This is a genomic window from Streptomyces sp. NPDC006335, from assembly GCF_040612795.1.
GTDB lineage: Bacteria > Actinomycetota > Actinomycetes > Streptomycetales > Streptomycetaceae > Streptomyces.
On sequence record NZ_JBEXQX010000004.1, the window covers coordinates 1 to 55,990 of the forward strand.

At 71.5% G+C, this 55,990-nt stretch carries 48 protein-coding genes, 4 tRNA genes and 3 pseudogenes (1 of these 55 cut by a window edge); 28 read left to right on the forward strand and 27 right to left on the reverse strand.

Annotated elements, in window-relative coordinates:
• Positions 1-140: 140 nt before the first annotated feature.
• The 3 genes from ABZ098_RS13805 to ABZ098_RS13815 form a co-directional block, all read right to left on the reverse strand.
• Positions 141-1,139, reverse strand: a complete 999-nt coding sequence (locus ABZ098_RS13805) for a DUF2510 domain-containing protein (RefSeq protein WP_356590550.1) — start codon at positions 1,137-1,139, stop codon at positions 141-143.
• Positions 1,140-1,326: 187 nt separating this feature from the next.
• Positions 1,327-2,451: an alpha/beta fold hydrolase gene (locus ABZ098_RS13810; RefSeq protein ID WP_356590552.1), complete on the reverse strand. Its 1,125-nt coding sequence runs from the start codon at positions 2,449-2,451 to the stop codon at positions 1,327-1,329.
• Positions 2,452-3,277: 826 nt separating this feature from the next.
• Complete coding sequence (locus ABZ098_RS13815) at positions 3,278-3,781, reverse strand: N-acetyltransferase (RefSeq protein ID WP_356590554.1); 504 nt, start codon at positions 3,779-3,781, stop codon at positions 3,278-3,280.
• Positions 3,782-3,994: 213 nt separating this feature from the next.
• Between ABZ098_RS13815 and ABZ098_RS13820 the strand changes: the two are divergent.
• Positions 3,995-6,662: pseudogene (locus tag ABZ098_RS13820) on the forward strand (AAA family ATPase).
• A gap of 58 nt (positions 6,663-6,720) precedes the next feature.
• On the opposite strand, the gene ABZ098_RS13825 reads toward ABZ098_RS13820, so the two are convergent.
• From ABZ098_RS13825 to ABZ098_RS13860, 8 genes are read right to left on the reverse strand one after another with little or no spacing between them, the layout of a single operon-like run.
• The gene (locus ABZ098_RS13825; RefSeq protein WP_356590556.1) at positions 6,721-7,512 is read right to left on the reverse strand and encodes an SDR family NAD(P)-dependent oxidoreductase; all 792 of its coding nucleotides are present in this window, start codon (positions 7,510-7,512) and stop codon (positions 6,721-6,723) included.
• A gap of 49 nt (positions 7,513-7,561) precedes the next feature.
• Complete coding sequence (gene pcaD / locus ABZ098_RS13830) at positions 7,562-8,683, reverse strand: 3-oxoadipate enol-lactonase (RefSeq protein WP_356590558.1); 1,122 nt, start codon at positions 8,681-8,683, stop codon at positions 7,562-7,564.
• Positions 8,680-10,023, reverse strand: a complete 1,344-nt coding sequence (gene pcaB, locus ABZ098_RS13835; protein WP_356590560.1) for a 3-carboxy-cis,cis-muconate cycloisomerase — start codon at positions 10,021-10,023, stop codon at positions 8,680-8,682. Before pcaB ends, pcaD begins: the two co-directional genes overlap by 4 nt.
• Positions 10,020-10,625 (reverse strand): protocatechuate 3,4-dioxygenase subunit alpha, encoded by a 606-nt coding sequence (gene pcaG / locus ABZ098_RS13840; protein ID WP_356590562.1) that lies wholly within the window; start codon positions 10,623-10,625, stop codon positions 10,020-10,022. The genes pcaB and pcaG overlap by 4 nt, the downstream gene beginning before the upstream one ends.
• A gap of 6 nt (positions 10,626-10,631) precedes the next feature.
• Positions 10,632-11,405, reverse strand: coding sequence for a protocatechuate 3,4-dioxygenase subunit beta (gene pcaH, locus ABZ098_RS13845; protein ID WP_356590564.1), 774 nt, complete (start codon positions 11,403-11,405; stop codon positions 10,632-10,634).
• A 52-nt stretch (positions 11,406-11,457) separates the two neighbouring features.
• Positions 11,458-12,660 carry a thiolase family protein gene (locus ABZ098_RS13850; RefSeq protein WP_356590566.1) on the reverse strand — a complete coding sequence of 401 codons (1,203 nt, stop codon included), beginning with the start codon at positions 12,658-12,660 and terminating at the stop codon, positions 11,458-11,460.
• The gene (locus ABZ098_RS13855) at positions 12,657-13,301 is read right to left on the reverse strand and encodes a CoA transferase subunit B (protein WP_356590568.1); all 645 of its coding nucleotides are present in this window, start codon (positions 13,299-13,301) and stop codon (positions 12,657-12,659) included. The genes ABZ098_RS13850 and ABZ098_RS13855 overlap by 4 nt, the downstream gene beginning before the upstream one ends.
• Positions 13,301-14,056: a CoA transferase subunit A gene (locus ABZ098_RS13860; protein WP_356590570.1), complete on the reverse strand. Its 756-nt coding sequence runs from the start codon at positions 14,054-14,056 to the stop codon at positions 13,301-13,303. The genes ABZ098_RS13855 and ABZ098_RS13860 overlap by 1 nt, the downstream gene beginning before the upstream one ends.
• A 149-nt stretch (positions 14,057-14,205) precedes the next feature.
• Here ABZ098_RS13860 and ABZ098_RS13865 point away from each other — a divergent pair, with 149 nt between their 5' ends.
• Positions 14,206-14,670, forward strand: coding sequence for a MarR family transcriptional regulator (locus ABZ098_RS13865; RefSeq protein WP_356590572.1), 465 nt, complete (start codon positions 14,206-14,208; stop codon positions 14,668-14,670).
• Here the strand turns inward: ABZ098_RS13865 and ABZ098_RS13870 are convergent, their stop codons facing one another.
• A complete protein-coding gene (locus ABZ098_RS13870) occupies positions 14,671-15,684 on the reverse strand; it encodes a DUF3048 domain-containing protein (RefSeq protein ID WP_356590574.1) in 1,014 nt (337 codons plus the stop codon). It lies immediately after the preceding gene.
• A 194-nt stretch (positions 15,685-15,878) separates the two neighbouring features.
• On the opposite strand from ABZ098_RS13870, the gene ABZ098_RS13875 reads away from it, so the two are divergent.
• Positions 15,879-17,069, forward strand: a complete 1,191-nt coding sequence (locus ABZ098_RS13875) for a zinc-dependent alcohol dehydrogenase (protein ID WP_356590576.1) — start codon at positions 15,879-15,881, stop codon at positions 17,067-17,069.
• Positions 17,070-17,090: 21 nt separating this feature from the next.
• Here ABZ098_RS13875 and ABZ098_RS13880 read toward each other — a convergent pair whose 3' ends face one another.
• The gene (locus ABZ098_RS13880) at positions 17,091-18,152 is read right to left on the reverse strand and encodes an ATP-dependent DNA ligase (protein WP_356590578.1); all 1,062 of its coding nucleotides are present in this window, start codon (positions 18,150-18,152) and stop codon (positions 17,091-17,093) included.
• A 74-nt stretch (positions 18,153-18,226) separates the two neighbouring features.
• Here ABZ098_RS13880 and ligD point away from each other — a divergent pair, with 74 nt between their 5' ends.
• Complete coding sequence (gene ligD / locus ABZ098_RS13885; protein ID WP_356590580.1) at positions 18,227-19,252, forward strand: non-homologous end-joining DNA ligase; 1,026 nt, start codon at positions 18,227-18,229, stop codon at positions 19,250-19,252.
• Here ligD and ABZ098_RS13890 read toward each other — a convergent pair.
• Positions 19,239-21,431, reverse strand: a complete 2,193-nt coding sequence (locus ABZ098_RS13890) for a family 16 glycoside hydrolase (RefSeq protein ID WP_356590582.1) — start codon at positions 21,429-21,431, stop codon at positions 19,239-19,241. The two genes, ligD and ABZ098_RS13890, sit on opposite strands and share 14 nt — an antisense overlap.
• A complete protein-coding gene (locus ABZ098_RS13895) occupies positions 21,431-23,926 on the reverse strand; it encodes a ThuA domain-containing protein (RefSeq protein WP_356590584.1) in 2,496 nt (831 codons plus the stop codon). Before ABZ098_RS13895 ends, ABZ098_RS13890 begins: the two co-directional genes overlap by 1 nt.
• A gap of 189 nt (positions 23,927-24,115) precedes the next feature.
• Between ABZ098_RS13895 and ABZ098_RS13900 the strand changes: the two genes are divergently transcribed.
• The 3 genes from ABZ098_RS13900 (at position 24,116) to ABZ098_RS13910 (ending at position 27,566) form a co-directional block, all read left to right on the forward strand.
• On the forward strand, positions 24,116-25,096 hold the full coding sequence (locus ABZ098_RS13900; RefSeq protein ID WP_356590586.1) for a multicopper oxidase domain-containing protein: 981 nt from the start codon (positions 24,116-24,118) through the stop codon (positions 25,094-25,096).
• A 14-nt stretch (positions 25,097-25,110) separates the two neighbouring features.
• Complete coding sequence (locus tag ABZ098_RS13905; protein WP_356590588.1) at positions 25,111-26,034, forward strand: NAD(P)-binding domain-containing protein; 924 nt, start codon at positions 25,111-25,113, stop codon at positions 26,032-26,034.
• Between the two features lie 506 nt (positions 26,035-26,540).
• Positions 26,541-27,566 (forward strand): LacI family DNA-binding transcriptional regulator, encoded by a 1,026-nt coding sequence (locus ABZ098_RS13910; protein WP_356590590.1) that lies wholly within the window; start codon positions 26,541-26,543, stop codon positions 27,564-27,566.
• A 13-nt stretch (positions 27,567-27,579) separates the two neighbouring features.
• Here the strand turns inward: ABZ098_RS13910 and ABZ098_RS13915 are convergent, their stop codons facing one another.
• The gene (locus ABZ098_RS13915) at positions 27,580-28,371 is read right to left on the reverse strand and encodes a VOC family protein (RefSeq protein WP_356590592.1); all 792 of its coding nucleotides are present in this window, start codon (positions 28,369-28,371) and stop codon (positions 27,580-27,582) included.
• Between the two features lie 289 nt (positions 28,372-28,660).
• Between ABZ098_RS13915 and ABZ098_RS13920 the strand changes: the two genes are divergently transcribed.
• From ABZ098_RS13920 to ABZ098_RS13940, 5 genes are all read left to right on the forward strand, one after another.
• Positions 28,661-28,909: a WhiB family transcriptional regulator gene (locus ABZ098_RS13920; protein ID WP_356591398.1), complete on the forward strand. Its 249-nt coding sequence runs from the start codon at positions 28,661-28,663 to the stop codon at positions 28,907-28,909.
• Between the two features lie 39 nt (positions 28,910-28,948).
• A tRNA-Gly gene (locus ABZ098_RS13925) sits at positions 28,949-29,022 on the forward strand.
• Between the two features lie 10 nt (positions 29,023-29,032).
• Positions 29,033-29,104 (forward strand) — tRNA-Glu (locus ABZ098_RS13930).
• A 9-nt stretch (positions 29,105-29,113) separates the two neighbouring features.
• Positions 29,114-29,185: transfer RNA gene (locus ABZ098_RS13935), tRNA-Ala, on the forward strand.
• Between the two features lie 28 nt (positions 29,186-29,213).
• Positions 29,214-30,542 (forward strand): SDR family oxidoreductase, encoded by a 1,329-nt coding sequence (locus ABZ098_RS13940; protein WP_356590594.1) that lies wholly within the window; start codon positions 29,214-29,216, stop codon positions 30,540-30,542.
• Positions 30,543-30,593: 51 nt separating this feature from the next.
• Here the strand turns inward: ABZ098_RS13940 and ABZ098_RS13945 are convergent, their stop codons facing one another.
• Both ABZ098_RS13945 and ABZ098_RS13950 read right to left on the reverse strand, forming a co-directional pair.
• Positions 30,594-32,387 (reverse strand): AAA family ATPase, encoded by a 1,794-nt coding sequence (locus ABZ098_RS13945; protein ID WP_356590596.1) that lies wholly within the window; start codon positions 32,385-32,387, stop codon positions 30,594-30,596.
• Positions 32,388-33,791 carry a hypothetical protein gene (locus ABZ098_RS13950; protein WP_356590598.1) on the reverse strand — a complete coding sequence of 468 codons (1,404 nt, stop codon included), beginning with the start codon at positions 33,789-33,791 and terminating at the stop codon, positions 32,388-32,390.
• Positions 33,792-33,881: 90 nt separating this feature from the next.
• On the opposite strand from ABZ098_RS13950, the gene ABZ098_RS13955 reads away from it, so the two are divergent.
• Positions 33,882-33,957 (forward strand) — tRNA-Trp (locus ABZ098_RS13955).
• A gap of 32 nt (positions 33,958-33,989) precedes the next feature.
• On the opposite strand, the gene ABZ098_RS13960 is transcribed toward ABZ098_RS13955, so the two are convergent.
• The 4 genes from ABZ098_RS13960 to ABZ098_RS13975 form a co-directional block, all read right to left on the reverse strand.
• Positions 33,990-34,826: a hypothetical protein gene (locus ABZ098_RS13960; RefSeq protein ID WP_356590600.1), complete on the reverse strand. Its 837-nt coding sequence runs from the start codon at positions 34,824-34,826 to the stop codon at positions 33,990-33,992.
• 210 nt (positions 34,827-35,036) lie between these two features.
• Complete coding sequence (locus tag ABZ098_RS13965; protein WP_356590602.1) at positions 35,037-36,014, reverse strand: acyl-ACP desaturase; 978 nt, start codon at positions 36,012-36,014, stop codon at positions 35,037-35,039.
• Positions 36,015-36,216: 202 nt separating this feature from the next.
• Positions 36,217-36,993, reverse strand: coding sequence for a dimethylargininase (gene ddaH, locus ABZ098_RS13970; protein WP_356590604.1), 777 nt, complete (start codon positions 36,991-36,993; stop codon positions 36,217-36,219).
• Between the two features lie 129 nt (positions 36,994-37,122).
• Positions 37,123-37,557, reverse strand: a complete 435-nt coding sequence (locus ABZ098_RS13975; RefSeq protein WP_356591400.1) for a DUF6194 family protein — start codon at positions 37,555-37,557, stop codon at positions 37,123-37,125.
• A gap of 51 nt (positions 37,558-37,608) precedes the next feature.
• On the opposite strand from ABZ098_RS13975, the gene ABZ098_RS13980 reads away from it, so the two are divergent.
• Complete coding sequence (locus ABZ098_RS13980) at positions 37,609-38,325, forward strand: MerR family transcriptional regulator (protein ID WP_356590606.1); 717 nt, start codon at positions 37,609-37,611, stop codon at positions 38,323-38,325.
• Here ABZ098_RS13980 and ABZ098_RS13985 read toward each other — a convergent pair.
• The gene (locus ABZ098_RS13985) at positions 38,294-39,916 is read right to left on the reverse strand and encodes an ABC-F family ATP-binding cassette domain-containing protein (protein WP_356590608.1); all 1,623 of its coding nucleotides are present in this window, start codon (positions 39,914-39,916) and stop codon (positions 38,294-38,296) included. The genes ABZ098_RS13980 and ABZ098_RS13985 overlap by 32 nt on opposite strands.
• A 283-nt stretch (positions 39,917-40,199) precedes the next feature.
• Here ABZ098_RS13985 and ABZ098_RS13990 point away from each other — a divergent pair, with 283 nt between their 5' ends.
• Entirely contained in the window at positions 40,200-40,847 is a 648-nt protein-coding gene (locus ABZ098_RS13990; RefSeq protein ID WP_356590610.1) for a GPP34 family phosphoprotein, read from the forward strand.
• A 56-nt stretch (positions 40,848-40,903) separates the two neighbouring features.
• Positions 40,904-41,740, forward strand: a pseudogene (locus tag ABZ098_RS13995) (isocitrate lyase/phosphoenolpyruvate mutase family protein).
• Here the strand turns inward: ABZ098_RS13995 and ABZ098_RS14000 are convergent.
• Positions 41,734-42,150, reverse strand: a complete 417-nt coding sequence (locus tag ABZ098_RS14000; protein WP_280848220.1) for an SsgA family sporulation/cell division regulator — start codon at positions 42,148-42,150, stop codon at positions 41,734-41,736. The pseudogene ABZ098_RS13995 and the gene ABZ098_RS14000 overlap by 7 nt on opposite strands.
• A 328-nt stretch (positions 42,151-42,478) precedes the next feature.
• Between ABZ098_RS14000 and ABZ098_RS14005 the strand changes: the two genes are divergently transcribed.
• Together ABZ098_RS14005 and ABZ098_RS14010 are read left to right on the forward strand one after the other, a co-directional pair.
• Positions 42,479-43,504 (forward strand): oxidoreductase, encoded by a 1,026-nt coding sequence (locus tag ABZ098_RS14005; RefSeq protein ID WP_356591402.1) that lies wholly within the window; start codon positions 42,479-42,481, stop codon positions 43,502-43,504.
• A 50-nt stretch (positions 43,505-43,554) separates the two neighbouring features.
• Entirely contained in the window at positions 43,555-43,884 is a 330-nt protein-coding gene (locus ABZ098_RS14010) for a plasmid stabilization protein (RefSeq protein ID WP_356590612.1), read from the forward strand.
• Positions 43,885-43,887: 3 nt separating this feature from the next.
• Here the strand turns inward: ABZ098_RS14010 and ABZ098_RS14015 are convergent, their stop codons facing one another.
• Complete coding sequence (locus ABZ098_RS14015; protein WP_356590614.1) at positions 43,888-44,184, reverse strand: YciI family protein; 297 nt, start codon at positions 44,182-44,184, stop codon at positions 43,888-43,890.
• Between the two features lie 42 nt (positions 44,185-44,226).
• On the opposite strand from ABZ098_RS14015, the gene ABZ098_RS14020 reads away from it, so the two are divergent.
• A complete protein-coding gene (locus ABZ098_RS14020; RefSeq protein ID WP_356590616.1) occupies positions 44,227-44,916 on the forward strand; it encodes an endonuclease V in 690 nt (229 codons plus the stop codon).
• 84 nt (positions 44,917-45,000) lie between these two features.
• On the forward strand, positions 45,001-45,159 hold the full coding sequence (locus ABZ098_RS14025; RefSeq protein WP_086723806.1) for a hypothetical protein: 159 nt from the start codon (positions 45,001-45,003) through the stop codon (positions 45,157-45,159).
• A gap of 28 nt (positions 45,160-45,187) precedes the next feature.
• Here ABZ098_RS14025 and ABZ098_RS14030 read toward each other — a convergent pair whose 3' ends face one another.
• Positions 45,188-46,366 carry a saccharopine dehydrogenase NADP-binding domain-containing protein gene (locus ABZ098_RS14030; RefSeq protein WP_356590618.1) on the reverse strand — a complete coding sequence of 393 codons (1,179 nt, stop codon included), beginning with the start codon at positions 46,364-46,366 and terminating at the stop codon, positions 45,188-45,190.
• Between the two features lie 91 nt (positions 46,367-46,457).
• Between ABZ098_RS14030 and ABZ098_RS14035 the strand changes: the two genes are divergently transcribed.
• The 5 genes from ABZ098_RS14035 (at position 46,458) to ABZ098_RS14055 (ending at position 52,711) form a co-directional block, all read left to right on the forward strand.
• Positions 46,458-46,838, forward strand: a complete 381-nt coding sequence (locus ABZ098_RS14035) for an MmcQ/YjbR family DNA-binding protein (protein ID WP_356590620.1) — start codon at positions 46,458-46,460, stop codon at positions 46,836-46,838.
• A gap of 108 nt (positions 46,839-46,946) precedes the next feature.
• Positions 46,947-48,101 (forward strand): CaiB/BaiF CoA-transferase family protein, encoded by a 1,155-nt coding sequence (locus ABZ098_RS14040; RefSeq protein ID WP_356590622.1) that lies wholly within the window; start codon positions 46,947-46,949, stop codon positions 48,099-48,101.
• A complete protein-coding gene (locus ABZ098_RS14045) occupies positions 48,098-49,240 on the forward strand; it encodes an acyl-CoA dehydrogenase family protein (RefSeq protein WP_356590624.1) in 1,143 nt (380 codons plus the stop codon). Before ABZ098_RS14040 ends, ABZ098_RS14045 begins: the two co-directional genes overlap by 4 nt.
• A 21-nt stretch (positions 49,241-49,261) precedes the next feature.
• Entirely contained in the window at positions 49,262-50,476 is a 1,215-nt protein-coding gene (locus tag ABZ098_RS14050; protein ID WP_356590626.1) for an acetyl-CoA C-acetyltransferase, read from the forward strand.
• A 42-nt stretch (positions 50,477-50,518) separates the two neighbouring features.
• The gene (locus ABZ098_RS14055) at positions 50,519-52,711 is read left to right on the forward strand and encodes a 3-hydroxyacyl-CoA dehydrogenase NAD-binding domain-containing protein (RefSeq protein ID WP_356590628.1); all 2,193 of its coding nucleotides are present in this window, start codon (positions 50,519-50,521) and stop codon (positions 52,709-52,711) included.
• A 91-nt stretch (positions 52,712-52,802) separates the two neighbouring features.
• Here ABZ098_RS14055 and ABZ098_RS14060 read toward each other — a convergent pair whose 3' ends face one another.
• The gene (locus ABZ098_RS14060) at positions 52,803-53,522 is read right to left on the reverse strand and encodes a MerR family transcriptional regulator (protein ID WP_356590630.1); all 720 of its coding nucleotides are present in this window, start codon (positions 53,520-53,522) and stop codon (positions 52,803-52,805) included.
• A gap of 218 nt (positions 53,523-53,740) precedes the next feature.
• On the opposite strand from ABZ098_RS14060, the gene ABZ098_RS14065 reads away from it, so the two are divergent.
• The 3 genes and pseudogenes from ABZ098_RS14065 to ABZ098_RS14075 all read left to right on the forward strand — a co-directional run.
• Positions 53,741-55,207: an amino acid permease gene (locus tag ABZ098_RS14065; protein WP_356590632.1), complete on the forward strand. Its 1,467-nt coding sequence runs from the start codon at positions 53,741-53,743 to the stop codon at positions 55,205-55,207.
• A gap of 237 nt (positions 55,208-55,444) precedes the next feature.
• A pseudogene (locus ABZ098_RS14070) lies at positions 55,445-55,549 on the forward strand (Appr-1-p processing protein); the annotation flags it as partial.
• 345 nt (positions 55,550-55,894) lie between these two features.
• Positions 55,895-55,990, forward strand: partial view of a hypothetical protein gene (locus ABZ098_RS14075; protein ID WP_356590634.1) — the 5' portion only. Its footprint extends 318 nt past the window's final position; 96 of the gene's 414 nt are visible here — the first part of the coding sequence; it begins with the start codon at positions 55,895-55,897; its stop codon lies beyond the right edge, outside the window.

Genomic DNA, 55,990 nt, shown 5'->3' on the forward strand with positions numbered 1-55,990 from the left:
TCTAGGTCCTGAGGACGAGTACGCGCACCAGCTCGTGGCCGACTTCCGGACGGCCTCGGCGGGTGGGGTTCCTCTCGAGCGGAGAGGCGCCCCACCCGGCCGACAGGTGCCCGGGGGCGATCGGTGTCCGGGGGCGGGCGTCAGACGTCCTGGCCGCTGCCGCCGCCCGTCGACACCTTGATCCCCTTGGTGATGTCGTCGATCACGCTCTGGCCCTGTTCGACGTCGACACCGAAGCGCACCACGACGATCTGCTGCGGGTTCGCCGGGGACGGGAAGGCCAGGGACTCGACATAACCGTCGGATCCCTTGCTGGTGACCGCCTTCCAGCGGACCCGGTAGCCCTTCTGCCCGGCCACGGTCACCGCCCCGGAGTCGAGCACGTCGTGCGAGGTGATCGAACCGTAGGTCTTGCCGCCGTAGGACTGCTCGGCGTTCGCCTCGATGTCGGCCTTGGCGACCGCCTCGGCCGTGCCGCCCTTGGTGCCCAGCGCCAGCGCGGGCGCCGAGTAGGCACCGCCCTTCGTGCACTTCTCGGAGGTGTCGCCGGGGCAGGCGTAGGAGTCGTTCGAGGTCACGGACGCGCCGGCCGAGATCTCCTGGCCGTACCAGCCGTCCGGGATGGGCAGGCTGATCCCGTCGATCGAGTCGGTCACCGAACCGCTCTCGATCTTCGGCGCCTCGGACCCCCGGGGGGAGGGCGACGGATCCCCGGACCCTCCGGACCCTCCGGAGCCGCCGTTGCCACCGAAAGGCCCGCCCTGGCCGCCCGTCCCGCCGGGGCCGCCCGGCCCTTGCGAGGTGGCCGAGTCGCCGTTGCCCTTGCCGCTGTCGGTCAGCGCGTACACGCCCACGCCTATGCTCGCCAGGACCACCACGGCCACCGCCACCGCCACGGCTATGCCCATCCGGCCGCGCCGCGCCCCCGCGGGCGGCTGGGCGGGATACGGCGGATAGGCCGGGTGGATTCCGGCGTCCGCGGGGCTCGCGACCTGTTCCGGGGGACCCCATGCGGCGGCCGATCCGGCGGGCCGGGTCCGCTCGGTCCACGCCTTGCCGTCCCACCAGCGCTCGGCGGCGGGACCGTCACTTGTCTGCCCGGGGTCGGGGTACCACCCGGGGGGAGTCTCCTGCGTCATGCCCCCACCGTATGAGCACTCGGTGAAAGAGGGATGAGAGGGGCGTCGGCCGATTCCGGCCGACGGGATTCCTCGCGTACCGCCACTGCGCCGGCGGGCCGCGGACAATGCCGCGGCCCGCCGTTGCCGCTCCAGGCAGTGGAGTCCGCCGTCTGAGCGTCCTCGCTCGGTCGGGGGCTCGGCTGTTCTACGGAGCCGGGCTGATGTCGCCGTTGGTGTTCATGTCGAAGACGCCCTGGGACTTGCCGTCGACCTTCAGGTGCTTGAGCCAGTGCTTCGACAGGTTGTGCACGTTCTTGTGCTGCATCTCCCACACCACCGAATGCCCGGCGCAGGCCAGCTTGACCATCAGCTTGTGGTCGCCGGCGATGGCGTTGTAGAGCGCGGGGACCGAGAAGTTGAGTTCCGGGTCCTCGCTCGACGTGTTCGCCTGCCTGTCGAACTCCCCGTAGACGATGAGGACCGGCACGCTGCCGCCGAGGACGCCGCCCTGCGCCGCGGTGGTCTTGTTCCAGCCCCACCGGACGAAGTTCCTGATGCGATTGAGCCCTTCGTCCTCCGGCCCCCACGTGCTGCCCACCGGGTCGCTCTGCATGATCGCGTCCCACACCTTGTCGCGCATCTCGTCCTCGCGCTGCCCCGGGCAGTGCACCTCGTTGCCCCACCCCTTCCAGGTTCCGTCCTTCGTGCTCACGAACATCGGGAAGCCGGGCAGCGGCAGCGTGGCGGGGGCGTTCGACGTGCCCTCGGGCGGGAAGATCGGCGCCAGCAGGAACAGGCTCGACACCTTGTCCGGGTTCTTGACCGCGTACGGCCCCATCGTGAACGCGGCAGCGGACCAGCCGATGAAGGCGACCTTCTTCACCCCGCGCTCACGGATGATCCACTCCACGACGGTGTTCAGCTCGTCCCGGTCGCTGTTCGAGTTGGTCAGCTGGTACGGATAGTTCGGCGGACCCGGCGTGAAACCCGGAGGTCTCGGCTTCAGAAGGTGCTGCTGGGCCGGGTTGACGTTGCGGGGGTCGTCCATCTTCGGCCGCGGCGACAGCCCTGAGCCCTGGAGGTCCATCATGAAGACGTCGTAACCGGCCTTCGCCAGCGCATCGGCCCAGCTGTACGACTTGAAGTCGAGATCACAGCCCGCGAGCACCGGAACACTCCGGCCGTGGAGCATCAGGACGGCCGTGCGCTCGTCGAGGTGGCCAAGTGACGTGCCGTCGCGCTCCCGCACGAAGAGTTCGACGTGCTCGCCCTCGTTCGCGGGGACGGTGGACTTGTGGGGTACCCGGTGGTCTTGCGTGGTGACGGGCATGAGGATCCGTTCCATGGGTTCGGTCGGGCGTCGTTGCCCTGACCCGACCACGATCGATCCGCGGGACAGTCCGCGCCACAGCATGGGGCCAGTCGCGTGACGTGCGCTTTCTCCGTGCCGACGGCCTGCTCCCGCTCGTCGTTCTCCAAGAGGCGACAGCCCCCCGGTCGGCGGTCGGACAGCCAGTCGGCCCGTCAGCCCGGCGTGCCGCTCAGTGGGCTCCCGCAGATATCCGCCTCGCCGTGGTCTCCGCCCGCAAGTGCCTTTGCCTTGGACCAGCAGAACTCCTCGACGGGGTTCAATGTCCCAGCCTGGAAGGCACTTTCGTGATCCCGCCCCGCGTTGGGAGAGGCCGGCCGCTGCACCCGGGGGGCAACGGCGTTGCCGGGCGGCGAGGTCGGCGTCCGCAGCCGCCGACTCCGGGGACCCCCACGGTTCCTCCAGCGCGGCCCGCAGTGCGGTGGCGGAGTCCGCGCCGATGCGTCCGGTGAGCGCGGCTTCGAGCTCAGGCAGTATCCGCAGCGTCTCCGCGCGGCGCCGGGCACCGGCCGCCGAGAGGAGCACGAGCTTGGATTCCACCGGCACCTGCGGCAACGGCCTTGCCCGGCCCACTCCGCGTCCGACCTGTCGGTCGGACACCGACGCTCACGCAGGGGCTTGTCGGCCGCGTTTCCGAACCGGTGAGCCAGACAGCCGCCCTGTGAACGCGGTGGACCGCACGGGCATCGGCGCGCAGGACTGCGACCCAGGGCCTTCCGCTGCTCGGTGCTTCGACACCAACGCGCTGTTCAGGAGGCCCTCTTCGCATGCACCGAACACCCGCTGCTTACGCGTCGCGATGTTCCGGCAGGGCGAGCCAGTCCGACCAGGAGATCTCGCGGCCGAGGAAGCGCGGCTGCTCGAACGGCCAGACGGCGGCGATCCACTGCGGTACCAACGCGTCGAGTGCTTGCTCGACCTCACCGCCAACCAGCTCGTCCACCACCCACCAGGAGATCTCGCCATCGGCGCCGACCCTCTCCGGTGGGTCGATGTAGACGCAGCCGAGCAGAGCTGTCTCCGCCGCGTCGAACAGCGCGTAGTTGAAGGACTGGTGTGCGGCGATCTCCTTCTCGTGCCGCAACAGGTCGGCCCGGTCGGCCTCGTAGGTCATGGTGGGCGCGGGCCACCCCCAGGCCGGGCCGAAGACGGTCCACAACCGCTCGCGCGAACCCATCACAGCCGGATAGTCGAGCGGCGTGTCCGCCTCCCGGATCGGCCGCAGGTGATGACCACCGCCCGGCAGCGGTACCAGGACGGGGTGGACGAAGTCATCGGGAAGCCAGCTCATGGTGCCCGACCGTAACCGCGAGCGGCCTCTGTAGGCCCGCGGCTGACTGTCGGTCAGGTCGGTCGACGGCAGGTCACGGGGCGGGCGCGTCGCCTGCCCGTACCTCAGGTCACCCGTCAAGGCAACAGCTGGCCCGACCGCCCTCCGCTTCCGCACCCGGACGGCTACGCTCGAGATCTGTACGTCGTTCGGGCGACTTGGGGAGGTAGCGGGATGACGGAGGTACGGCCCATTGCGGCCGCCCCGGCCTCGCTGTGGGAGCGCGACGAGGAGCTCGCCGCCGTGGAACGGGCCGTCGACTCCCTGCGCGCGGGCCGCACGTCCTCGGGCAGCGTGCTGCTGATCCGCGGCGAGGCCGGCTTCGGCAAGACGGCCCTGCTGGCCGAGACCCGCCGCATCGCCGAGGCGCGCGGCTGCACGGTCTGGTCCGCCCGCGGCGGCGAGACCCTCAGGTCCGTCCCCTTCAACGTCGTACGCCAACTGCTCCAGCCCGCCCTCCTGTCGCTGATGCCCGAGGAGGCCCGCGAGTACCTCGGCGACTGGTACGACATCGCCGGCCCCGCCCTCGGCATCGCGGACCCCGGCGAGCGGCAGGCCGACCCGCAGGGCGTGTGCGACGGACTGGTCGCCGCGGTGCGCCGGCTGGCCCGCCGGGACTGGCCGCTCGTGCTGATGGTCGACGACGCCCACTGGGCCGACCAGGAGACCCTGCGCTGGCTCGCCGCCTTCGCCGAGCGCCTGGACGACCTGTCCGTCCTGGTCGTGGTGGCCCGGCGCCCCGGCGAGGCCACCACCGAGAGCGCCCGCCTCCTGGAGACCGTGGCCTGCGCCGCGGGCCGCCCCGTCACCAGCCTCAGCGCCCTCACCCCGGAGGCCACCGCGGGACTCACCCGCGCGACCCTCGGCGAGCACGCCGACGCCCCGTTCTGCCGCGAGGTGTGGGCCGTCACCGGCGGCAACCCGTACGAGACCGTCGAACTCCTCGCCAAGGTCCGCGACAGCGGGATGGAGCCCGCCGAGGGCTCGGCGAACGAACTGCGGGAGTTGAACCGCTCGGCCCGCGGCGGCGGACTCGTCGCCCGCCTGGAGGAACTCGGCATCGACGCCACCCGGTTCGCCTGGGCGGCCGCGATCCTCGGCACCGACATCTCCGTCGGCCTGGTGGCCAAGCTCGCCACCCTGAAGCCGGACACGGCGGCGCGCTGCGCCGAACTCCTGCGCAACGCCCGCATCCTCACCGATTCCGTGGCGGAGGACGGCGAGTTGGAGTTCGTGCACCCGCTGATCGCCACCGCCGTCTACGACTCCATCCCGGACGCCCTGCGCACCGCCATGCACGGCATCGCCGCCCAACTCGTCACCGACTCCGGGCACGGCGCCGCGGCCGCCTCCCGGCACCTGCTCCAGGTCCACCCGGACGACGACGAGGAACTCGTCGAGCAGCTGCGCGAGGCCGCCCGCGAACACCTCCTCGTCGGCGCCCCGGACGCCGCCCGCCGCTGCCTGGAGCGGGCCCTGCTGGAACCGCCGACACCCGAGGTCCACGCACGCGTGCTCTTCGAACTCGGCTGCGCCACCCTCCTGACCGCCCCCGCCAAGACCATCGGCCACCTCCAGACCGCGCTCGCCATGCCCGGCCTGGAGGGCTCCGCCCGGGTGGACGCCGTCATCCGCCTGTCCCAGGCGCTCATGCACAACAACCAGCTCGAGGAGGCGGTCCGCACGGTCGAGGCGGAGGCCTCCCGGCACGAGGAGGGCCCGGCCCGGCTCCGCCTCCAGGCCGTGCAGTACACGTGGGAGGGGCTCTACCCGGGCGAGGCCACCTCCCCGGGACGCTCCGAGCGCCTCGCCGCCCTGGCCGCCACCTGCACCGGCCGGGACAACTCCGAGCGGGCCCTGCTCATCCTGCGCGGCTTCGACGCGATGGCCCGCGGCGAGAGCGCCGAGGAGATCGCCGAGGTGTGCGACCGCGCCCTCGTCAACGGCCGCCTCGCCCCCGGACTCGGCTGGACCGACACCGAGTGGGGCCTCGAACTGCCGCTGATGCTGGCCAGCGCGTACGCCTTCACGGACCGGCTCGACCGCGCCGAGGCCCTGTACACCGACGCCCTGCGCACCTACGAGACGGCCGGCTGGAGCGGCGGCCACCTCGCGCTCGCCCACGCCTACGTCGGCCTGGGCCACCGTCGGCGCGGCCGGCTGAGGGAGGCGGAGACCTCCCTGCGTGAGTCGCTGCGGCTCGCCGAGCGGGTCGGGCGCGGACTGCCGCTGTACTGGTCGGCGACCTGCAACCTCGTCGACACGCTGCTCGCGCGGACACGTCGAGGAGGCGGGGGCGATCGCCGAGCAGTACGGGTTCGCGCCGCCGTACCCGTCCACGATCGTGCTGCCCGACCCGCGGTCCGTGCGCGGGCGGCTGCTGTTGGCCGTCGGCAGGACCAAGGACGGGATCAACGAACTGGACGCGGCGGAGAAGGCGGCGGCGGTCCGGGGGCACCACAATCCGGTGCTGGTGCCGTGGGCGGTGGACCTCGCGCGGGCGCTCGCCGTCGAGGACCCGGTGCGGGCCGCCCAGTTGACCACGGATCTCCGTCGGCACGCCGAACGGCTCGGCACGGACACGGCGATCGGTGAGGCGCTCAGGTGCGCCGCCGCGCTGGAGACCGGGCAGCGGGCGGTGCGGTTGGCCGCGCAGGCTGTGGCCTATCTGGAGGCCTCGCCTTGTCAGTACGAGCACGCGGCGGCCCGGGTCGAGTACGGGATCGCGGCGCGGTCCGTGGCCGAGCTCAACCGGGGGCTGGCGCTCGCGCGGTCCTGCGGGGCGGACGGGTTGGTGGCGCAGGCCAGGGAGGTGCTGGAGACGGGGCGCGGGCTGCGGTGAGTGGTACCGCCGCCGTACCGCGAGGGCCGGCCGCGTGGCTCCCCGCGCCCCTGGGGAGCTACACCGCGAGGAGTCGGTCCGTCAGCGTCGCCAGGCGCTCTCGCACCCCGCTGTCGTACGTCTCCTCGTGCGCCCGCGCCGGACTCGTCCCGTCGAAGAAGCGGCCCGTGCCCCGGTTCTGGGTGGCCAGGGCGAGCACCCCGGGAGCTCCGTCCGCCACCGTGGACCACGGGGCCACCCCGCCCTCCCTGACCATTGCCGTGTCCATGAAGGTCGCCGGGTGCAGGACGTTGACCGCGACCCCCGTGTCCGCCAACTCCTCGGCCAGGGCGAAGGTGTGGGCGGCCAGGGCGAACTTGGCGCGACAGTACGCGGCGAAGCCCGCGTAGCCGCGGGTGAACTCCGGGTCGTCGAAGTCGATCGGCTCCTGACCCACCGAACCCACGTTGACGATCCGCGCGGGGGTGTTCGCCCGCAGCACCGGAAGCAGGGCCCGGGTCAGCGCCACCGGCGCCAAGTAGTCCACCGCCAGCCGCAGTTCGTGCCCGTCCGCGCTCACCTCACGGCCCGATCCGGGCGAACCCGCGCCCACGCCGGCGTTGTTGACCAGGACGTCCAGCTCGGGGTGGGCGTCGGCGACCCTGGCTCCCAGCTCGCGCACCGCGGCCAGGGAGGCGAGGTCGGCCACGAATCCCTCGGCCGCCCCCTCGGTCCGCAGCTCCGCCACCAGGCTCTCGGTGCGGCGCGGGTCACGGCCGTGGGCGAGGACGGTGTGGCCGGAGCGGACCAGTTCGAAGGCGACGTAGCGGCCGAGACCGGAGGTGGCGCCGGTGATCAGGATGGTCGACATGAGCCCACGGTAGGCACACCGTCGGACCGCGTGCCTGTCCCTGCCGGGGTCACCCTTCCGTCTCCTCCGCCAGCACCCGCTGGGCCGTCGCGAACGCCGAGTTCGCCGCCGGTACCCCGCAGTAGACGGCCGTCTGGAGGAGGACGGCCCCGATCTCCTCCGGCGTGAGGCCGTTGCGCCGCGCCGCCCGCACATGCATGGCCAGCTCGTCGTAGTGGCCGTGCGCGACCAGCGCCGTCAGGGTGATCATGCTGCGCTCGCGGCGGCTGAGCGTGGGGTCGGTCCAGATCTCCCCCCAGGCGTAGCGCGAGATGAAGTCCTGGAAGCGGGCGGTGAACGGCGTCTGCCGGGCCTGCGCCCGGTCCACGTGTTCATCCCCGAGCACCTCGCGCCGCACCTCCATGCCCCGCTTGGCGCCCCCGCCGAGATGCGTGCGCAGAGCGGTGAGGACGGCTTCCGGGCACTGTGCCGGGGCCAGGTGCGAGGCCCCCGGGAGCTCGACGAGGGTGGCGCGCGGCACCGCGTCGGCGATCTCCCGCAGATGGGGCGGCGGGGTCGCCGGGTCCTGGCGCCCCGCGATCAGCAGGGTCGGCGCCAAGATCCCGGCCAGCCGGTCGCGCAGGTCGAAGGAGGCCAGGGCGTCACAGCAGGCCGCGTACGCCTGAGGATCGGCCTCGGCGTGGTCCCGTACGAGCTCCGGCACGGTGAAGTCACCGGCGAACCAACGGGAGTTCGCGCTCTCCAGCAGCCACGCCATGCCCTCTCGGCGGACCCGCTCGGCCCTCTCCTCCCACGGCTTGCTGCCGTTGAAGTGGGCCGAGGAGCAGATCACCGCCAGCGACTCGACGCGCTCCGGGTGATGCACGGCCAGGTGCAGACCCACCGCCCCACCGAGCGACACCCCCGCGTACCCGAACCGCTCGATGCCGAGCGAGTCGGCGAGCGCCAGCACCAGGTCGGCGAGGTCGCCGACCGTCGCGCCGGGCTCGATCAGGTCGGCCGCCGAGCCGCCGTGCCCGGGCAGGTCCCAGCGGACCACGCGGTGGCTGATGGACAGCTCGGGCGCCACCTTGTCCCACAGGGCGTACGACGTCCCCAGCGACGGTCCGAGCAGCAGCGGGGGAGCGGAGGCGGGGCCCTCGGCGCGGTGGTTGAGGAGTTTCACGGTCAACGTCGCTCCAGAGCACGGTCGGTGAGGGCACCGGCGGAGCCGGTGTAGCGGGCGGGATCGGTGAGCTCGTCGAGGTCGATGTCCTTCAACTCGGGCTCCCGGGAGAGGAGTTCACCGAGCGACGCCCCTTCGGTGTACGTCCGCTCGGCGAGCTGTGTCAGCAGTGCCTTGGCGCGGGCGCGGCCCAGCACGGGGGCCAGCTCGGCGGACAGCCGCTCGGAGACGATCAACCCGTGGGTGAGGTCGAGGTGTTCACGCATGGTGTCGGCGTGGACCCGCAGCCCCTCGGTCAGTTCGGCGGCGCCCCGCGCGGCTCCGCCGACCAGCCGCAGCAGGTCCCTGAGCGGCTCCCACTCGGCGTGCCAGGCTCCGGCCGGCCGCTCGTCCTCGGCGGCCAGCGAGCCGTACAGCGTGGCCGCGAGCTGGGGCGCGCGCCGGGCGGCGGCCGCGATCAGCGTGGACCGTACGGGGTTCGCCTTGTGCGGCATGGCGGAGGAGCCGCCCCCGCTGCCCTCCGCGACCTCGGCGATCTCGGTCCGGCCGAGCACGAGGACATCCGCGGCGATCTTGCCCAGCGCTCCGGCGGTGAAGGCCAGGCAGCCGGCGAGATCGGCGACCGGGGTGCGCAGGGTGTGCCAGGGGAGCACCGGTGCCTTGAGCCCGAGCTCCGCGGCGAAGGCCGCCGTCAGGGCCTGGGTGTCCTCGGCGCCGTACGCCGTGAAGGCCGCCAATGTCCCGGCGGCGCCGCCGAGTTGGACGGGAAGGCAGCCGCGCACGACCGCTACCCGGTCCCGGGCGTCGAGTACCAGCGAACGCCACCCGGCCGCCTTGAGGCCGAACGTCGTCGGTACGGCGTGCTGGGTGAGGGTCCGCCCCGGCATCGCGGTGTCGCGGTGATCGGCGGCGAGCCGGGCCAGGGCGGCCTGGACGCGGTCGAGGTCCGCCGACACGAGGTCGAGAGTGCGGGCCGCCACCAGCATCGTCGCCGTGTCCAGGACGTCCTGGCTGGTGGCGCCCCGGTGGACGTACGGGCCGTACTCCTCGCCGACCGCCTCGGTGAGATCGGCGACCAGGGGGATGACGGGGTTGCCGCCGACGCGCGCACGGTCGGCGAGGGACCGTGCGTCGAACCGGCGGGCGTCGGCCGCCTCGGTCACCGCGTCCGCCGCCCCGTCCGGGGCCAGCCCCGAGCGGGCCTGCGCCCGGGTCAGTGCGGCCTCCGCGTCCAGCAGCGCCTGGAGGTAGGCACCGTCTGAGGTCGCCGCGGCGGCGGGGGAGCCCGCCCACCCGGGGGCGAGCAGACCGGTGTCCGGGCCGGTGTCCGGATCGGGAGAAGTCACTGGAACTCCAGGAAGACCGTTTCGCCTTCGCCCTGAAGGCGGATGTCGAAACGGTAGGTGCCATCGCCCTGCCGGCGTGCGATCAGCGTGTCGCGCCGCTCCGCCGGCACCCGGGCCAGCAGCGGATCCGCGGTCAGGGCCGCCTCGTCGTCCGGCAGGTAGATCCGGGTGTACAGGTGCACCAGCAGCCCGCGCGCGAAGACGCACACGCTGATGTACGGGGCGCTGTGCCCGCGCGCGCCCGGCCGCAGGGTCCGCGCGGTCCAGTGGCCGTTGGCATCGGTCTGGATACGGCCCCAGCCGGTGAACTCCACGCCGTTGCGGCCCAGGTAGCCGCCGCTCGCGGGGTCGCGCCGGATCGAACCGTCGACCTGGGGGATGTTGCCGTCGGGGTCGGCGCTCCACAGCTCCACGAAGGCGTCGGGCAGCGGATTGCCCTCGCCGTCGGAGATGTAGCCCTGGAGGGTGAGGGTGTCCGGGTGGCCGACGGGCGCGATGTCGCCGCCGCCCGGGAAGGGCAGGGCGTGGCCGTAGAAGGGGCCCACCGTGTGCGACGGGGTCGGCAGCACGGTCTCCGGACGGCTGGTGTCGATCTTCGTCATGGCTGGTCAGCGTCCTTCTTCGATCCAGGTGGCCTGCGGTCCGTCGAGCACGATGTCCCAGTGGTAGCCCATCGAGAACTCCGGCACGGACAGGCTGTGGTCGTACGTGGCGACGAGCCGTTGGCGGGCCGCGTCGTCCGTCACCGACTGGATGATCGGGTCGTAGGGGAACAGCGGGTCGCTCGGGAAGTACATCTGCGTCACGAGCCGCTGGGTGAACGCCGTGCCGAAGATCGAGAAGTGGATGTGGGCCGGCCGCCAGGCGTTGACGTGCTGGCGCCACGGGTACGGGCCCGGCTGGACGGTCGTGAAGCGGTAGCAGCCGTTGTCGTCGGTCAGCGTGCGGCCGACGCCGGTGAAGTTCGGGTCCAGCGGGGCGTCGTGCTGCTCGCGCTGGTGGGCGTAGCGGCCGGCCGAGTTCGCCTGCCAGATCTCGACCAACTGCCCGCGCAGCGGACGGCCGTCGCGGTCCAGGAGCCGTCCCTCGACGGTGATCCGCTCACCGATCGGCTCTCCGGTGTGCTGCCGGGTCAGGTCGTTGTCGATCTCGGTGATGTCCCGCTCCCCGAAGGCGGGCGAGTGCAGCTCCACCAGCTCCGGGTCCTTGGAGACGTCGATGGCGATCGGCGGCTGTTTCGGGTGCCGCAGCACCGAGGAGCGGTAGGGCGCGTAGTCGCGGCGCGGCTGGTGCTCGACGGGGCCGCCGTCGGCGAGCCGCTTCTCGTAGGCGGCGTGCTCGGCGGCGATTTCCCGGTCGATGTCGTGCTGGGTGAGAGTCATGAGGGACTTCCTGGGGGATTCTGACGTTCTCATCGAAGGCGAAACGAAGCTCTTATCGCTCAAGCACAAGGGCAAGCCCTTGACCCACACCGATACACAGCGTGGCCACTCCAACCCCACTGCCCTTGCGGGCGAGTTGATGAGCAACCGTTCCCGCGAGCCGGGCTCCCGACGCACCCAGCGGATGCCCGAGCGCGATCGCGCCGCCCTGCGGATTGAGGATCGCCGGATCGAACTCGGGCCACTCGGCGACACATCCGAGCACCTGCGCGGCGAAGGCCTCGTTCAGCTCAAGCACTGACAGGTCGTCAAACTTCTTGCCTGCCTTGGCGAGTGCCCGGTTGACCGCCTCGACGGGGGCGAGCCCGAAGTAGTGCGGGTCCAGCGCGTGGACCCCGGTCGCGGAGATGCGCGCCAGCGGCTCGCGACCGGTCGCGGCGAGGCCTTCGTCGTCGACGAGCAGCAGAGCCGCGGCACCGTCGTTCAAAGGTGACGCGTTGCCCGCGGTGACTGTCCCACCGTCCTTGCGGAACGACGGCTTCAGCCTCGCCATCGCCTCCAGTGAGGCGTCCGGCCGTACGCACTCGTCGGTGGCGAAGACGACCGGGTCGCCCTTGCGCCGCGGGATGGTGACGGGGGCGAGCTCCACGTCGAAGAGACCCTCGCCCTGCGCCTTGGCCGCCTTCTGGTGGCTGTGCAGTGCGAACTCGTCCTGTTGCTCACGCGTGATCTTGTGCTTGTCCGCGATCAGCTCGGCCGACTCGCCCAGCGGGATCGTCCACTGCGGCTCCATCCTCGGGTTGACCATGCGCCAGCCCAGCGTGGTCGAGTACAGCTCTGCGTGCCCGGCCGGGAACGGCTTGTCGGACTTGGGCAGCACGTACGGCGCCCTGGTCATCGACTCCACACCACCGGCGACGGCGACGGAGGCGTCGCCGAGCGCGATCGCGCGGGCCGCCTGGATCACCGCCTCCAGACCCGACGCGCACAAGCGGTTGACGGTCACGCCCGGAACCGAGGTGGGAAGGCCCGCCAGCAGCGCGGCCATCCGGCCCACGTTCCGGTTCTCCTCGCCCGCGCCGTTGGCGTTGCCGAAGTACACGTCCTCGATGCGGGAAGGGTCCAAGTCGGGCGTACGGCCGAGCAGTTCACGGATCGCGTGGGCGCCCAGGTCGTCCGGGCGCACCGAGGCCAGTCCGCCGTTGTAGCGGCCGACCGGGGTGCGGACCGCGTCGACGATGTAGACGTTCTTCACTTCAGGCCCTCCGCGACGGTCAGCTTGGCGTCGGTCTTGGCGGTGATCTCCTCGACACTCACCCCGGGTGCCGTCTCGACCAGCACCAGACCGTCCTCGGTGACGTCCAGGACGCCGAGGTCGGTGATGATCCGGTTCACGCACGCCTTGCCGGTCAGCGGCAGCGCGCACTGGGTGAGGATCTTGGGCGAGCCGTCCTTGGCGGTGTGCGTCATCACCACGATGACCGTACGGGCGCCGTGGACCAGGTCCATCGCCCCGCCGATCCCGGTGATCAGCTTGCCGGGGATGGCCCAGTTGGCCAGGTCGCCGGTCTCGGACACCTGCATGGCGCCCAGCACGGCCACGTCGATGTGGCCGCCCCGAATCATCCCGAAGGAGAGCGCCGAGTCGAAGAAGGACGCCCCCGGCAGCACGGTGACGGTCTCCTTGCCCGCGTTGATCAGGTCGGGGTCGACCTGGTCCTCGGTGGGGTAGGGGCCGGTGCCCAGGATGCCGTTCTCGGACTCGAGGATCACCTCGACGTCCTCGGGGAGGTAGTTGGGGATCAGCGTCGGCAGTCCGATGCCGAGGTTGACGTACTGACCGTCCTGGAGCTCGCGCGCGGTCCGCGCGGCCATCTGTTCCCGGGTCCAGGCCATTACCGGCTCACCGTCCGCTGCTCGATCCGCTTGTCGGCGGCCTGCTCCGGTGTCAGGGCCACCACCCGCTGCACGAAGATCCCCGGCAGATGCACCGCGTCCGGGTCGATCTCGCCGGGCTCCACCAGCTCCTCCACCTCAGCGATCGTCACCTTGCCCGCCATCGCCGCGAGGGGGTTGAAGTTCCGGGTGGACTTGTTGAAGACCAGGTTGCCGTGCCGGTCACCGCGAGCCGCCCGGACCAGCGCGAAGTCCGTGCGGATCCCGCGCTCCAGGACGTATTCCGTGCCGTCGAACTCGCGGACCTCCTTCGGCGGGGAGGCCAGCGCGACCCCGCCGGAGCCGTCGTAGCGCCAGGGCAGTCCGCCGTCGGCGACCTGGGTGCCCACGCCGGCCGGGGTGAAGAACGCGGGGATCCCGGCGCCGCCCGCCCGCAGCCGCTCGGCGAGCGTGCCCTGCGGGATCATCTCGACCTCCAGCTCGCCGGCCAGGTACTGGCGGGCGAACTCCTTGTTGGCGCCGATGTAGGAGCCGGTCACCCGGGCGATCCGCCCGGCCGCGAGCAGGACCGCGAGGCCCGACTCCATCGCCCCGCAGTTGTTGGAGACCACCGACAGGGAGCCTGTGCCCTGCTCGTACAGGGCCTGGATGAGCACGTTCGGCACACCGCTCAGCCCGAATCCGCCCACGGCGAGCGACGCGCCCTCCGGCACATCGGCCACCGCCTCCCGGGCCGTGGCGACCACCTTGTCCATCCGCGTAGCCCCATCTCTCCAAGTGCTCAGTGCACTGAGTATTTATGCGAGGTTTCTCTTAAGCTGCCACTGTGGCAGCCTGGCGTCAAGGCTCACTACTCTTCAGTGCACCAACCAAAAACACCCGCCCACCTGACTCGGGAGCGCACATGGCCGCGGTGGACCTCACCACCCACCCCGGGCACCTCGCCCGGCGGCTCCAGCAGGCGCACTACCTGCTGTGGAACACGATGGTCTCCGAGGAGATCACCTCGCCCCAGTTCGCGGTCCTGAACGCGCTCGTCGCCGAGCCGGGGCTCGACCAGCGCACCGTGGGGGAGCGGGTGGGCCTCGACCGGTCCACCATCGCCGAGGTCATCAGCCGGCTCGGCCGGCGCGGACTGCTCGACAAGGTCCGCGACCCCCAGGACGGCCGCCGCTTCCTGCTGCGCCTGACCGAGGACGGAGTACGCACCCACCGCAAGCTGACCGTGCGCACCGCCCGGATGAACCAGGTCTTCCTGGCCCCGCTCTCCGACGACGAACAGCACCATTTCTTCGAGCTGATCCGCCGGGTCGCGGATGCGGCGGAGGGGCTCCGCAATCCCGCGGAACCCCTCGTCGGCCGGTCCTGATCAGGACGCCTTCACGAAGACGACCCACACCTGACCCTCGGCGAAGTTCACCGGGGAGCCGTCCTTCGTGGTGAAATCCGTGCCGTCCGTGGGCTTCGCCCGCTTCCAGTCCACGTCGAAGGCGCGGCCGTCGCGCAGCACCTTCGCCTTCCCCGAGCCCACCGTCACCGTGTACGGCGTGTTGTTGCCGAGGAAGTCGTGGAAGGCGGACTTGCGGACCTTCACGTACTGCACGACGACCGTGGCCGGGGCCAGCCGCTTCCCGTCGGCCGTCACGTCCGGTGCGCCGTCCATCGAGACCAGCCAGCGCTCCCGGTTCTGCGACCAGGTGAAGGTGAAGCGGGCGGCCGGGAAACGGACCGTCTCCGAGGCGGTCCTGCTGCCGCCGGCCGGCGCGGGGCCGTAGCGGAAACCGGTCGTCAGCGCGGCCGCGCCCGGTGTGGCGGGCACCAGGCGCTCGGGGCGCAGGTAGAGGTTGTGCGGGATGGCCTTGTCGGTGCCGCGGAAGTAGGCGTCGGCCGCCTTCTCGGGGGTCCGGGCGTTCAAGGGCGCCCCGTTGATCAGGGGCATCAGCTTGCCCTGGGCGCCCGAGAAGGCGAGCGTCGGGTCGTCGAACTGCCGCAGCAGCTCCAGGTCAGACTCCCGGGCGCTGCGCACGGGGCCGACCGCCTTCGGCAGCTTCGTCGCGTACACCGCCATGAGGCGGCTGAGCCCGCCCTCGACCTGCTCGGCGTAGACGACGTCGGCGGAGTCGAGGCCGGTCTGCGGGCGCGCCGCCCGCACGTTGTCGATCTTCACGGCGAGCACGGAGGGACGGCGGGTCTTCCCGCTCGGATCCGGTGTGCCCGGTGCCGAAGTGTCCGGTCGTGCCGTGCGGAACTGTCCGCGCCCGTCGTCGGACGGGACGGGGGTGCCGTGTCCCGTGCAGCCCGCGGCGAAGATGCCCGTGACGGTCAGCAGTGCCGCCGCCGTACGGGCGCGTCGCGTGCGCGCCCTTTGCTCCGTACCCACCATGCCCACCATGCCCGCCCGTCTCGTGTTTCTGATTGTGCGCTTATAAGTTCATTGCTGGCCATACCCGTCCGTTTCTGATTCGTCGCGTCGACTACGCCGATCGGCCCTGGATCGCGGTTCGGCGGGAGCCGCCCCGGGTACCCGGGGCGCTTACCCGAGGACCGACACGCGAGTGACGGAGGGAGCGCCCGGCGATGAAGGCAGTGACCTGGCAGGGCAAGCGGGACGTACGGGTGGAGGAGGTTCCCGATCCGAAGATCAAGGAACCGACCGACGCGATCATCAAGATCACCTCGTCCGGGTTGTGCGGCTCCGACCTGCATCTCTACGAGGTACTCACCCCGTTCATGACACCGGGCGACATCCTCGGCCATGAACCCATGGGCATCGTCGAGGAGGTCGGCGCCGCGGTCCCGGACCTCTCGGTCGGCGACCGGGTCGTCGTGCCCTTCCAGATCGCCTGCGGCAACTGCTGGATGTGCATGACCGGGTTGCCGACCCAGTGCGAGACCACCCAGGTCACCAGCGAGGGCATGGGTGCCGCCCTGTTCGGCTACACCCGCCTGTACGGCGCCGTACCGGGCGCCCAGGCCGAGTACCTGCGCGTCCCGCAGGCCCAGTACGGGCCCATCAAGGTCCCGGAGGGGCCGCCGGACGACCGCTTCGTCTACCTCTCCGACGTGCTGCCCACCGCCTGGCAGGCCGTCGCCTACGCGGACGTCCCCGAGGGCGGCAGTGTCGCGGTGCTCGGACTCGGGCCCATCGGCGACATGGCCTGCCGGGTCGCGCAGGTGCGCGGCGCCGGGCGCGTCTTCGGCGTGGACCTGGTGAGCGAGCGGCTGCGCCGGGCACGCACGCGTGGCGTGGAGACGTACGACCTCCGGAGCTTCGACAGCGAGAAGGAACTGGTCCAGGCGATCCGCGACGAGACCGACGGACGCGGCCCGGACGCCGTGATCGACGCCGTCGGCACGGAGGCCCACGGCAGCGCGGCCGCCCGCCTCGCCCAGAACGCCTCGGCGCTGCTGCCCAGGAAGCTCAGCGGGCCGTTCGCCGAGCGCTTCAGCATCGACCGGCTCGCCGCCCTGCACACGGCCATCGAGCTGGTGCGCCGCGGCGGCACGCTCTCGCTCACCGGCGTCTACGGTGGCATGGCCGACCCGCTGCCCATGCTCACCATGTTCGACAAGCAGATCCAGATCCGGATGGGCCAGGCCAACGTCCGGCGCTGGAGCGACGAGATCATCCCGTACCTGACCGACGAGGACCCGCTCGGCGTCGACGACTTCGCGACCCATCACGTGCCGCTGTCGGACGCCCCGCACGCGTACGAGATGTTCCAGAAGAAGCAGGAGGGCGCGGTCAAGGTGCTGATGCGGCCCTGACCTCGCTCCTTCCGCTGAAAGCTAGCCCAGGATCTCGTCGAGGTCGTAGCGCACCGGCTCCTCCAACTGCGCGTACGTGCAGCTCTCCGGGGTCCGGTCGGGCCGCCAGCGGCGGAAGCGGGCGGTGTGGCGGAAGCGGGCGCCGTTCTCCATGTGGTCGTACGCCACCTCCGCCACCCGCTCCGGCCGGAGCGGTACCCAAGACAGGTCCTTCTTGCCCGACCAGCGGCTCGGTGCCCCGGGCAGCCGGGCGCTCTCGTGGGCGGCCTCCTCGGCCCAGGCCGCCCAGGGATGCCCGGAGACGTCCGCCATCCGCAGCGGCTCCAGCTCCTCGATCAGCTCGGCGCGCCGCTTCATGGGGAAGGCCGCGGACACGCCGACATGCTGGAGCGTTCCCCGGTCGTCGTGGAGGCCGAGCAGCAGGGAGCCGACGACCGGGCCGCTCTTGTGGAGCCGGTAGCCCGCGACCACCACGTCCGCCGTGCGCTCGTGCTTGACCTTGAACATGGCGCGCTCGTCCTGGAGGTAGCGCCCGTTGAGCGGCTTGGCGATGACCCCGTCCAGGCCCGCGCCCTCGTACTCCTCGAACCACTGCTGCGCCACGCCGATGTCGGTCGTGGCGGGCGCCAGGTGCACCGGGGCCGTGACCGCGGACAGAGCCGTCGTGAGCAGCTTCCTGCGCTCGGCGAGGGGGACGTTCAGCAGGGATTCGTCCTGGAGCGCCAGCAGGTCGAAGGCCACGAAGGAGGCCGGCGTCCGCTCCGCCAGGGTGCGCACCCGGGACGCCGCCGGGTGGATCCGCTCGGTCAGCGCGTCGAAGTCCAGCCGCCCCTCCCGGGCGATCACGATCTCCCCGTCCATCACACAGCGCTCGGGCAACCGCTCCCGCAGCGCCTCCACCAGTTCGGGAAAGTACCTGGTCAGCGTCTTTCCGGTACGGCTGCCCAGCTCGACCTCGGCCCCGTCCCGGAACACGATCGCCCGGAAGCCGTCCCACTTCGCCTCGTAGTGCATGTCCGGCGGGATCCTCGCCACCGACTTGGCGAGCATGGGCTTCACGGGGGGCATCACCGGCAGATCCATGGTCCTGATTCTGCTGGGCGCCGATGCTTTTCGCCTGATGTGCGAGGTTTGCCCGGTGGGCCTACCGTGGCCGCATGGGTGACGCGGTGGAACTGGAGGCGGGCGGCCGGACCGTACGGCTGTCCAGCCCGGACAAGATCTTCTTCCCGGAGCGTGGCTTCACCAAGCTGGACCTCGCCCGCTACTACCAGGCCGTCGCCCCCGGCATCCTGCGCGCCCTGCGCGACCGCCCGACCACCCTGGAGCGCTATCCGGAGGGGGTGACCGGCGAGAACTTCTTCCAGAAGCGGGCGCCCAAGAACATGCCCGACTGGATCCCGACCGCCCACATCACCTTTCCCAGCGGCCGCAGCGCCGACGAGATGTGCCCGACCGAGGAGGCGGCCGTCCTGTGGGCCGCCCAGTTCGGCACCCTCACCTTCCACCCCTGGCCGGTCCGCCGCGACGACGTCGACCGCCCCGACGAACTGCGCATCGACCTCGATCCGCAACCCGGCACGGACTACGACGACGCCGTGCGCGCGGCTCATGAACTGCGGTCGGTGCTGGAGGAGTTCGGCGGTCTGCGCGGCTGGCCCAAGACCTCCGGCGGACGCGGTCTGCACGTCTTCGTGCCGATCGAACCGCGCTGGACCTTCACCCAGGTGCGGCGGGCCGCGATCGCGGTCGGGCGCGAGATGGAACGCCGGATGCCGGACCACGTGACCATCAAGTGGTGGAAGGAGGAGCGGGGCGAGCGCATCTTCATCGACTACAACCAGACGGCCCGCGACCGCACGATCGCCTCCGCCTACTCGGTACGGCCCCGCCCGCACGCCCCCGTCTCCGCACCCCTGCGCTGGGAGGAGGTCGGCGAGGCGCACCCGCAGGACTTCGACATCGCGACCATGCCCGCGCGCTTCGCCGAACTCGGCGACGTGCACGCGGACATGGACGATCACGCCTTCTCGCTGGAGCCCCTGCTGGAGCTGGCCCGCCGCGACGAGCACGACCACGGGCTGGGCGATCTGCCGTACCCGCCCGAGTATCCGAAGATGCCGGGGGAGCCCAAGCGGGTACAGCCGAGCAAGGCCAAGAAGTCCGGCCCTACAGCTCCTTGATCCTGATGTCCCGGTACGACACCACGTCCGTCGTGCCGTGCACCTGGAGTCCGATGTAGCCGGAGGAGAACCGCCGTCCGTCCGTGCCCGGGTCGTCCGAGCGGGCGGGGTAGAAGTCCTGGCCGCCGGTGTTGTCGAACTCGTTGATCAGCACGCCGTTGCGGTAGACCGAGTAGTGCTGGTCGACCACCCGGATCTCGTAGTCGTTCCAGGTGCCCTTCTGGGTGACGCCGGCACCGGCGAGCCCCACCCGGTCGAAGCCGTAGACCGACCCGGTCTTGTACATGTCGCCGGACGGCGAGTCGAACACCTGGACCTCGTGGCCGTACTTGATGGCGACCCACTCGGGGCGGGACTCCTCCGGGTGGTCGTGGACCCACGGGAACCGCACGAACACACCGGAGTTGGCGTTCCCGGTGCCCGGGGCGTCGTCCCGCCACTGGAGCTTGAGCGAGAAGTCGCCGTACTTGCGCTCCGGGAACCAGAGCATGCCGAGACCGTCCCTCGTGGTGCCGGACGTGATGGACCCGTCGCCGTTCGGGGCGAACGAACCCCCGCCCACGTGCTGCCACTTGGCGAAGGAGGCGGCGCTGCCGTCGAGGATCGTGCGGTAGCCCTCGGTCTGTCCCGGCCTGCCGATCCCGGACGCACGGGCTGCCGCGTCGATCGCGTCGTACTCGCGCTCGTCGACGACCCCGTCCCTGAAGAGCTTGTCCAGGACGCCCTTCACGTGCTTGAGGAACAGCGCGTGGGACGTCCACTCCTTCTCGTCCTCGATCAACTCGTTGATACGGCACCGGCTGTTGGTGATCCGGTTCGGCACCCCGGAGTCGACCGTGCCGACGATCACCGTCAACCGCTCGTCGAACTCGGCGCAGTGGGGCGCCGGGACCTGGCCGGCGACCACCGTGAAGGTCACCGTGCGCGCTGCCGAGGTGTTGCCCGCTTTGTCGCTCGCCCGGTAGGCGAGGGTGTGGGTGCCCGCCCGGTCGACGATCACCGGGGCGGTGTACGCCAGATAGGGTCCGGCGTCGATCGAGTACTCGACGGCCGCGACACCCGAACCGCCCTCGTCCGTGGCGCTCACGGTCACCTTGGCGTTGCCCAGGTACGCCCCGTCGGAGTTCCGCGTGCCGTCCACCGTCACACCGGTCACGGGCGGGACGGTGTCCTGCGGGGTCGCCGCGACCACCGAGAACCGCACGTTCTTCTCGGCGGCCACGTTGCCCGCCTTGTCGGTCGCCCGGTAGCGCACGGTGTGGGAGCCGACCCGGTGCACCATCACCGGCATGGTGTACGGCTGCCAACTCCCGTCGTTCAGCGCGTACTCGATGGTGTTGACCCCGGATCCGGTGTCGGAGGCCGACACGGTCACCGTGGCCATGTCGATGTACGTACCGTCCGGGTTCTGCTCGCCGCTCACCGTCGCCGAGGTGTCCGGCGGGTCGGTGTCGTCGGAGGGCGGCGGGACGACGGTGAAGCCGACGCTCTTCTCGGCGGCGACGTTGCCCGCCTTGTCGACGGCCCGGTAGCGGATCTTGTGGTCGCCGACCTGGTCGACGACGATGGGGGCGGTGTACGGCTGCCAGGCGCCCGTGTCCCCGATCGCGTACTCGATCCGGTCGACGCCGGAGCCGCCGGCCTCGTCGGTCGCCGTGACCGCCACGCTCGCCGAACCGACGTACTGGCCCTGCGCGTTCTGCGTGCCGGACACCTGGGCCGTCGCCGAGGGCGTGGTGGTGTCCTCGCCGCTGCCCTCGGTCACCACGAGGATGCCCTGCATCTGGCCGTGGCCGGGGATCGTGCAGTGGTAGAAGTACCGGCCGGGGGTGAGGGTGACCTCGGCGGTGTGGCGGCCGCCCATGTCGTCGTTGGGGTTGGCGAGGATGTTGAGCTGGACGTCGTCGTTGAACTCGGGGTCGCTGGTCACGAAGGTCAGCGTGTGCGGCATGCCGGTGGTGTTGCCGGTGGCCGCGCTGTTCTCGAAGACGATCGTGGCCGTGCCCGCGACGGCGGTCGCCGGGGCGGAGTTGTACTTGGTGATGTCGTCACCGGCGGTCCAGGTGAGGGTCTGGGCTGCCGCGGCGACCGGTTCGGGCCGGGCTTGGGAGGTCGACTGGAGGCCGAGCATCATCAGCAGGGCGGCCACCAGGACGGTCAGAGCTCTCCGGGGGTGCATCACTGCCCTCCTCTCACGAGCTGTCCGGCGGCCGGTGTCGGTCCGCCGCCCTGGTAAGTGACCCGCCACAGCGCCGACTTGGCGTCCGAGGTGAAGAAGCCGCGCCCGTAGTCGAGGACGTAGAGCGCGCCGTCCGGGCCGAACTTCCAGTCCATGAGGTTCTTGATGCCGTCGTTGCCGATCGGCACGATCTTCTTGAGCGACTCGGAGTGGACGGGCAGTCCGCCGTCCCCGTGGTTCCTCGGGTCGGTGAGGACCGCGTTGCGGGGCTGGTCGGCGTCGTAGAAGTCGCCGACGAACCACTTGCCGTCCCAGTACGAGGGCCACTTGGTCAGGCTCGCGCCAGCCGTGTCATAGCGGTAGACCGGCCCGTTCATCGCGGCCTGGCCGCCGCCCTTGAGCCACGGCAGCAGGTACGTGGCCTCCTCCTGTTTGTAGGACGGGATGCCGTTCGCGTCCCGCGGGTAGTCCGGGGCACCGCCCTGCGGCGAGTACCAGATGGTGTTGCCGGTGACCGGCGGGAGGTTGACCAGACCGTCGTTGTTGGGCGACTCGTTCTTCGGGTGGTCGCAGTCGTACCAGCCGAGCGGCTGGTCGGGGTTGGGCAGGTTGCGGTCCCGGTAGGGCTGCTTGTTGCCCATGCAGTACGGCCAGCCCCGGTTGCTCGCCTTGGTGATGACGGCGAAGGTGTCGTACTTGGCCGGACCCCAGGTCGTCGAGGGCGCGCTCGCGTCGGGCCCGACCCATCCGGCGTACAGGACGTCGGTCTTCTTGTCGACGGAGATCCGGGCCGGGTTCCTGACCCCCATCACGTAGATCTCGCCGCGCGTCTTGCCGCCGCCCTCGGCGGTCTCCCTGCCGGTGAAGAGGTTCCCCTCGGGCAGGGTGTACGTCCCGTCGGCCTCCGGGTGGATGCGCAGGATCTTGCCGTTGAGGTTGTTGGTGTTGCCGGCGGTGCGGCGCGCGTCCGCGAAGGAGACGCCCTTGTAGTTCGGCTGGGGGTTGTTGCCCGAGTAACCGCCGCTGAAGCCGCTGGAGTTGTTGTCGCCGGTGGCGATGTACAGGTTGCCCTTCGAGTCCCAGGCCATCCCGCCGCCCGAATGGCAGCAACTGTGCACCTGCACCGGCCACTTGAGCAGGACCTTCTCGCTGTTCAGGTCCAGCTTGTTCGTGGCGAGGTCGAGGGTGAAGCGGGAGACCCGCCGCTCGGCCATGCGGGTGTCGCGGTTGAGCCGCGAGTGCGGGGTGTAGTGCAGATACACCCAGCCGTTCTCCTCGAAGCGCGGATCCAGCTCGATCCCGAGCAGCCCCTCCTCGACCTTGACCAGCTCGTCGCCACCGCCCTTGTTGCCGAACACGGTCAACGCGCCCGCGAGGGTGACCTTCCCGGTCCTCGGGTCGTAGACGTGGATCTCGCCCTTGCCCTTGCCGATGTCGGGGTTGTTCCAGTCGGTGATCACGGGCTGGGAGGAGTCGGCGCCGCCCCGGCCGATGTACAGGACCCGCCCGTCGGGTGCGGTGACCAGGCCGTGCGGTTCGCCGATCTGGTCGTTCTGCCCCGGCTGGTTGGGCTGGGTCAGGCGCTCCGCCTTGTAGTGGGCGTTGATCGTCGCCTTGCAGTCGGCCTGTACGAGACGTGAGGTCCACAGCAGCGCGCCGCGCAGATGAGTGCGGAAGTCGGTCTCGTCGTACGAGGACACCGTGCCGCCCATGCCGGTGTAGAAGGACCGGCCGCCGTCGTAGTCCCGGCACCAACTCACCGGGTGGTCCCAGCCGTTGGCGCTCGCGCCGGCCTGGTAGGTGGACTCGCGCACCCGGGCCACGGTGTGCACCTCGCCGGACGGGTTCTTCGTCCAGTTGAACCACTGGTCGGGCCGCTTCCACTGCACCGGCAGATCCCTGGTCGCCGGATGCTGCCGGTCGCCGACCTCAACAATGGCCCGCTGTACGGCCGTTGGGCTGGAGGTGGCCGGGCGGGCACCGACGAGACCCGTGAACCAGTCGGAGTACGGCTCGGCGCGGGCCGCGTCATGGATGCCGACGAAACCGCCGCCCGCCTCCATGTAGGCCTCCAGACCGGCCTCCTGGTCGGGGTCGAGGACATCGCCGCCACCGGTCAGGAAGACGATCGCGTTGTACCCGCCGAGCGCCTTCTCGTCCGTGAAGACCCTCGCGTCGTCGGTGGCCTCGGTCTCGAACCGCTGGTTGGCCGGACCGGACAGTCCGATCCTCTCGATCGCCGCGATCCCGGCGTCGACGACCGGCGACTCGTCCCCGGCCGCCGCCGAGCCGTGGAAGACCAGCACCCGTACGTCCCCGCCGCCCGGTGGCGACTTGACGGACATCGTTGTCGCGTCCGGGTCGGGAGCCGGCAGCGCCCCCGCGGTCGGTCCGGACATCAGCCCGGCGGCGACGACCCCCACGGTCACGGTGGCCGTCCAGACCCGTCTCCTCGCGCTTCCTCCGCTTCTCGCGCTCAACCCTCGTAAGTGCATGGGCACCTCCTCGGGCACAGCAACAGCGCCATGGAAGCTAGACCCCTTTGCCGCACTCGCCAATACCTATGACCGGGATCCCACCAACTTTGTCCTGAGTGTGGATAAACGGCTCGTCGGCCGGTACCGTCTCACCGGTTCATCACAGGTACGTCTCCGCAAAACCCGTATCACGGTGGGGAGTTCCGCATGGGCGCACTGGACAGACGTGGCTTCAACCGGCGGGTGCTGCTGGGTGGCGCGGCCGTCGCGACATCGTTGTCCCTGGCTCCGGAGGCCCGCAGTGACGCGGGTCCGGCACGGGCAGCCCCGGGAGGCGGCGAGGTCAAGCGCATCAAGCTGTACGCCGAGAAGTTGGCCGACGGGCAGATGGGCTACGGCCTGGAGAAGGGCAGGGCGACGATCCCCGGTCCCCTCATCGAGCTCAACGAGGGCGACACCCTGCACATCGAGTTCGAGAACACCATGGACGTCCGGGCGAGCCTGCACGTCCACGGCCTGGACTACGAGATCTCCAGCGACGGCACGAGGGTGAACCACAGCGACGTCGAGCCTGGCGGCACCCGCACCTACACCTGGCGCACCCATCTGCCGGGCCGCCGCGGCGACGGCACCTGGCGGGCGGGCAGCGCGGGCTACTGGCACTACCACGACCACGTGGTCGGCACGGAACACGGAACCACCGGCATCCGCAAGGGCCTCTACGGCCCGGTGATCGTCCGGCGCAAGGGAGACATCCTGCCGGACGCGACCCACACCATCGTCTTCAACGACATGCTCATCAACAACAAGCCGGCGCACTCGGGTCCCAACTTCGAGGCCACGGTGGGCGATCGGGTCGAGTTCGTGATGATCACGCACGGCGAGTACTACCACACCTTCCACATGCACGGTCACCGCTGGGCGGACAACCGCACCGGCATGCTCACCGGGCCCGACGACCCGAGCCAGGTCATCGACAACAAGATCGTGGGCCCGGCGGACTCCTTCGGCTTCCAGGTGATCGCGGGGGAAGGGGTCGGGGCGGGCGCGTGGATGTACCACTGCCATGTGCAGAGCCACTCCGACATGGGCATGGTGGGCCTGTTCCTGGTGAAGAAGACCGACGGGACGATCCCGGGGTACGAGCCGCACGAGCACACCGGGCAGCGGGCCGAGCACCACCACTGACGGATCATGGGCGGGTGACTCTTCTTCTCACACGCGGTGATCTGGAGACGGTGCTGGAGCCGGGCGCCTGCGTCGATGTCCTGCGGGACGGCTTCCGGGACGCGGACGGCGAGTCGATCCCGGGGCAACGGGTGCGCACGGACCTCCCGTTCCCCGGCACGGCGACCGCGCTGATCCCGGGCCTGCTCCCCGGCGTTCCCGCCTACACGGTGAAGGTCAACGCCAAGTTCCCCGGCGCCCGGCCCGCCCTGCGCGGGGTGATCTGCCTGCACAGCGGTACCGACGGCGAACTGCTGGCGCTCCTGGACTCGGCGACGGTCACGGCATGGCGGACGGGGCTCGCGGCCGCGCTGGGCACGCATCTGCTGGCCGGCCGGGGAGATGTCGTCGGAGTGATCGGGGCGGGAGCGCAGGCCGAGTTGATGGTGCGGGGTCTCGGAGCGCTGCGACCCCGCGGCGCCCTCGTCGTCCAGGACACGTCCGCCGACCGCGCCGCGGAGTTCGCAGCGCGGCACGGCGGCCGGGTGCTGTCCTTGGCCGCGGAGGTCGCCGCGACCGCCGACGTCGTCCTGTCGGCGACCTGGTCCCGGGAACCACTGCTGCACCTGGACGACACCAGGCCGGGACAGCACTTCACGAGCCTGGGCGTCGACGAACCGGGCAAGGCGGAGCTGGCTGCCGATCTGCTGGACGCGTCCGTGGTCGTGGTCGACGACCGCTCGCTCGCCGTGAGCACGGGCGTGCTGGCGAGCGGCGGGACCGCGGCGGCGACCCTGGGTGAGGTGGTGCGGGGAGACCACCCGGGCCGACGGACCGATGCGGACCGTACGGTCTACGCACCGGTGGGGCTGCCCTGGCAGGACCTGGCGATCGCGTGGACGGCGTACGAGCGGGCCGAGGGGGAGGGGATCGGGCGGCGGGTGGACCTGCTGGCGTGAGGCCTTGGTCGGGGACCCTGTTGCCGTACGGGTCCGGCGTGCGCTGTCCTGCGAGAGCGCTCGTGGCGGCCACCCTGGGCGAGGTGGTTTGGCGACCATCCGGGCCGGATCACCGACGCGGACCGTACGGGCTACGCGCCGGTGGTCTGCCCTGGCAGGACCTGGCGATCGCGTGGACGGCGTACGAGCGGGCCGAGGGGGAGGGGATCGGGCGGCGGGTGAACTTGCTGGCGTGAGGCGTCGGCCGGGGGTTTCCCTGGCGCCTTACTGGTCCGCCGTGCGCTGTCCCGCGAGAGCGCTCGCGGCGGCGCTCCTGGGTGAGTGGTGCGGGGTGACCACCCGGGGCGGAGGACCGGCAGGGACCGTTGGTCTGCTGGTGTGAGGCCCGTACACGGATGTCCCGCGCCGTACGCGTGCGCCGTGTGGTGCCGCGAGAGCGCTCTCACCGGGTCCTCGTCCGGAGCTATCCTGATCCGCACCCGCCGAGGCCGACGAGGAGCCCCGAAGTGACCGAGACAGCGCCGCGCCCCACGTTGGAGGCCGTGGCGGCCCGGGCCGGGGTGTCGCGTGCCACCGTGTCCCGGGTGGTGAACGGCGGGGACGGGGTCAGGGAGCCGCTCGTCGAGCGGGTGCGCAGAGCCGTCGAAGAGCTCGGTTACGTGCCCAACCAGGCCGCCCGCAGTCTCGTCACCCGGCGCCACGACGCCGTCGCCGTGGTCGTGGCCGAGCCGGAGACCCGGGTCTTCGCCGACCCCTTCTTCGCACTGCAACTGCGCGGGATCAGCAAGGAGTTGACCGCGCACGACAACCAACTCGTCCTGCTGCTCACCGAGGGCCGCGACGACCACGCCCGCGTCGGTCGCTACCTCGCCGGAGGACACGTCGACGGCGCGCTCGTCTTCTCGCTGCACCTCGACGACCCGCTGCCCGGACTGATCCAACGGGCCGGTGTCCCCACCGTGTTCGGCGGACGGCCCGGTTGGAGCGACGGGACGACGGACGTGGTGTACGTCGACAGCGACAACCGGGGCGGTGCCCGCGACGCGGTACGGCATCTCGTGGGGCTCGGGCGCCGCCGCGTCGCCCACATCACCGGGCCCCTCGACCAGACCTCCGCGGCGGACCGGCTCGACGGCTACCGGGACGTCATGGGCGACGCCGACCCGGGGCTCGTCGTGCGGGGCGACTTCACCCCGGCCGGCGGGGAACGGGCGATGCGGGAACTCCTCGACCACAGGCCGGACGTGGACGCGGTGTTCGCCGCCAACGACCTCACCGCGTCCGGCGCCCTGCGCGTGCTGCGCGAGCGCGGGCGCCGGGTGCCCGAGGACGTGGCGGTGATCGGCTTCGACGACATGCTGACGGTCGCCGAGCAGACCGATCCGCCGCTGACGACGGTCCGTCAGGACATCGAGGAAATGGGACGGTTGATGGCCCGCCTGCTCCTGGGAGGACCCGGGCCCGGGGGCACGGGCGCCGCACCGGCCGGTGTCGTCCTGCCCACCACGCTGGTGCGGCGCGCCTCGGCGTGACCCTGCGCGTCCCCTAGGACCACCGCGGATCGCTCTTGATCACCGCGAAACGGGCGCCGTAGGGGTCGGCCAGCTTGGCGATCCGGCCGACGCCCGGCACGGCCGTGGCGGGCAGCCGGATGCTGCCGCCCAGCTCCTGCGTCTTCGCCACCGTCTCGTCCGTGTCCGTGACCTCGAAGTACGGCATCCAGTACGCCCCGGCCCGGGCCTCCAGCGGGTCGTCGGCGAGCGGGACGATGCCGCCGAACATGCCGTCCTCGCCCTGCCCGTCCGGCAGCACGGTGGTGTACGTGCCGCCCGGGAAGTCGACACCGTAGGTCTCCAGGCCGAGCGCCGCACGGTAGAAGTAGGCGGCCATCGGCAGGTCGGCCGTGTACAGCTCGACCCAGCACAGCGAGCCCGGCTCCTGGGTGACATCCAGGCCCTTGTTCCGCCCCGGCTGCCAGATCCCGAAGGACACGCCGGCCTTGTCGGCGAGGATCGCCATGCGGCCCTGGTCCATCACGTCCATGGGCTGCATCAGCACCGAGCCGTGCGCCTCCTCGGCCGCCTTCGCGGTGGCGTCCGCGTCCGGCGTCTGGAAGTAGACGGTCCAGGACGGCGGGCCCTGGTCCGGTGTGGTCTGCATGCCGCCCGCGGCTGTCCTGTCGGCGAGCCGGAAGAAGCCGTAACCGCCGGCTTCGGGCGGGCCCGGCTGGAACTCCCAGCCGAACAGGCCGCCGTAGAAGGTGGTGGCGCCGTCGATGTCGGGGGTGCCTAGGTCGAGCCAGTTCGGAGCGCCGGTGACGTAACGGGTCGTGAGCATCTCTGCCCTCCTCTGAGGGGTCCCGTTGCCTGTACCGCCGAGTCTGGCACCGACCACTGACAATCGCCGCCGGGACGACACCGAGGGCCGGTGGCGCCGTTGCCGACTCCGGGTGCCCTCGGCGACCACCGCCACCCGGAGACGTGGGGACCCGTCGGCGAACGGCTTCCGCGCGCCGCCGTGCGCCCCCGCACCGGGCGCGGGACCATCGAGGCGGCCCGAGGCCGTGAACGGCGCCGTTGATCCCGTGTTGATCGAACGTTTTTCGCCGCTCGGCACGATCTCGGCCATGCACATCGACACCATCACCCCGACCGACCCCGCCTGGCAGGCGCAGGCGTTGTGCGCGCAGACCGGGGCGGACTTCTTCTTTCCCGAGCCGGGCAGCTCGGTACGAGAGGCGAAGCGCATCTGCGGCATGTGCGAGATGCGCCCGGCCTGCCTCGAGTACGCCCTGGCCAACGACGAGCGCTTCGGCGTCTGGGGCGGCCTCTCCGAGAAGGAGCGGCTGGCGATCAGGCGGCTGCAAAACCCGTGAGCCCACGGGCCTGGAGTGCGGTTAGGATCCCGGAACGCACCCGGGCGTAGCGCAGCGGCAGGCGCACCGCCTTGCCAAGGCGGGACACATCGGTTCGAATCCGGTCCCCGGGCTGCGCACGCGGGCCCTGTGGAGCAGAGGCAGACTCGCCGCCTTCTCAGGGCGGATACGCCGGTTCGAATCCGGCCGGGGCCCATGGCACAGGGGTCGGTAGCGCAGCGGCAGGCGCACCTTCATCGCATGAAGGGAACGTCGGTTCGAATCCGACCCGGTCCACGGCACAGCGGGAACAGGGCGGGGACGCATGGGGGACATGATCGACGAGGCCGAGCTGGCCGCCTTCCACCGTACGGTCGGCAGGCTGCGCGAGCTGCCCGTCGACGACCCCGTGCGGCTGCGCGCCGAGCAGGTCGCCGCGTCCTTCGCCCGCGACGGACGGCTGCGGCGGCGCAAGGCGCGGGGCGCCGAGTCGGCCGCCGCCGACGCCGGGGCGATGGCGGCCACCGCGACCGGCGCCCACGACCGCCGCGAGGACGCGCCGCTGGCCGTGCCCGGCGACGCGGGCGTCTACCGCAAGCCCCGCACCTGCTATGTCTGCAAGTCGCCCTATCGACAGGTCGACGCCTTCTACCACCGGCTCTGCCCTCGCTGTGCCGCCGACAACACCGCCCGCCGGGCCCTGGCCACCGACCTCGTGGGCCGCCGCGCGCTGCTCACCGGCGGCCGCGTGAAGATCGGCTTCCAGCTCGCCCTGATGATGCTCCGGGACGGCGCGGAGCTGCTGGTGACCAGCCGCTTCCCGCACGACACCGTGCGCCGCTTCCGATCCGCGCCGGGCAGCGACCAGTGGCTCGACCGGTTGACCGTCATCGCGGTCGACCTGCGCGACCCGCGCCAGGTACTGGGCCTGTGCGAGGAACTGTGCCGGGAGGGCGTCCCCCTGGACATCCTCGTCAACAACGCGGCACAGACGGTACGCCGACCACCCGAGTCGTACGCCCTCCTCGCCGCCGGGGAGCACGACGAACTGCCCGAAGGGGTACGCCGGGCGCCGGGCTTCACCTCCATGCGGATGCTGGAGGGCGGAGCCGCGGCGCTGCCCGTCGCCCTGCGCGAGGCCGACGAGGCGGGGCTGCTGCCCGACCCGTCCCCGGAGAACTCCTGGTCGGCCCGGCTCGGCGCCCTCGACCCCGCCGAGGTCCTGGAGACCCAGCTCGTCAACGCGCTCGCCCCGGCGCTGCTGTGCGACCGCCTGCTGCCCCTGCTGCTCGCCTCCCCGCGTCCCCGCCGGTACGTCGTCAACGTCACGGCCGTCGAGGGCCGCTTCGCCGTCCGCAACAAGATGGCCGGCCACCCGCACACCAACATGGCCAAGGCCGCCCTCAACATGCTCACCCGCACCAGTGCCGCCGAACTCGCCGAGCGGGGCGTGCACATGTGCGCCGTCGACACCGGCTGGATCACCGACGAGAACCCGGCGCCGAAGAAGGAGCGGATGGCCCGCGCCGGGTTCCGCACCCCGCTGGACGTGGTGGACGGGGCGGCGCGGGTGTACGACCCGATCGTGCGCGGCGAGGCGGGCGACCCCGTGTCCGGAGTGTTCCTGAAGGACTACCGGGAGGCGGAGTGGTGAGGCGGGCATCGTGCGCCCGGGGAGCCGCGACGACTTGCTCCGGGCGCCGTGTCACCGGCGCATCGCCATGAACACCTCCGTCCAGAACCGCTGTTGCTGCGCCGACGCGCCCACCAGATAGGTCGCGCGCAGCTTCGCCGGCAGCAGGGCGACGAGACGGGTCACGGCGGCCCGGTGCTTTCTGAGCTGGGACAGCTCCGCGTTGGCGAGGATCTGGTGGACGACGTCACTGTCGTCACCGCCCTCCGAGGAGCTGTCCGCGGCACGGCGCAGGCGGGCCTCCCAGGCGTCGACGTCCCGCGCGACCTCACGCAGACCGGTGACCTGGCGGCCCCGGAAGCGGTCGATCAGCGCGGTGAGCGGCACGGGCGCGTACTCGCCGTCGCCGAGATAGACCGTGCCCATCTCCAGCGGCAGCCCGCGCCGGTGCAGCTTGATCAGCCGCTCCAGCGTCCGCTTGGTGATCCAGGCCCGCCCCTCGTCGTCGATGTCGTGCTTCCACCACTCCAGGACCGTCTCGGCGTCCGAGCCGTACCGGGCCAGCAGCCACTCGTTGGCCGGTATGTCGCCGGGCTCGACCTGGAGCGAGGCCGTGAACCGGGTCGCCTGCGCGATGTTGTTGCGCGCCACCAGCATCTTGCGGCCCAGATGGTACGGCGGGTTCTGCACCGCGATCTGCGCCCTGAGGTTCTCGATCCGCCGTCCCGCCAGCGACCACTCCTGCGTGATCTCCATGAGCTTGGCGAACGCGGCCTTGTCCTTGGGCCGGTTGTACTCGTCCCACACGATCGCCTTGGGCTCGGGGCCGGTGAACTTCGCGGCCAGCAGGTTGTCGAGGGTGCCGTCGGCCGAGGGGATCGGCGCGCACAGGTCCTCGACGTTCGTCACCGGCAGCGAGAAGTAGAGCGGCTCCCGGCCCAGCTCCGCCCGCACCGTCTCCCGCACCAGCTCCGTCTTGCCGCAGCCCGGCGGCCCCTGGAGCAGTACCGTCCAGCGGTTCCGCAGCGCCGCCCGCACGACCTGCCGTACCGGGTCGGGGATCGTCGCGGGGTTGGGTACGCCCAGCGACTCGGCGACCCGGTCCAGGATCTCGGCGGTGCGGTTGTGCCCCGGTCTGCCGTCCCGGCCCGGTTCGGCCAGCCGCAGCCGCTCCCCGTCGACCAGCGGGAGCCCCCAGCGCAGCGGGAAGCCCTCCCGCGCGTTCGTCAGGACGTGGTCGAGGGTGCGCGGGGACAGCAGTTCGCACAGGGCGGGGGAGAGCGAGGCCCACAGGGAGAACACCGGACCCAGGTCCCACGGACGGTACTTGGCCGCCAGGTGCCGCCGCCACGAGGTGTCGTTCGCCGTGATCCGCAGCGTCACCATGCGGTCCAGGAGCGCGAGGTCACTGCGCCGGGCCGAGGTCTCGGCCAGCGACTCGTTGTCCGTGAGGAAGACGCCGACGCAGCCCAGGGCGCGCAGATCGTGCTCCCCGAGCGTCCAGTTGCAGGCGATCTGCATGAGCTGCGACTGGATCGTCTCGCCCGCCTGGAGGGAGTCGTCGATGAGCAGCACGAACGGCCGCTGCGGCTTCAACTGGCTCATCACCAGCTGGCGCAGGGCCAGTTCACCGGTGTGCGGATCGCGCACCGGGGCGTTGACGAGCAGGTCGTCCGGCGTGAGGTTCGCCGCGGGCACGTACACCAGCGTCGCGTCCGGGTGGGCCCGGGCGATGTGCGAGAAGAACGTCGCCGTCTTGCCGATGCCGTGCTCGCCGAAGATCTGCCCCGTCTGCCCCATGTCGATCATCGCGTCGATGAAGGACTCCAGGCGCGAGGTGGTCAACTGCTCTGTCCTCGTCGTCATTTACCGCGATCCTGTGGTGACGCGATGGCAGTCCATCGCGGGGGTGTGCGTCTGAGGCCATTCGTTGCCGCCCTCCGTGATCAGCCAGATCCATCTGTCCGGCTCGGCGGGTGTGATGGGCGGGGCGTATCCGTCGGTGAGCATCACGACGGCGTCCGGGGTGACGTCGAACCGCCGCCCGTCGACCTGCGTGCGGCCCTCCACGTAGTCGGCGACCGCCTGGAAGCTGGTGCCGCCTCCGCCGTAGACGCGCTCACCGGGCCTGAACGGCATCACCTCGGCGTCGAAGGAGAGCCAGTGCGCCTCGACGCCGTCGATCCGCCCCACGAGCCGGGTCAGCCACTCGATGACGTGGTCCGGCATGGAGCCCGAGGTGTCGTACGCGACGACGAGCACCTTCTCCCGCACCGGGCCGCGCCGCGAGAGCATCGGGTCCTGGCCGAGGGCGGCGAGCAGGGCGCCCCGCTTCTTGGGGTACACCAGCCGCTCGCCGTCGCGCAGTCGGGAGCCGAGCACGTCGACCAGCCAGCGCTGCCACCAGTCGACGGTACGCGTGCGCGTGGTCTCGCCGCGCAGGGCGCCCGCGCCCAGGCTGCCCCAGATCCGCGCGGCCCGGGTGTTGCCGTCCTCGGTGCGGCCCATCAGGTCGAGCAGCTCCCGCTCCGCGCCCGCGTGCCCGCGCCGGGCCGCCAGCAGGGAGTTGAGCAGCGCCGACGAGGCGACCGCGTCGACGGTCTCCTGGTCGGCCGGAACGCCGCCCTCCCGGAGGTGGACGCAGAGCCGGCGCTCGGGGACGGGCGGGTGGCGCATGCGCTTCAGCTCGCCGTAGACCCGCATGTCCGTCTCGGTGAACGTCTCGTACGGGACCGGTTCCAGGCCGTGCCGCGTCAGGTCGAGGACGTAGGCGTCGTACACCTCGCGGGGATCGACGCCCGTCGGGCGGCCGTCGAACACGGGCAGCTCACGACGGCTCAGCCGGACCAGCGCCACATGGTTGACGGACACCTCGCAGGCCAGCTCGAACACCGGGTCCGCGCGCAGGTCGGGGTCCGTGAACAGATGCCGCTGCACGAGGTGCCGGGCCTCGTGGAACAGCACGAACTTGACGCCGTCCAAGCCGAGACCGACGAAGAAGTCCGGGTTGTACAGCAGCAGGCAGGAGCCGTCGCCGGAGGCCACCACGGCCGCCGTGTCGACCGCGGTCGTCGGGATCTGGTGGCGGCACTTGGCGTACAGCCAGGACGCCACCGCCGACTCGGTCAGCCCGAAGTCCAGCAGGGCGGCCTCCTTCAGCCGCCGTGCCTCCTCGACCACCCCCGGGTCGGCCGGGCGGTACCGCTCCAGCGCCCTGCGGTCGGCCAGGTCGACCACCGGGACACGCCGCCCCCGCTCTCCGTACGCCATGCCGAGCCCCCCGTACCGAAAATCCCCCGTGCCTCATTGGTAGCAGCGCCCACTGACAACGGGCCAACGCATTACGCTCAGGCGTCAAGGGCGGGGCCGTAGCGCAGAGGCAGGCGCATTGGTCTCCAAAACCAGAACACGCTGGTTCGAATCCAGCCGCCCCGCCCCCTTCTCCCGCCGGGCGGTCTGTCCGGCGGGTCAGGCGATCGCGCCCGCCGTCATGATCAGCTCCGGGGCCGTTCCGTGGTACGTGTCGAGGAGTTGGGACAGCACCGCCCAGGCCTCCTCGCGGTCGCCCAAGTGGTCGCGGACGAAGGGGCGCAGGGCGTCCTCGGCGTCCCGCACGCGCGCGGGGAACATCGCGGGGCCCAGGGACAGCACCTTCAGCACCTGCGCGGCGGGCCCGTGGGCGGTCGCGTATACACCGGGACCGGCCAGAACACCGGCCTGCCGGACGCGGTGGGTGAACTTGGCGTGGCTGCCGAACTGCGCGCGCAGCGCGGGCGGGCAGTCCGGGCGTACGGACAGCGCCCAGCGGGCGTACCCGGGCAGCGGCCGCTCGCGGTCGGCCGCGGTGACGGTCTGCCAGTCGCGGTGTCCGAGCACCATGGACGCCGCGCTTCTGGCCGTCCCCATGGCGGTGGCCGCCCGCAACGCGCCGACGAGCCCCAGTGCGACGACGGACTGCGGCACCGCAGGCTCGACGGCACGCTTGCGCAGGGCGGTGTCCACGGGCAGCGGTTCCCGGCGGCCCGGCCCGAACGGCACGCCCCGCAGCACCGCCCGCCGCAGCGTCTCGTCGGCCGAACCGTGCTCGTGCACGAGCGCGTTGAGCTCGGGGTCGTCCTCCTCGAGGATCCACACCAGCACGGAGGACGGGACCGGCGTCACCTTCAGGGCGGCGCGGGCGGCCCGGCGTCCGTTCGAGCCCGGCCGGGGCGCGCCGATGCGCCGCCGTATCCGTACGGCGGCGTCGGTGTCGATCAGGCCCAGCAGGAAGCCGACGGCCCGCTGGTCCACGCTGCTGTCACGCATGGCCGCATGATGTCGCAGCCGGGGGACGGCCGCACCGGATATTCGGCGGTCACGGCGAGCAGGGTCACGACGTACGGCGGACGAGGCGTTCCCCGCGCGGGCCGCGAACACGCCGCCGGGCTGCGGAGGTTCACCGGCGCGGCGCGGCCGGCGCGGGACGAGGTCGGCCGTGGTGGCGTCCGGGCCCCGCGACGGTGCGATCAGGCCGGGTCAGGCTTCCGCGCGAGCCGCCATCCGCGCCTTGCGCGCGGCGAGCTTCTCGTCGAACTTCGCGGCCTCCGCGTCCAGCCCGTTCATGTACAGACCGAGTTCGTCCTGTGCCTTCTGGCCCTCGGGGCCGAGGCCGTCGATCTCCATGACCTTCAGGAAGCGCAGGACGGGCTGGAGCACGTCGTCGTGGTGGATGCGCATGTTGTAGATCTCGCCGATCGCCATCTGCGCGGCGGCCCGCTCGAAGCCGGGCATGCCGTGGCCGGGCATCCGGAAGTTCACGATCACGTCGCGCACGGCCATCATCGTGAGATCGGGCGCGAGCTCGAAGGCCGCCTTCAGCAGGTTCCGGTAGAACACCATGTGCAGGTTCTCGTCGGTCGCGATGCGCGCCAGCATGCGGTCGCAGACCGGATCCCCGGACTGGTGACCGGTGTTGCGGTGCGAGACACGGGTCGCGAGCTCCTGGAAGGACACGTAGGCCACCGAGTGCAGCATGGAGTGGCGGTTGTCCGACTCGAAGCCCTCGCTCATGTGGGCCATGCGGAACTGCTCCAGCTTGTCCGGGTCCACCGCGCGCGAGGCGAGCAGGTAGTCCCGCATCACGATGCCGTGCCGGCCCTCCTCGGCGGTCCAGCGGTGCACCCAGGTGCCCCAGGCGCCGTCCCGGCCGAAGAGCGAGGCGATCTCGTGGTGGTAGCTGGGGAGGTTGTCCTCGGTCAGGAGGTTCACGACGAGGGCGATCCGGCCGATCTCGGTGACCTTGGACTGGCCCTTCTCCCAGGCCTCGCCGTCCTCGAAGAAGCCGGGGAAGTTGCGGCCGTCGCTCCACGGCACGTACTCGTGCGGCATCCAGTCCTTGGTGACCTTCAGATGCCGGTTGAGTTCGTTCTCGACCACTTCCTCCAACGCGTACAGCAGTCGAGCGTCGGTCCACGAGGAGGACGGGCTGCCGAGGTGAGGGGAAGTGATCGTCATAGGTACTCCAGGGGACACGACAAACGTATGCGGGGTCCGGCGAGCGGTGCCGGGAACCTACGGAATCGTAGGCTACGAAACCGTAGGTTACGACACCGTAGGTTAAGCACGCCGTAAAGACCCCTGATCAGCAGTGTTCCCTGGGCATGACAAGCAGCCCCGGAACCGCAGGTCCGAGGCGCCGGAAGCCGCGTTCACCCGATCAGGCGTACAGGTCTCGCAGCCGCACTGAGAGGCACGTCACACAGCCTTCGAGCTTCTCGAACTCGCTGATGTCCACCACGACCGGTTCGAACCCGAGGTCGGTGAGCAGCTCCGCGGTCTTCGGCGCGCTCGCGGCCATGAGGAGCTTGGGCCCGCCGAGCAGGACGACGTGGGCGCCCGCCTCCTCCGGCACCGACAGGAAGCGCGGGAAGAGCGCGGGCCGGTCCACCTTGGGGATGTGCCCGATGACGGTCCCGTCGGGCAGCGCGGTGACCGCCGACTTCAGGTGCAGCACCTTGTTCACCGGCACGGCGACCACCCGGGCCCCGAGCGGTTCGAAGGCGGCCCGCACCTGCTGGACGCCGGCCGCGTTGGTACGCCCGCCCCGGCCGACGTAGATCGTGTCGCCGATCTTCAGCACGTCGCCGCCGTCCAGGGTGCCCGGCTCCCAGATCCAGTTCACCGAGCAGCCCAGGCGCGCCACGGCCTCCTCGACCCCGCCGGTCTCCTCGCGCCGGGACTCGGCGCCGGGGCGCGCGATCAGGGCGACGTTCTTGTACATGACCACGGTGTCCTCGACGAACACCGAGTCCGGGCAGTCGTCCTCCGGGTCCACCTCGACGGTCTCCCAGCCGTGCGCGCGCAGGGCTTCGACGTACGCCTCCCACTGTTCGAGCGCGAGGTCGACGTCGACCTTCTCCCGCTCGACGTGCGTCACCAGACCTTCGGCGAGGCGCGGGCTGGGGCGGCGGACGAGGGCCTTCTTGCTGGGCACGAGGGAACTCCGTATCGGCGGGACGGGGGCGGCTCCCGTGACGGGCGCCGGTCAGCCATCATGCAGCGCCGGTCCGTGTCGACAAAACCCCCGCAGTCAGGCTGTGCCCCTCCTGAGACGCTCCACGGCTCACGAGGTCCGTCGCGCCGCACGCGCGCGTGCCGCCTCGTGCGCCTCCCGCAGCAGCCTCACGACCGTCCCGGTGGTCCGCTCGCCGGGATTCACGACGCAGACCCAGCCGAGGGTGCCGTAGACCGGGTGCGGCAGCAGCACGTCGGCCGCCGCGGGGTCGTGCCGCTCGTCGAGGAGTCCGGGGAGCGCCGTTCGGCCGACCTGGACGTTGACCCGCCAGCGGCCCGGCGGGTCCAGCTCGCAGGCGGTGTCGCCGGGGTAGTCCTTGGTGACGATCGTCCCGTAGGGCTGGGTGTTCCGGGGCACCCACCCGTCGGGGGCGTAGTAGAAGAACGCGTCGCCCCACGCGATCTCGGGGGAGTCCCCACCCGGCTCCGGGACGACCACGAGTGCCCCGTCGAAACCGCGCACGGTCGCGATGATCTGCTCCATACTCATGGTTCAAGCGTGACCTTCAAGTGCCTATGTGGGGTTGGCCGGACGATGCGCACGACCGACGTCGCCAGGGAGTCCGGGTACTCGGCGCAGCAGGTGCGCGACCTGGAGCGGCTGGGCGTGATTCCGCCGGCCGTACGGTCGGACAACGGCTACCGCTCCTACGCGCCGCTCCACGTGTGTGCCCTGCGTGCCTACCGGGGGCTCGCCGAAGCCGTCGGCCCCGTCGAGGCCCGGCGGCTGCTCGCCGAGCTGCGGACGGCGACGGTCACGGAGGCGGCCTCGGCGGTCGACGAGGTCCACGCCCGGCTCGCGCGGGAGCGCGCGGAGGTGCTGCGCGCCCAGCGGGCGCTCCAGGGCATCCGGGCCGAGGAGGACGGCCGGGACGACGACTTCATGACCATCACGCAGCTCGCGGAGGCGCTCGGCGTACGGTCCTCCACCCTGCGGTTCTGGGAGGAGGAAGGGCTGGTCCGCCCGGAGCGGGTGACCACCCTGCGCGCGCGTCGCTACGGTCCCGCGGCGATCAGGGCGGCACGCGTCGTCGTCGCCCTGCGCGCCGGCGGGTACGGCATCCCGGCCGTGCGTGAGGTCATGGGCGCCCTGGACGGCCTCGACGGCCTGGAGGACGCCCGGCGGATCCTGCGGGGACGGCTCGACCGGATCGCCGCCCGGAGCGTGGCGCTGCTCCGGGCGGGCGCGGATCTGGCGGCCGTCGTCACCGCCGCGGACGCTACGCGGGCAGCTCCAGGGTCTCCGCAGTGACCTCCCGCAGCTCCCCGTCCAGCATCAGCCAGCGCGTGATGCCGATCGACTCCAGGAACGGCAGGTCGTGACTGGCCACGACCAGCGCGCCCTCGTACGACTCCAGGGCCGAGGTCAGTTGCCGCACGCTCGCCATGTCGAGGTTGTTCGTCGGCTCGTCGAGCATGAGCAACTGGGGTGCGGGCTCCGCCAGCATCAGCGCGGCCAGCGCCGCCCGGAAGCGTTCGCCACCGGACAGCGTCGACGCCTGCTGGTCGGCCCGGGCGCCCCGGAACAGGAAGCGGGCGAGACGGGCCCGCACCCGGTTGTTGGTGGCGCCAGGCGCGAACCGGGCCACGTTCTCGGCGACCGAAAGCCCGTCGTCGAGAACGTCCAGGCGCTGGGGCAGAAAGCGGAGCGGGACATGGACCGTCGCCTCGCCCGACACCGGCTCCAGCTCCCCGGCGATCGTGCGCAGCAGCGTCGTCTTGCCCGCGCCGTTGCGCCCGATCAGCGCGACCCGCTCCGGGCCCCGCAGGTCGAGACCGCCCTTCACCTCTGCGCCGTAGGCGAGTCGCAGGTCCATGAGGGTCAGGACGGTACGGCCCGGAGGTACGGCCGTGTACGGCAGGTCGACGCGGATCTCGTCGTCGTCCCGTACGGCCTCCACCGCCTCGTCGAGCCGGTCCCTGGCCTCGGCGAGCTTCTCCTCGTGCATGATCCGGTGCTTGCCCGCGGAGACCTGGGCCGAGCGGCTCTTGAGCTTCATGACGGCCCGCGGCTCGCGCTTGGTGTCGTACATCTTCTGGGCGTAGCGCCTTCGGTGGGCCAACTTGACCTGGGCGTCCACCAGTTCGCGTTTCTGCCTGCGGAAGTCGGACTCGGCGACCCGCACCATCCGTTCCGCCGCCTCCTGTTCCACGGCGAGGGCCTCCTCGTAGGCGGAGAAGTTGCCGCCGTACCAGGTGACCTCCCCCGAGCGCAGATCGGCGATCTGGTCGACCAGGTCGAGGAGTTCGCGGTCATGGCTGACCACGACCATGACCCCCGGCCAGGACGCGACGGCCGCGTACAGCCGCCTGCGGGCGTACAGGTCGAGGTTGTTGGTGGGCTCGTCCAGGAGCAGGACGTCCGGGCGGCGCAGCAGCAGCGCGGCCAGCCGCAGCAGCACCGACTCGCCGCCCGAGACCTCGCCGATCCCGCGGTCCAACCCGATGTGGCCGAGCCCCAGTTCACCGAGGGTGGCCAGGGCGCGCTCCTCCACGTCCCAGTCGTCGCCGACCGTCTCGAAGTGCTCCTCGGCCACGTCGCCCGCCTCGATGGCGTGCAGGGCGGCGCGCTGCGCCGAGATGCCGAGCGCCTCGTCGACCTTGAGGCCGGTGTCGAGCGTGACGTTCTGCGGGAGGTAGCCGACCTCGCCCGTGACGCGCACGGTGCCGTCGGCGGGGGTGAGTTCACCGGCGATCAGCCTCAACAGGGTGGACTTCCCCGACCCGTTGACGCCGACGAGACCGGTCCGGCCGGGGCCGAAGGCGATGTCGAGGCCGTCGAGGACGGGGGTGCCGTCGGGCCAGGAGAAGACGAGCGAGGTGCAGGTGATGGAAGCAGACATACGGGTCTCCGCGGTTGCTCGAAGCGAGAAGGGGCAAACGCGTATCGAGACACCCGCGACCACGGGAGGCGAAAGAGAACCGGAGGGCACGGACTGGGCCCTGCTCGTCGGAACGGCTCGTATGCCGAGGTCGCACGCGGCGCACACACCTCAGGTGTGTGACACGGTGTCTCAGGACCTCAGACGAGCAACGTCCTTCTCCGATCGACGGCAACAGAAGCGTTCTACACCGTACGAGGCGGCCGTATGGCTGTCAACGAGTTAACGCGCCTTAGGAGGCCCCGTGCCCGACGGCCCGCTCTCCCTGCCGGCCCATCTGTACCTGCTGGCCTGGGACACCTCGAAGGCCGAGGCCGCCGGTGCCGCCCGGACTGCCCAGTTGGTGCGGGCCGGTGCCCTCATCGAGCTGGCCCGGCGCGGTCTGCTCCTCGACGTGGACGGCATCGCCACACCCGTCGACATGGACGCCGAGACCGGGGACCCCGTCCTGGACGGGCTGCTCGAACTGGTCCGCGAATCGCGGCCGCACCGCTGGCGGAGCTGGGTGCGGCCCCACACCCGCTTCACCGTGGACGCCGTACGGGAACAGCTCACCGCGGGCGGACATCTGCGCGCCCGCAAGAGGAGGGTCCTCGGGCTCTTCCCCACGGTGGAGTACGACCTGGCCCGCCCGGCCGTCGTGGAAGCGCTCCAGGAGGAGGCCCGGCAGGCCCTGCGGGGGCCGGTGCCGGCCGTGGACGTCTCCGAACGGGACGCGGCCCTCCTCGCGCTCGCCGTTGCGGCCGAACCGCGCACCCTGCTGTCCCGCGGGGAACATCACGAAACGCGCGTCGAGGAGCTGATCGAGCGCGGCGGACCGGTGGCGCCGGTGCTGCGGGAACTCGTCCACGGGGTGCGCGGGGCGGCGGGCTCGGTCGCGGCGCGCACCTGACGTCTGCGTCGGATTCCTGCGAGCGTGGGCACGGGGACCGGTTTCGGGTGAGGCGCATGACCGACCGGGACACGCTCCGCGCCCTCGCTTTCCGCTCCCTGCACGTCCGCGGCGCCCCGCTCGTGCTGCCGAACGCCTGGACCTGGCGAGCGCCGGTGTCGTCGAGGACGCGGGCGCCGCCGCCGTGGCCACCACCAGCGCCGGCCTCTCCTGGGCCCTGGGCGCGGCGGACGGTGACCGCCTGGATCGGGAGCGGGCCCTGGACGCCGTGGGGCGGATCGCCGCCGTGGTGGGGGTGCCGGTCAGCGCGGACATCGAGAGCGGCTACGCGCGGGACGCGGCCGGTGTCGCCGACACCGTGCGCGCGGTGCTCGCGGTGCGAGCGCGGGCGTGGTCGGGTGAACATCGAGGACGCCCGGTACGACGGAGGCGAACCGCTGCTGGCGGTCGGGGAGCAGGCGGAGCGGATCGCCGCGGCCCGGGAGGCCGCCGACGCGGCAGGCGTGCCGCTGTTCGTCAACGCCCGTATCGACACGTTCCTGCGCTGTGCCGGGGGAGTCGACCTCACACTGGAGCGGGCCGCCGCCTTCCTCGCCGCGGGCGCCGACGGGATCTTCGTCCCCGGGGCCGTCGACCCGGGGACCGTCAAGCTCCTCGCCGACGCGATCGACGCTCCGCTGAACGTCATGGCCGGACCGGGCGCCCCACCCGTCGCCGAGCCGGCCGCACTCGGCGTGGCACGCGTCAGCGTCGGCTCGGGCATCGCCCAGGCCGCGCACGCCCTGGTCCGCCGCGCCGCGCGGGAGCTGCTGGACGCGGGGACGTACGACGCGCCGGCCGGCGGGCTCGACCACGGCGAGCTCAACGCCCTCCTCGCCGGTGCCCGTCAGTAGGCGTCGCGCATCAGTTCCGCGAGGTCGTGGTCGAGGTCGAGCTGGAGGTGCTCCAGGCCGGTCGGCACGAGGTCGTTGGTCGCCTCCAGGAAACGGCGCAGCTCGCCGGTGCGCACATGCACGACGGCGGTGCCCTCGGGGGCGTGGAACTCGAGAACGGTGCGGTCGTAGCCGTACGGGCGCACCCGGACGTCACCGTGGCCCTCGGGCTCGTGCAGACCGGTGGTCAGCAGTTCGCGGCTGAAGGTCCAGCAGACCTCGACGCCCTCCAGGGTGGCCGGGGCGGGGAAGGTCATGCGGACGGCGAACGGATCACAACGGTCGTAGTGCAGGGTGGCGGGAATGCTCGGCATCCGCGGTGCCGCGGCGACGAGACGGGCCTCTACGGGCTGCTCGATGACGGTGGACAACGCCTTGCTCCCTCGTGACGGCTGATAGGGCTTCCGGGTGGGACGGGCACTGGAAGAGACGTCGGAATGAGTCAATCCGTGTACACGAAAGTCGAGTGACCTCTGTCACCGTCTTCATGCGCCGGTGTGATCCAGTCCCTTTCCCGTGCCCCGAGAGGCACGTGTGACACCCCGCGCGCCCGTCGGAGCCCGGCCGAGGGCATCTGGACGGCGTCCGGGCCGTGGGCTAGCTTCGCCCGCCATGAGGCGCTTGGGGAACACGCGAGGCAAGAGGCGGACGGGCCTGACGATCCGGACGGCAGCCGTGGGAGCGGCCTGTGCGGCGGCGCTGGCCGCCCTGACCGCCGTACCGGCCGAGGCACATGGCCCGGACGGCCGCACTCCGCACTGGGAGCTCAAGGACAGCGGGACTCCCGACGTGCGGTTCCGCGGGCTGTCGGCGGTCAGCCGGGACACCGCCTGGCTGGCCGGCACCCAGGGCACCGTGCTGCGCACCACCGACGGCGGGGCGAGCTGGCGAAACGTCTCACCGCCCGGTGCCGCCGAGCTCCAGTTCCGGGACGTCGAGGCGTTCGACGCGCGCCGGGCGGTGGTCCTGGCCATCGGGGAGGGCGAGGCGTCCCGCGTCTACCGCACCGAGGACGGCGGCACGACCTGGACCGAGTCCTTCCGCAACACCGACGCCAAGGCCTTCTACGACTGCCTCACCTTCTTCGACCGCCGCCACGGCCTCGCCATGAGCGACCCCGTGGACGGAAAGTTCCGCATCCTGTCGACCTCCGACGGCGGCCGCTCCTGGAAGGTGCTGCCCGACAAGGGCATGCCGGCCGCGCTCGACGGCGAGGCGGGCTTCGCCGCGAGCGGGCAGTGCCTGGTCACCTCCGGGTCCCGGGACGTCTGGCTGGCCACCGGCGGCGGCGCACGCGCGCGTGTACTGCACTCCGCCGACCGGGGACGGACCTGGACGGCGTCCGACACGCCGATCCCGGCGGGCGACCCGGCCAAGGGTGTCTTCGCGCTCGCCTTCCGCGACCGCGTCCACGGTCTCGCGGTCGGCGGCGACTACCGACCCGACCAGAGCTCCCCTCGGGCCGCCGCCCGCACCGGCGACTCAGGCGCCTCCTGGCGGCCCGCCGCGACCCCGGTGAACGCCTACCGCTCCGGCGTGGCCTGGCTCCCGCACAGCCGCACCGCCGCCCTCGCGGTCGGCCCCACCGGCACCGACCTCACCCGCGACGGCGGCCGGACCTGGCGGACCGTGGACACCGGCTCGTACGACACCGTCGACTGCACGGCCGACGGGGGCTGCTGGGCGGCCGGGGAGAAGGGACGGGTGGCGCGTCTGGAGAACTGAGTGGCGGAATGTGGGTACCCGGCCGCCGACGGCGAAAGGAGTGGTCCCACATGCCAGCCGGTTCGAACTCGAAGCGTGAACGCCAGTACGAGCACATCAAGGAGAGCGCGGAGGACCGGGGCGAGAGCACCGGGCGGGCCAAGGAGATCGCGGCGCGGACCGTCAACAAGGAACGCGCCCGCTCCGGCGAGTCCAAGACCGCCAGCCGCACCTCGACCAAGGACATGTCCTCGGGCAAGCGGGGTGGCCAGCGGTCCGGCAAGGGCTCCCAGGGCCCGACCTACGACCAGCTCTACGAGGAGGCCAAGCGCAAGGGCGTCAAGGGCCGTTCGGACATGAACAAGAGCCAGCTCCAGCGCGCCCTCGGCGGCAAGAGCTGACCCTCAGCCGGCGGTCTCCCGGTACGCCTCCAGCGCCGGGGCCGTCTTCGTCGCGGCGAACTCGGTGACGCGGTACGCGCACACCCCGGCCGTGACGAACGGGTCCCCCGCCGTGATCTCCTCGATCCGCGCGCGATCCTCCGCGACGGCGATGATCACCCCGCCGTCGCGGGGGTTCTTGCGCCCCGAGGCCAGGAAGACGCCCTTCTCGTACTGCTCGTCCAGCCAGGCGACATGCGCCGGCAGCACGGCGTCCACGGCATCGAGCGGGGCGGTGTAGGTCAGCTCCAGTACGAACATGATCGCGAGCCTACGCCGCCCCGCCGTACCCTCGTCCCCACCATGACGACAGTGGACATTCCCGCGGGCTGGCCCGCGACCGAGGAACAAGCGCGCGCCATCCAGGACGAGTTGAGGGCGAGGACCGTCCTCGACGAACCGGGCCCGCCGCCCGGCACCGGCCACGTCACCGGGGTCGACGTGGCCTACGACGACGAACGGGACGTCGTCGCCGCGGCGGCCGTGGTGCTGGACGCGGCGACCCTGGAGACCGTCGCCGAGGCCTCCGCCGTCGGCCGGATCTCCTTCCCGTACGTCCCGGGCCTGCTCGCCTTCCGCGAGATCCCCACCGTCCTCGCCGCCCTCGACGCCCTGCCGGGTCCGCCCGGCCTGGTCGTCTGCGACGGCTACGGCCTCGCCCACCCCCGCCGCTTCGGCCTCGCGAGCCACCTCGGCGTCCTCACCGGCCTGCCGACCATCGGGGTCGCCAAGAACCCGTTCACCTTCGCGTACGACGATCCCGGCGACCGGCGCGGCGCGTGGACGCCCCTGCTGGCGGGCACGGAGGAGGTGGGCCGGGCCCTGCGCACGCGTGCGGCGGTGAAGCCGGTCTTCGTCTCGGTCGGCCACCGCGTGAGCCTGGACAACGCCTGCGCCCACACGCTCGCCCTCACGCCGGCCTACCGCCTGCCGGAGACGACGCGCAGGGCGGACGCGCTGTGCCGAAAGGCGCTGCGGGAGGCGACCGCCTGACCGGGTTCGGGAGGTGTCCTGAGTACGTCGTCTGAGTATCTGTACGGATGTGCGTGCCCCGGTGCGATCGGCAGGCTGTCCCGCATGACGACGCACCGCATGACCCACCGTTCCCCCAAGCCCCTCGCCGACCCGAACCGGCCCGTCGAGCGCGCCGTGACCGCCGCTCTGGTGCTCGGCGTGCTCGCGGGGCTCGGCTGGATCGCGGGGATGATCTACACGGTGGCGGGCTGGTCCTTCTGATCCAGGGCCCGGTCCCTCCGCGGCGCGCTCACCTGCTCGCCGCCACGCGGAAGGTGATCCCGGCCCGCCGCAGCCGCTCGATCAGCGCGTCCCCCATCGCCACCGCCGTCGTGACCTGACCGGACGTCTCCGGGAGGTCGTCGAAGGCCAGGGACAGCGCCGACTCGGCGAACATCTTGGCCGTCTCGTCGTACCCCGGGTCACCGCCCGCGACCTCGGTGAACACCCGTCGGCCACCGCCCTCGCCGACGAAGCGCACCGAGAACCAGCTCTTCGCCCGCTTCTCGGCACTCGGCCCGTCACCCGGCCTGACCCGGCCGGACAGCCAGCGCCGCGCGGGCGGCAGCTGGGCCGCCGCGAACAGCGCGCCCACGGCCGCGACCCCGCCCACCGCCACCGGCAGGTGCCGTACGGCCGCGTAGTGGCGGTAGCGGAAGTCGGGGCCGTAACGCTCCAGGGCCCTCGCCGAGCGCCTGACGATCTGCGCGTCGATGGTCGGCAGCGGCAGGGCCCAGGCGCCCACCTCCTGCGCGTACCGCGGGGTGCCGGTCGGCGCGGCGGCCCGCCGGCCCACCAGGCGCGGCTCGTGCCGCCCGCGGTCACGGGCGGCGGCGATCATCTGCCGACCGCGTGCGAACTGGTTGAGCGCCGAGGCGAACGTCCCCCCGGAGAACATGCCGTCCGCGGTCACGAACCCGTCGACGGTCAGCGGCACGTCCTCGGGCAGCTGCCGGACCGTGAAGTACGCCCCCAGGTCGTGCGGGATCGAGTCGAACCCGCACGCGTGCACCAGCCGTGCGCCCGTCTCACGCGCGCGTGCGTCGTGCCGGACGTACATCAGGTCCACGAACTCCGGCTCCCCGGAGAGGTCGAGATAGTCCGTCCCCGCGTCCGCGCAGGCGGCGACGAGTTCCTCGCCGTACGTCAGATAGGGGCCGACCGTGGTGGCCACCACGCGCGCGTGTCCGGCGAGGGCGCGCAGCGAGTCCGGGTCCGACACGTCGGCCGTGAGCACGCCGACGTCGGCCCCTTCCGGCAGCCGCTCGCGCAGCGCCCTGAGCTTGTCCTCGTTGCGGCCGGCGATCGCCCAGCGCAGATCGTCCGGACCGTGGGCGGCGAGGTACTCCGCGGTGAGCGCTCCCGCGAAGCTGGTCGCTCCGAACAGCACGATGTCGTAGGGACGGTCCGACCTCTTCAGCCTGCTCATGACACTCCAGATCCCGTCGCACGCGCCGTTGTCGGTGGCCGAGGCTAGCGTGAGGAGTGCGGAGCCCGACGAGGAGGCCGGAGGTGGGACGGTGGCCGTACCCAGGAACGCCCTGAGGAAGTGGGAGAAAGTGCGCGAGTTCGCCCTCGGGCTGCCCGGTGCCACGGAAGAGTTCCCCTGGGGCGAGACCGTCGCCAAGGTCAACAAGAAGGTGTTCGTCTTCCTGGGCGTGAGTGACCGCAGCTACCCGATGGGCGTCACGGTGAAGCTCAAGGACGCCGAGGCCCACGCCCACGCGCTGACCTCCCCGGGCGCCGAGCCCGCCGGGTACGGCCTCGGAAAGGCCGGGTGGGTGCGGGTCCCGCTCGCGGAGAAGGGCGCCCCGGCGGCGGACCTGCTGTGCGACTGGGTCGAGGAGAGCTACCGCGCGATCGCGCCGAAACGGCTGATAGGCGAACTCGGCGAGCGGTGACCGGCCGATAATTGGCTAAGCGCTTGCTCGTTCAGGTCTTGTGTCCGCGGGGACGCGTTCATAGCATCACCGGTGTTACATCAGTTGTGTCACGCCAATGGGGGCTGGATGACAACGGCAACGACGCCCGGGCACGGCCCGCTCACCGGCGTGCGCGTGGTCGAGCTGGCCGGGATCGGGCCGGGCCCGTTCGCCGCCATGCTCCTCGCCGACCTCGGGGCCGACGTCGTCCAGGTGTCCCGCCCGGGCGGCGCCGCTCTGTCGATCGACCCCGCCTACGACCTCACCAACCGCAACAAGCGCTCGGTGGTCGTCGACCTCAAGGCCCCCGAAGGCCCCGCGCGCGTGCTCGACCTCGCCGCCCGCGCCGACATCCTCATCGAGGGCAACCGCCCCGGTGTCGCCGAGCGCCTCGGGGTCGGCCCGGAGGACTGCCACGCCCGCAACCCCGCCCTCGTCTACGGCCGGATGACCGGCTGGGGCCAGGACGGACCGCTCGCCCAGCGCGCCGGGCACGACATCGCCTACATCGCCCTCACCGGCACCCTCGGCATGATCGGCGAACCGGGACGCCCCCCGGCCGTCCCCGCCAACCTCCTCGGCGACTACGCGGGCGGCTCCCTCTACCTCGTCGTCGGCGTCCTCGCCGCCCTGCACCACGCGCGCGCGACCGGCACCGGCCAGGTCGTCGACGCGGCCATCGTCGACGGCACCTCCCACCTCTCCGCGATGATCCACGCCATGACCGCGGCCGGCGGCTGGCAGGACCGGCGCGGCGCCAACCTCCTCGACGGCGGCTGCCCGTACTACGGCACCTACGAGACCGCCGACGCCAAGTACATGGCGGTCGGCGCGCTGGAGCCCCAGTTCTACGACCTCTTCCTCGACCTCCTCGGCATCACCGACTTCGCCGACGCCCGCAAGGACTGGACCCGCTGGGGCGACCTGCGCGAGGCCGTCGCGGCCCGCTTCCGCAGCCGTACGCGAGACGAGTGGGCGGCCGTCTTCGAGGGCACCGACGCGTGCGTGGCACCCGTCCTGTCGCTGCGCGAGGCCCCGCACCACCCGCACCTCGCCGCCCGCGGCACCTTCACCGACCACGGCGGCATCACCCAGCCCGCCCCCGCGCCCCGCTTCTCCGCGACCCCCACGTCCGTCCGCACCGGGCCCGCCCTGGCCGGCGCCGACACCGCCGACGTGGCACGCGACTGGGACGTACCGGACCTCGTGAACGACCAGGAACCCCGGAAAGGCCCCGAATGAAGCGGCAGCTCTTCGCCCCCGAGCACGACGCGTTCCGCGAGACCGTGCGCGCCTTCCTGGCCAGGGAGGTCCTGCCGCACTACGCGCAGTGGGAGAAGGACGGCATCGTCTCCCGCGAGGCCTGGCGGGCGGCCGGCAAGCAGGGCCTGCTCGGGCTCGCCGTGCCCGAGGAGTTCGGGGGCGGCGGCACCGCCGACTTCCGCTACGCCACCGTCCTGGCCGAGGAGTTCACCCGCGCCGGCGCCCCCGGACTCGCCCTGGGCCTGCACAACGACGTCATCGGCCCCTACCTCACCGGCCTCGCCACCGAGGAGCAGAAGCGCCGCTGGCTGCCCGGCTTCTGCGACGGCTCGCTCGTCACCGCCATCGCCATGACCGAGCCGGGCGCGGGCTCCGACCTCCAGGGCATCCGCACCCACGCGGAGGACCGGGGCGACCACTGGCTGCTGAACGGCTCCAAGACCTTCATCTCCAACGGGATCATCGCCGACCTGGTGATCGTCGTCGCCAAGACCACCCCCGAGGGCGGGGCCCGCGGACTCTCGCTCCTGGTTGTCGAGCGTGGAATGGAGGGCTTCGAGCGCGGCCGCAACCTCGACAAGATCGGCCAGAAGGCCCAGGACACGGCCGAACTGTTCTTCCACGACGTGCGCGTGCCCAAGGAGAACCTCCTCGGCGAACGCGACGGTGCCTTCGGGCACCTGATGACCAACCTGGCCCAGGAGCGCCTGAGCATCGCCGTCTCCGCGATCGCCGCCGCCGAACACCTCCTGGAGATCACCACCGAGTACGTCAAGGAGCGCGAGGCCTTCGGCCGGCCGCTCGCCACCAAGCAGCACATCCGGTTCGAGATAGCCGAGATGGCCACGGAGTGCGCGGTCACGCGGACGTTCGTCGACCGCTGCGTCGAGGACCACTCCGACGGGGGACTGGACGCCGTCCACGCCTCCATGGCCAAGTGGTGGGCGACCGAGCTCCAGAAGCGGGTCGCGGACCGCTGCCTGCAACTGCACGGCGGCTACGGCTACATGAGCGAATTTCCGGTCGCGCGGGCCTTCACCGACGGCCGGATCCAGACCATCTACGGCGGCACGACCGAGATCATGAAAGAGATCATCGGCCGTTCCCTGCTGAGCTGACCCTCATTGAAAGGCTTCCTCGTGAGCACCGAAGCGTACGTGTACGACGCGATCCGCACCCCGCGCGGCCGAGGCAAGGCGAACGGCGCCCTGCACGGCACCAAGCCCATCGACCTGGTCGTCGGACTCATCCACGAGATCCGGGCCCGCTTCCCGGACCTGGACCCGGCGGCCGTCGACGACATCGTCCTCGGCGTCGTCGGCCCGGTCGGCGACCAGGGCTCCGACATCGCCCGGATCGCCGCGATCGCCGCCGGGCTGCCGGACACGGTCGCGGGCGTGCAGGAGAACCGCTTCTGTGCCTCGGGCCTGGAGGCCGTCAACATGGCCGCCGCCAAGGTGCGTTCGGGCTGGGAGGACCTGGTCCTGGCGGGCGGTGTCGAGTCGATGTCCCGGGTGCCGATGGCCTCCGACGGCGGCGCCTGGTTCAACGACCCGATGACCAACCTCGCCGTCAACTTCGTGCCGCAGGGCATCGGCGCCGACCTCATCGCCACGATCGAGGGATTCTCACGGCGTGACGTCGACGAGTACGCGGCCCTCTCCCAGGAGCGCGCGGCGACGGCCTGGAAGGAGGGCCGCTTCGACCGCTCCGTCGTCCCGGTGAAGGACCGTGCAGGCCTGACCGTCCTCGACCACGACGAGCACCTGCGGCCCGGCACCACCGCCGACTCCCTGGGCAAGCTCAAGCCGTCCTTCGCGGACATCGGCGACCTGGGCGGCTTCGACGCCGTGGCCCTGCAGAAGTACCACTGGGTCGAGAAGATCGACCACGTCCACCACGCGGGCAACTCCTCCGGCATCGTCGACGGCGCCTCGCTCGTCGCGATCGGCTCCAAGGAGGTGGGGGAGCGCTACGGCCTCACCCCGCGCGCGCGGATCGTCTCCGCGGCCGTCTCCGGCTCCGAGCCCACCATCATGCTCACCGGACCCGCGCCCGCCACCCGCAAGGCCCTCGCCAAGGCTGGGCTGACCATCGACGACATCGACCTCGTCGAGATCAACGAGGCCTTCGCGGCGGTCGTCCTGCGCTTCGTCAGGGACATGGGCCTCTCCCTGGACAAGGTCAACGTCAACGGCGGCGCGATCGCGCTGGGCCACCCGCTCGGCGCGACCGGCGCCATGATCCTGGGCAGCCTGATCGACGAACTGGAACGCCAGGACAAGCGGTACGGCCTCGCGACGCTCTGTGTGGGCGGCGGCATGGGCATCGCCACCATCGTCGAGCGCATCTGACCCCCTCCCACGGATACGACGGATCACACGGAGCACTTCCACATGAGCACTCAGTCCACGACCATCCGCTGGGAACAGGACCGCACCGGCGTCGTCACCCTCGTCATCGACGACCCCAACCAGTCCGCCAACACCATGAACCAGGCGTTCCGCGACTCCCTCGCGGTGATCACCGACCGCCTGGAGGCCGAGAAGGACACCATCCGCGGTGTCATCATCACCTCCGCCAAGAAGACCTTCTTCGCGGGCGGCGACCTGCGCGACCTCATCCGGGTCACCCCCGAGACCGCGCAGGACCTCTTCGAGGGCGGCCTCGCGATCAAGCGCAACCTGCGCCGCATCGAGACCCTGGGCAAGCCGGTCGTCGCCGCCATCAACGGCGCTGCGTTGGGCGGCGGTTACGAGATCGCCCTCGCCTGCCACCACCGCATCGCCCTCGACGCGCCCGGCTTCAAGATCGGCTGCCCCGAGGTCACGCTCGGCCTGCTCCCCGGAGGCGGCGGAGTCGTCCGTACGGTCCGCATGCTCGGCATCGCGGACGCCCTCCTGAAGGTCCTGCTCCAGGGCACGCAGTACGCCCCGCAGCGCGCCCTCCAGAACGGCCTGGTCGACGACGTGGCCACCACACAGGACGAACTCCTCGCCAAGGCCCGCGCGTTCATCGAGGCCAACCCCGAGTCCCAGCAGCCCTGGGACAAGCCGGGCTACCGCATCCCCGGCGGCACGCCCGCCAACCCGAAGTTCGCGGCCAACCTGCCCGCCTTCCCGGCGAGCCTGCGCAAGCAGACCAACGGCGCGCCCTACCCGGCCCCGCGCAACATCCTCGCGGCCGCCGTGGAAGGCGCCCAGGTCGATTTCGAGACCGCGCAGGTCATCGAGGCGCGCTACTTCGTCGAACTGGCCGCGGGCCAGACCTCGAAGAACATGATCCAGGCGTTCTTCTTCGACCTCCAGGCGGTGAACTCCGGCGCGAACCGCCCCAAGGGCGTGCAGCCCCGTCAGGTCCGCAAGGTGGCCGTGCTCGGCGCCGGGATGATGGGCGCCGGCATCGCGTACTCGTGCGCCCGCGCGGGCATCGACGTGGTCCTCAAGGACGTGTCCGTGCAGGCGGCCGCCAAGGGCAAGGCCTACTCCGAGAAGCTCTGCGCGAAGGCGGTCTCCCGGGGCCGTACGACGCAGGAGAAGGCGGACGCGCTCCTGGCCCGCATCACGCCGACGGCCGACCCCCAGGACCTCGGCGGCTGCGACGCGGTCATCGAGGCGGTCTTCGAGGACACGGCGCTGAAGCACAAGGTCTTCCAGGAGATCCAGCACATCGTCGCGCCGGACGCGCTGCTGTGCTCCAACACCTCCACCCTGCCGATCACCGCGCTCGCCGAGGGCGTGGAGCGCCAGAGCGACTTCATCGGCCTGCACTTCTTCTCACCGGTCGACAAGATGCCGCTGGTCGAGATCATCAAGGGCGAGCGCACGGGCGAGGAAGCCCTCGCGAGGGCCTTCGACCTGGTGCGGCAGATCAAGAAGACGCCGATCGTCGTCAACGACTCCCGCGGCTTCTTCACCTCCCGCGTGATCGGCCACTTCCTCAACGAGGGCGTCGCGATGGTCGGCGAGGGCATCGAGCCCGCGTCGATCGAACAGGCGGCGGCGCAGGCCGGTTACCCGGCGAAGGTGCTCTCCCTGATGGACGAGCTGACGCTGACGCTCCCGCGCAAGATCCGCAAGGAGACCAGGCAGGCGGTGGAGGAGGCGGGCGGCACCTGGACGCCCCACCCCGCCGAGGCGGTCATCGACCGCATGGTCGACGAGTTCGGCCGCACGGGCCGCAGCGGGGGCGGCGGCTTCTACGACTACGGCGACGACGGCAAGCGGGTCGCCCTCTGGCCGGGTCTGCGCGAGCACTTCACGCGCGTGGGTGCGGAGATCCCCTCCGAGACCGTGCCTTTCGAAGACATGCAGGAACGCATGCTCTTCTCCGAGGCCCTGGACACGGTCAGGCTCCTGGAGGAGGGCGTCCTGACCTCGGTCGCCGACGCCAACATCGGCTCGATCTTCGGCATCGGCTTCCCCGGCTGGACGGGCGGCGTACTCCAGTACATCAACGGCTACGAGGGCGGCCTGCCGGGCTTCGTGGCACGCGCGCGTGAGCTGGCGGACCGGTACGGGGAGCGCTTCACCCCTCCGGCACTGCTGGTCGAGAAGGCGGAGAGCGGGGGCCGTTTCGCGGACGAGTGAGCCGGACGCGTCACGAACGCCGGGCGGGGTGACGAGGGCCCGCCCGGCGTTCGGGGCGGTGCGGCGGTCACCCATGGTGGTCCCGCGATGGTCAGGACTCCCCGCCCACCTCTGACGTCCACTCCCGCAGCTCCTCCTTCAGGGACCGCTGGAAGGTCGTCAACAGGGCCTGCACGACGAGGGGTTCCATGTGCGCGGACAGCGACTTCACGTCCTGCGCGGCACGTTGGACCACCTCGCCCCGGAACAGCTGCGACAACTCGTGCGCGGCGGCCCGGGAGTGCTCGATGAGGACCTTCCGCGAGGCGAGGATCGCCTCCTGCGACAGCGGCACGTCGAGCAGTCCTACGCCGAGCCGGAGCAGGCCCAGGTCGACGCGGTAACCGTCGCCGTCCCGCCGTACGACGTCCATGGCGGCGAGCCGCTCCAGGTCGTCGTCGCTCAGTGCCCGCCCCGCCCGTCGCCGCAGCTCCTCGCGCGTCACCCGCTCCACGACGTCCGGGGCCCAGGAGGCCACCACGGCCCGGTGGATCGCGAGGTCGTGGGCGCTCAGGTCGGCGGGCAACTGCTGCATGTACCGCTCGATCGCCGCCAGCGTCATCCCCTGGTGCTGGAGCTCCTCGATCAGCGCGAGACGCGCGAGGTGCTCGCGGCCGTAGTGCCCGACCCGGCGCGGACCGATCACCGGCGGTGGCAGCAGCCCTCGCGTGCCGTAGAAGCGGACCGTGCGGACCGTGACCCCCGCCCGCGCGGCCAGCTCGTCGACGGTGAAGGTCTGCTCCTCGGCACCGGGGGAGGGGTCGGTCGTCATGTGCAGCAGTATCGCTGTCCCACCACTGCTGTGACACCCGATAGGTCGCCCCTTTCCGATCATGTGGGGCGCGCCGCTGTGACGGCCGCCACCGCGTGCGGATCCGGTTCCGGGGCAGGTGACCGCTCGGCCTGTGCCTTCCAGCAGGAGGTACGGACCGACGCACGTCCGGACACCCGAGCGGGACCCGCCGGGGCGCACCAGAGAGTGGAACCACTGTGAGCAAGGACGCCGTGCAATCGGCACAGGCCGCCTCCCGCACCGGAGTGGCCCAGGTGCCCGCCGACGCGGGCGACGCCGGCTACAGCAAGGACCTCAAGGCCCGCCACGTCAACATGATCGCCATCGGCGGCGCGATCGGCACCGGCCTCTTCCTGGGCGCCGGGGGACGTCTCCACACGGCGGGGCCCGCGCTGGCGCTCGCTTACCTGGTCTGCGGCGTCTTCGCCTTCTTCGTCGTCCGCGCCCTCGGCGAACTGGTCCTCTACCGCCCCTCCTCGGGCTCCTTCGTGTCGTACGCGCGCGAGTTCCTCGGGGAGAAGGGCGCGTACGTCGCCGGCTGGATGTACTTCCTGAACTGGTCGACGACCGGCATCGCCGACATCACCGCGATCGCGCTCTACACGCACTACTGGAGCCTGTTCATCGACGTCCCGCAGTGGACGCTCGCCCTGATCGCGCTGGCCGTGGTCCTCGCCGTGAACCTGATCTCGGTGAAGATCTTCGGCGAGATGGAGTTCTGGTTCGCCATCATCAAGGTCGCCACGCTCGTCGGCTTCATGCTGATCGGTATCTTCCTGCTGGCCACGCAGCACGAGGTGGGCGGCCGGACGCCCGGCGTGTCGGTGATCACGGACAACGGCGGCGCCTTCCCGCACGGTCTGATGCCCGTCGTCCTCGTCATGCAGGGCGTGATCTTCGCGTACGCCGCTCTCGAACTGGTCGGTGTCGCGGCGGGGGAGACGGCGGAACCGGAGAAGGTCGTCCCGCGCGCGGTGAACTCGATCATGTGGCGGGTGGGCCTGTTCTACGTCGGCTCGGTCGTCCTCCTGGCCCTGCTCCTGCCGGGCTCGGTCTACTCCGCCGACCAGAGCCCCTTCGTCACGGTCCTGTCGAAGATCGGGATCCCGGCGGCCGGTGACGTGATGAACCTGGTCGTCCTGACGGCGGCGATGTCCTCGCTGAACTCGGGCCTGTACTCCACGGGCCGCATCCTGCGCTCGATGGCGACGGCGGGCTCGGCACCGAAGTTCACCGCCCGGATGAACCGCAGCCAGGTCCCGTACGGCGGCATCCTGCTCACCTGCGCGGTCTGCGTCCTCGGCGTGGTACTGAACTACCTGATGCCGAGCCAGGCCTTCGAGATCGTGCTGAACGTGGCCTCCCTCGGCGTCATCAGCACCTGGGTGATCATCATGATCTGCCACCTGGTCTTCGTCCGCCGCGCGCGCTCGGGCCTGGTCACCCGCCCCTCCTTCCGGCTCCCGTTCAGCCCGGTCACCGAGATCACCACGATCGCCTTCCTGCTGGCCTGCCTCGGCATGATGGCCAACGACCCCGAGGTCGGCCGCAAGACGCTCCTGCTGATCCCGGTGATCGCGGTACTCCTGGTGGCCGGCTGGTTCGCCATCCGCCGCAGGGCCGCACGCACCACAGACCGCGAACTGACCGACCTCACGGACTGACGGACGCCGTTGTCAGTGGCGCCCTCTACGGTGGCGTCATGGGGGAGATCGAGTACATCCGAGGCGACGCCACCGCTCCGTCCGCGAAGGGCGTCAAACTGGGAAACATGTCGACCTTCGGCGAGTGACGCACCCTGGAGGGGCGCGGGGAACTGCGCGACCAGCCACAGAGGACACGCAGCCACCCACTGCGTGGGGCCCACGGCGAGAGGAACCCGCCCCACCCGCGGAGCGACATGCGGCTTGGCCGGTGGGAAATGGTCCAGGGTGGAGTCGCTGATCATCGAGCGGCTGGTGGATCGCGGCCTCTCCGTCACTGTCTACGACCACGGAGACGGGTGACGTGAACCGGGACATCGACGTGCTCGGAGGCGGGGCAGGGCGGGGCCGGGGACTTCGTGGCCGGGGGTCTCGGCGGCCCTCGGCCTGAACACCCACCACCCCGACTTCCTCGGCGCCGACCCCGAGGCGACCTGGACGTGTTCCGCACCGCGACCGCGGCAACCTGCTCACCGTCGCGCCCCAGCCCCCGGCACTAACCGGGCCGGCCGACCTGGTCCCCCTGTCCGCAACCGCCCTCACCGACCCCGAGCCCACCCTCTGCGAGTTCCGCTCCTGCCCGACCCGTCCCTTGAATCGGGAGGAATCGGGTACCCGGGCGGAGTGAGAGAGCTGCACCGGAACCCGGTGAGAAAGCCGCACCGGATCAGCACGCTGATATTCCTGGCCCTGCTCGGACTGGTCCTCTCGGGCTGCGGCAGTGTCCAGGAGCGCCGATCGGAC

What these genes read in the sequence shown, in the direction of transcription:
- ABZ098_RS14020 (WP_356590616.1), top strand. Translation starts at nt 44,227, where the DNA reads ATGACGACAGTGGACATTCCCGCGGGCTGGCCCGCGACCGAGGAACAA.
- ABZ098_RS13870 (WP_356590574.1), bottom strand. Translation starts at nt 15,684, where the DNA reads ATGGTGGGTACGGAGCAAAGGGCGCGCACGCGACGCGCCCGTACGGCG.
- ABZ098_RS14010 (WP_356590612.1), top strand. Translation starts at nt 43,555, where the DNA reads ATGCCAGCCGGTTCGAACTCGAAGCGTGAACGCCAGTACGAGCACATC.
- ABZ098_RS14040 (WP_356590622.1), top strand. Translation starts at nt 46,947, where the DNA reads ATGACAACGGCAACGACGCCCGGGCACGGCCCGCTCACCGGCGTGCGC.
- ABZ098_RS13915 (WP_356590592.1), bottom strand. Translation starts at nt 28,371, where the DNA reads ATGCTCACGACCCGTTACGTCACCGGCGCTCCGAACTGGCTCGACCTA.
- pcaH (WP_356590564.1), bottom strand. Translation starts at nt 11,405, where the DNA reads ATGACTCTCACCCAGCACGACATCGACCGGGAAATCGCCGCCGAGCAC.
- ABZ098_RS14055 (WP_356590628.1), top strand. Translation starts at nt 50,519, where the DNA reads ATGAGCACTCAGTCCACGACCATCCGCTGGGAACAGGACCGCACCGGC.
- ABZ098_RS13880 (WP_356590578.1), bottom strand. Translation starts at nt 18,152, where the DNA reads ATGGATCTGCCGGTGATGCCCCCCGTGAAGCCCATGCTCGCCAAGTCG.
- ligD (WP_356590580.1), top strand. Translation starts at nt 18,227, where the DNA reads ATGGGTGACGCGGTGGAACTGGAGGCGGGCGGCCGGACCGTACGGCTG.
- ABZ098_RS13825 (WP_356590556.1), bottom strand. Translation starts at nt 7,512, where the DNA reads ATGTCGACCATCCTGATCACCGGCGCCACCTCCGGTCTCGGCCGCTAC.
- ABZ098_RS13960 (WP_356590600.1), bottom strand. Translation starts at nt 34,826, where the DNA reads ATGCGTGACAGCAGCGTGGACCAGCGGGCCGTCGGCTTCCTGCTGGGC.
- ABZ098_RS13890 (WP_356590582.1), bottom strand. Translation starts at nt 21,431, where the DNA reads ATGCACCCCCGGAGAGCTCTGACCGTCCTGGTGGCCGCCCTGCTGATG.
- ABZ098_RS13865 (WP_356590572.1), top strand. Translation starts at nt 14,206, where the DNA reads ATGGCCGCGGTGGACCTCACCACCCACCCCGGGCACCTCGCCCGGCGG.
- ABZ098_RS13805 (WP_356590550.1), bottom strand. Translation starts at nt 1,139, where the DNA reads ATGACGCAGGAGACTCCCCCCGGGTGGTACCCCGACCCCGGGCAGACA.
- ABZ098_RS13980 (WP_356590606.1), top strand. Translation starts at nt 37,609, where the DNA reads ATGCGCACGACCGACGTCGCCAGGGAGTCCGGGTACTCGGCGCAGCAG.
- ABZ098_RS13815 (WP_356590554.1), bottom strand. Translation starts at nt 3,781, where the DNA reads ATGAGCTGGCTTCCCGATGACTTCGTCCACCCCGTCCTGGTACCGCTG.
- ABZ098_RS13945 (WP_356590596.1), bottom strand. Translation starts at nt 32,387, where the DNA reads ATGACGACGAGGACAGAGCAGTTGACCACCTCGCGCCTGGAGTCCTTC.
- ABZ098_RS14045 (WP_356590624.1), top strand. Translation starts at nt 48,098, where the DNA reads ATGAAGCGGCAGCTCTTCGCCCCCGAGCACGACGCGTTCCGCGAGACC.
- ABZ098_RS13920 (WP_356591398.1), top strand. Translation starts at nt 28,661, where the DNA reads ATGCACATCGACACCATCACCCCGACCGACCCCGCCTGGCAGGCGCAG.
- ABZ098_RS13810 (WP_356590552.1), bottom strand. Translation starts at nt 2,451, where the DNA reads ATGCCCGTCACCACGCAAGACCACCGGGTACCCCACAAGTCCACCGTC.
- ABZ098_RS13950 (WP_356590598.1), bottom strand. Translation starts at nt 33,791, where the DNA reads ATGGCGTACGGAGAGCGGGGGCGGCGTGTCCCGGTGGTCGACCTGGCC.
- ABZ098_RS13855 (WP_356590568.1), bottom strand. Translation starts at nt 13,301, where the DNA reads ATGGCCTGGACCCGGGAACAGATGGCCGCGCGGACCGCGCGCGAGCTC.
- ABZ098_RS13985 (WP_356590608.1), bottom strand. Translation starts at nt 39,916, where the DNA reads ATGTCTGCTTCCATCACCTGCACCTCGCTCGTCTTCTCCTGGCCCGAC.
- ABZ098_RS13860 (WP_356590570.1), bottom strand. Translation starts at nt 14,056, where the DNA reads ATGGACAAGGTGGTCGCCACGGCCCGGGAGGCGGTGGCCGATGTGCCG.
- ABZ098_RS13875 (WP_356590576.1), top strand. Translation starts at nt 15,879, where the DNA reads ATGAAGGCAGTGACCTGGCAGGGCAAGCGGGACGTACGGGTGGAGGAG.
- ABZ098_RS13975 (WP_356591400.1), bottom strand. Translation starts at nt 37,557, where the DNA reads ATGGAGCAGATCATCGCGACCGTGCGCGGTTTCGACGGGGCACTCGTG.
- ABZ098_RS14030 (WP_356590618.1), bottom strand. Translation starts at nt 46,366, where the DNA reads ATGAGCAGGCTGAAGAGGTCGGACCGTCCCTACGACATCGTGCTGTTC.
- ABZ098_RS14060 (WP_356590630.1), bottom strand. Translation starts at nt 53,522, where the DNA reads ATGACGACCGACCCCTCCCCCGGTGCCGAGGAGCAGACCTTCACCGTC.
- ABZ098_RS13900 (WP_356590586.1), top strand. Translation starts at nt 24,116, where the DNA reads ATGGGCGCACTGGACAGACGTGGCTTCAACCGGCGGGTGCTGCTGGGT.
- ABZ098_RS13940 (WP_356590594.1), top strand. Translation starts at nt 29,214, where the DNA reads ATGGGGGACATGATCGACGAGGCCGAGCTGGCCGCCTTCCACCGTACG.
- ABZ098_RS13895 (WP_356590584.1), bottom strand. Translation starts at nt 23,926, where the DNA reads ATGCACTTACGAGGGTTGAGCGCGAGAAGCGGAGGAAGCGCGAGGAGA.
- pcaG (WP_356590562.1), bottom strand. Translation starts at nt 10,625, where the DNA reads ATGACGAAGATCGACACCAGCCGTCCGGAGACCGTGCTGCCGACCCCG.
- ABZ098_RS14015 (WP_356590614.1), bottom strand. Translation starts at nt 44,184, where the DNA reads ATGTTCGTACTGGAGCTGACCTACACCGCCCCGCTCGATGCCGTGGAC.
- ABZ098_RS13965 (WP_356590602.1), bottom strand. Translation starts at nt 36,014, where the DNA reads ATGACGATCACTTCCCCTCACCTCGGCAGCCCGTCCTCCTCGTGGACC.
- ABZ098_RS14025 (WP_086723806.1), top strand. Translation starts at nt 45,001, where the DNA reads ATGACGACGCACCGCATGACCCACCGTTCCCCCAAGCCCCTCGCCGAC.